The sequence below is a fragment of the Synechococcus sp. OH30 genome, assembly GCF_047462175.1.
Taxonomy (GTDB): domain Bacteria; phylum Cyanobacteriota; class Cyanobacteriia; order Thermostichales; family Thermostichaceae; genus Thermostichus.
Genome location: NZ_JANSIP010000002.1, coordinates 223,023 through 279,660 on the forward strand (window position 1 = coordinate 223,023; position 56,638 = coordinate 279,660).

A 56,638-nucleotide genomic window follows, 5' to 3' on the forward strand; every position below is an offset into this window, starting at 1 on the left:
CCCCGACATCTACTTCTACACGCTGGAACAGATGGGGCTGCGCCCCCAGGAGTGCCTGGCCTTTGAGGACTCCGAAAACGGGCTGCGCTCGGCCCAGCAGGCGGGCATCCCTGCGGTGGTGACGGTTAACGATTACACTCGGGAGCAAGACTTTTCCGGAGCAGCCTTGGTGCTGGATCACCTGGGGGAGCCGGAGTTGCCGTTTCAGGTGCTGGCGGGAAGGGCAGGATCCCACCGCTACTTCACCCTGGAGCTGGCCCGCCAGGTTCATGCCCAAGCCCTTGCCGAGCAAGAAAAGTGATCCAAGATCCCCATCTGCAACAGCGCCTCCGGGATCACCTGCAGCAAGTGGCCCAGCCGCGGGATCCCGACTGGTCGCCTTTGGGCCACCGTCAGGTGGAGCGCTACATCCAAGAGGAGCTTTCCCGCTATGGCCCTGTGGAATCTTTCTCCTTCGAGGCTCGGGGCTGCCAGCACCGCAACTGGATCTTGAAATTGCCGGGATCCCATCCCCGCCGATCGCCCATTCTGGTCGGGGCTCATTTTGACGCTGCCCCGGCCACCCCTGGAGCCGACGACAACGCCAGCGGTGTAGCGGTGCTGCTGGAATTGGCCCGCCATTTTGCCACCCATCCCGCCCTTTCCCCCCTGTGGCTAGTGGCCTTCGACCTAGAAGAGCGGGGCCTGCTGGGGAGCAAAGCCTACGCCCGCTTTCTCAAGCAACAGCGCCAACCCCTGCGGCTAATGCTCTCTTTGGAGATGCTGGGCTACCGGGATCCCACCCCCGGCTCCCAGCGCTACCCCGCTGGCCTGGAGCGGCTCTACCCTGACCGGGGGGACTACATCGGCCTCATTGGCAACTGGCCCGCCCTGGGGGATCTGCTGAGGCTGCAGCACAGTTTTCAGCAGGTGGGGATCCCGTGTTGCTGGTTGCCAGCCGGCCAGCGGGGTTTGATCCTGCCGCTTACCCGCCTCAGCGACCACTCCCCCTTTTGGGATGCAGGCTACCCCGCGGTTATGGTGACCGACACCGCTTTCTTGCGCAACCCCCACTACCACAAGCTCAGCGACACCCTTGAGACCCTAGATCTGGACTTTTTGAGTGGGGTCTGCCAGGGCTTGAGGCAAGGTCTTGGATCCCTCTAGCCGCGACCTCGATTCCCAACTCCCCTCTCCCTCAGGGAGAGGGGCTGGGGGTGAAGGCCAGCGGCGCGGGGCGCTTGGGCAGGCCTCCTCAGTACGGAGATCGCTCCAGGAGTTTCGCGATCCCTCGACCCCCGCTGGGGCAACCGAGGGAGATAATGGGCAGCATAGGCAAAGAGGGGAAAAGCTTGCCGAAAGCTGCCCTCAGCCTTCCCGGCCAAAACTTTCCCAGGAGACTTTATGAGCGCCTTCGCCCAAGCCCCCAAAAAGTGCGTTTCTGCCGTTTTTAAAGAAGAAGCCAAAGTCCAGGAGTGCATCCAGCGCCTCCTCAACCGCGGCATCCCCAACGATCGCATCTCCATCATTGGCCGCAATTTTCAAACGGAAGCCAAAATCAGCGGCTTTATCACCCGCAAGGATGTGGTTCTCGACGGGTTGACCAGCGGCGCTATTTATGGATCCCTGTTTGGCTCCCTGTTGGGGCTACTTACAGGGGTAGGGGTGCTGTTTATTCCCTTTTTGGGGGCGGTGGTGGCCGCCGGGCCCTTGGGAGCGGCGCTGCTGGGGGCAACCGGTGGCGCTCTCTACGGGGCGTTGGGAGCGGGGCTGGGATCCGCCCTGATTGCCCTGGGCATGCCGCAGGAGAAGGCTGCCATCTACCAGACGCGGGTACAGGCGGGTGAGTTCTTGTTGGTGGTGCAGGTGCCGGAGGAAAAAGCCGGCGAAATCTACTTGCTGTTGCAAAGTGCCGGCGGCGAAGAGGTGGCCACTGCCGACTTGAACTTGCCCAGCGAGCCAGAAGGCAACCTGACGCCGGAGACCATCTCCCCAGAAATCCGCGCCGATCTCTCAGAAGAAGCCCAGCAAACCTTTGTGGAAGCCTATAACCAGGCCAAGGCAGAGGGCAGCCCTGTCACCCAGGCCCTGCTCAAGGCTTGGGAAAAGGTCAAACAAGCTTTCAGCCGCGACGAGAAAGGGATCTTCTCTAAGCGCAAGTTCTAGTGTTGACCCCTTCCTTAAACCAGCAAAGTTACCGGCCCTGCTCTGGTCTTAGCCTGCTTGGCTATTTTGAAAGCCTTAGCCTAACTGATTGATGGTAGAGGTGAGCCCATGGCTGCGAGTGATTTTAAGGATTACTACAAGATCCTAGGCGTCAGCCGAGATGCTTCTTTGGAGGAGATCAAGCGCGCCTATCGCAAGCTGGCTCGCCAGTATCACCCTGACGTCAACCCCGGCAACAAGGCAGCCGAGGAGCGCTTCAAGGAGATCAACGAAGCCTACGAGGTGCTCTCGGATCCAGACAAGCGGCGGCGCTACGACCAGTTTGGCCAGTACTGGCAACGGGTGGGCAGCGGTGCCGCAGCAGGGCCGGGCATGGAAGGATTTGCCCAGTACGCCACCTTCGAGGACTTTATCAACGAGCTGCTGGGCCGCATGGGATCCCGCCGCAGCGGCTTCCAGGGTTTCACCACCGGGTTTGGGCCGTTCATCTCAGTGGATCTGCCAGGGCAAGACGTAGAAGCCACGCTAGGCCTCACCTGGGCAGAGGCCTTCCACGGCACCCAAAAGCGGCTGAGCGTGGATGGCGAAACCCTCACCATCCGCATTCCTCCCGGCGCCAAACCGGGCAGTCGCATCCGCGTCAAGGGCAAGGGCCAATATAGCCCCTTCGGCGGACCGAGGGGGGATCTCTACCTCACCCTGGAGCTGCCTCCCCACCCCTTCTTCCGCTTTGATGGCGACAACCTGCTCTGCGAGCTGCCCATCACGCCCGATGAGGCGGTTTTGGGCGGCACGGCGGAAGTCCCCACCCCCACCGGCCGGGTGCAGCTGAAGATCCCTGCCGGCGTCGATAGCGGCCAAACCCTGCGGCTGCGCGGCCAAGGCTGGCGGGATCCCCAAGGGCAGCGGAGCGACCTGCTGGTGCGGCTGAAGGTTGTCACGCCCAAATCCCTCTCCCCCACTGAGCGGGATCTCTACGAGAAACTGCGGCAACATCGGAGCTGGGATCCCCGCGCCTACTTGCAGGAGGTGAGGCTATGAGCTTGGCCATTGTGCGGGTGGAAGAACGGCTCTATACCTTTGAGCAGGCCAGCGAAGTTACTGGGATCCCTTCCCACCTCTTGGAGTGGCTGCTGGCTCAGGGCTTGCTGGAAGCCGAAAGCAGCTACATCACCCCCCAGCAACTGCGGCGCCTGGTGCAGATGATCCGTCTGCATCGGGACTTGGGCCTTAACTGGGTCGGAGCGGCCATGGTTTTGGACATGGCTCAGGAAATTGCCCGCCTTAGGGCGCAGCTCCACCACTACCGCGGCTTTTGAGGATCCCGAAACTCTTACTCAACTGAACCCCTTCACCTTTAGGAGAAACCCTCATGGATCAGATCGTCCGACGCAGCCAAGTGGTGGGCCTGCTGGCCCTGGATGGCAGCACCGCCACGGCCTTGGGCACTGTCGAAGAAATCTGGGTCGATTCTCAAGGACGGGTCTGCTACTTCAGCAGCCAGCAAGGCTACACCCCCCTAGAGCAGATCTCGCTTATCGGGCCGGATGCGCTGCTAACCTACTCCAGCCTTTTCACTACCCCGGCAATGCCGCTTAGCTCCCTCTACCGGCGCACAGTGCGCATTGGGGATCAGCCGGTGGGCTGGATTGAGGATTTTCTCTTCGACTGGGAGACTGGATCTATTGCTGCCTATATTCTGGGGGGCAGCATTGCTGAGCCCTGGGGAGGGCGCGCCGTCCTCTTACCTGAGGACGTAGAGGCCATCGACGTGGATGCGGTGGTGGTCAAGGAAGATGCTCCCCAGCGCCTCAAATCGGAGACTGAGGGCCTAAAGAACTTTTGGAGCGAAAAGTCTCGCCAAGTCAAGCAGCTCATCCAGCGCATGGGGGATCGCCTCAAGGCTTTGATTGGACCCCAGGACCCGCCGGAGGTGGTGCGCGTCAAGGTCAAGCAGGTGCGGGACGAGCTGGCCAAAGGGGGCAAGTTCGACCTCTCCCTGCTGGATGAGGCGGCAGAGTTTTTGCAGCAAAAATGGACAACCTGGCAGCAGCGCCTCAAACGGGCCGCCCAGCGCATGCAAGCTGCTCTCCAGGCCGCCTGGGAGAAGCTGACTGAATAAGGGACGGAGGAACACTCCTCCTGGGCCCTTGCTGACAGGAGGCAGTTCTTTGCGCTAGCATTAGAAACCGCTGTTAATGCTCGGATCAGGTTTCAAGACCCGCGAGGGCACCTGTACGGCAAGGGAAAGGCATGACCTACGCGATTGTGGAAACCAGTGGCAAGCAGCTTTGGGTAGAGCCGGGGCGCTTTTACGACATCGATCGCCTGCCCGGCACAGAGGAAAACAGCCCTTTGGCCCTCTCCCAGGTCTTATTGATTAACCACGAGGGACAAGTAACCCTGGGGCGTCCCTATGTTCCCGAGGCGGTGGTGAGGGCGCGGGTTTTGCAGCACCGCCGCGGCAACAAAATCATTGTCTACAAGATGAGGCCGAAGAAGGGAACCCGCAAGAAAAGAGGCCACCGTCAGCTTCTGACCCGTGTCCTGATTGAGTCCATTGAACTCAACGGGACGACTCTAGCCACTGCCCCAGCAGCTTCCCAGACCACTCCAGAGCCAGTTCCTGAAGCAACGGGGAGCCCTGTGGCCCAGAAGTAGACTGTTTTTAGCGACCACTGCCTAGGAGGTGTTATGGCTCACAAAAAAGGAACCGGCAGCACTCGCAACGGTCGTGACTCCAATTCCAAGCGCCTAGGGGTGAAGTGCTTTGGCGGCGAGCTGGTGCATCCCGGCTACATCCTGGTAAGACAACGGGGCACCAAGTTCCACCCAGGGGTGAACGTGCGCATTGGTAGGGATGACACGCTGTTTGCAGTAGCCACAGGCATTGTTACCTTTGAGCGCTACGGCAAACGGCGGCAGAAGGTGAGCGTTTACCCGCTTGAAAAGGCTGCCCAGTAGGCAAGGGTTTTTCCAGGCAAGTGCCCATCAACGGATCCCATCCCCCAGTCTGCCCCTGGGCAAAGGGAGGGCTCCCGGCTTGGCCCAGTGCCCACTTTGTGGAGAGCGCTTGTGAGATTAAGGGCTGTGCGGGTATACCTGTTTCGTTGGGTGGGGTTGCTGCACCTCATTGCGGGGGTGGCTTACCTCTACTGGCGCATCACCGACGGGCTGACAGGTTTGGGATCCCTTCTGTTTTGGGGGGCGGAGCTGTACGTTTGGCTGGCGGCAGTGGGCTTTATCCTCAGCCGCTATCCCCAGGAGGCGCAAGAAGAAGTGCCGGCGCCAGAGGTGCTGCAGCGGGCATTTTTTCAACTGCCGCGGGTGGATGTGCTGGTGATACGCCAGCGGGATTCTGTGGAAGCAACCCGTCAGACGGTACTCTCGGCCCTGCGCCTCGACTACCCTTGGGAGCGGCTGTTTGTCCACATTGTGGATCGGGTGGAAGATGGGGAAATGGCCAAGGTGGCGCGGGCCATTCCCTGCGAGTACTGGCCTTGCCCCACCCCCACGACCGATCCCCTAGCCTACCTGCTGGGCTCTGGCCAGCTGCAGGGAGAGTACCTGCTGCTGTTGCAGCCGGGCCATTTTGTCGAGCCGGGTTTTTTGTGGCAGACGTTGCCCCTGTTTTATGACTCACCGGAGCGGGCTCCCATCGCCCATGCCACCGGCTTTGTGCAGGCGATGCTGCGCACCCTGGGTCGGCCCCAGGCCGTTCACCCCCTACAGCAGCTTTTGGCGGTGGGATCCCAAGGCTACCAGGCGGCGCCGCTGCTGGGATCCGGCTGTCTCATTCGGCGGGCGGCTTTGGAGGCGATCCCGCAAATTGACATTCGCCGCCCTGTGCAGTTGGGGTGTCAGCTGCACTGCCGTGGTTGGCAGTCTCATCTAGTGCGCCAGGCCCAGGTCACCGGCGTTTTGTTGCCCTTGCGCAACCGCCGCGTCGCTCTGCTAGCAATTTTTTCGGCCTTGCGAGAAAACCCCTTTTGGGGCAAGCCAACTACGCAGCAGCAGCGCTTTCAGTACCTCTGGCTAACCCTCTGGGCTGCTGGCGGGGTGGCGGAGCTGGCCTATCTAGCAGTGCCCATCCTCTTTCTCTGCACGGGCTGGATGCCGGTACCAGCCTTTGACAGGGCCTTTTTTGCCTGGTTTTTGCCCTATGCCCTGTTGGGGCGGCTTACCTGGCTGTTGGCTTTTCCTCCCTCTCTGTGGGGGGCCGCCTGGCAGTCAGAGCGACAGACAGGTAGCCAGTTTTTCCAGTCCATTCAGGCGCTGGTGCAGGCGTTGCGAGGGGTGCCCCCTTATCCTGAACAGCCCTCCCAGCTTTCCCTCGGCCCGCAGGCGCTGGCTATTGTGTTGACATTGCTAGCTATAGGGGTGGGATCCCTGCGCTTTGCCGGCAACTGGGATCCGACGTGGTCGGAGCTGATCTTTGGTTTGGCCTGGGCTTTCTACAACCTGCTGATCCTGTCAGTGCGCCCCCACGATCACGATTTTGCCGGCTTTACCCCGGACAGCAGCGCGGCAGGAGAAGAGACCTCAAAGGCGCTCCCCAGCCCCTAAGCCTGCCGCCGGGGTGATGCCAGTCTAGGGGCCAAAGGCTATGCTGGAGACTGCCCCAGAGTCCCCGGGATCCCCGCCTGAGCCCCTTTGGCTTTGATAGAGTTTGCAAGCTGGAGCGGGCTTTTTAGCTAGCGGGGGCCCCGCCCTGTAGCAGTAAGCTCAGTGTCGGGATACAGCCACCCTCGCAAGGATGTGTTACAACGATCGTGGCTATACAAAACGGCGGTACCGGAATTGGGCACTTCCCGTATCTGCCAGATTCCCCTGAAGCGTTTGCAGAGCGTGGCGTAAGCCATGAAGCCCCTCCTCCGTGCGCGGGGCGCGGGGAGGATCTCACGGTAAAGACAACCCACCTGTGGAGTCAAAAAGACCCCCCCTTCGACTGTTCCCTCTGGGCACGGATCCTCGGCAGCAAGGCTGTGCCTACTGGCTGGAGATAGGATCCTACCGTTTGCTTCTTGATTGTGGCTTGCCTGCTTCCGCCCTCCTGAAGGCCCTGCCAGGGATCCCGGATGCTGTTATCTGCAGCCACGCCCACTTTGACCATGTGCAGGGGCTACCGGGCTTCTATCGTCGCTATCCGCAGGTGCCCATCTACGCCACCCCGGTAACGGCTCATTTGGCCAGCGGTCTATGGGAGCGAGGTATCTGGCCAGCCTACGACCGGGAGATTCGCTTTCCTCCTTTTCGGGCGCTGCCCTTCGGCCAGGCGCGGGAGATCTTGCCCCACTTGATGCTCACCTTCTTTGCTGCGGGGCACCTGCCGGGGGCAGCGGCAACCCTGCTGCAAAATACCCAGACCACTCCAGCTCAAACCTGCCTGTACACTGGCGACTGTTCCCTGGCCTCAACCCGCTTTGCCCCTGGCCTAGATCTAGGTGCCTTGCGCCATTGGCAGCCGGATGTGCTGCTCATCGAAGCCTCCTTGGGAGCCACCCACCACCCGCCCCGTCGTCAGCTGGAAAATCGGCTGGTGGAGCGGTTGTTCAGCGCCTTGGCAGCAGGACAGACGGTGCTGTTCCCGCTGCCAGTGCTAGGACTAGGCCAGGAGTTGATTTTTCTCCTCAAAGCCCACCACCGCTTTACCCAAGCTGCCCAAGAACTGACAGTGTGGGTGGCGCCAGGGCTGGCGGCAGGCTGCAACCTTTACGAACGCTTGCTCCCCTACCTCCCAGGGCCAGTGCGCAATTTCGCCACCTATCAGGCTTTGTTTTGGGAAGACCGCCTGCAGCCGCGGGTGCAGCCTCTGACGGAGGCGGATCCCCTGCCCCAGGGTCTGTTGCTGTGCGATGCCGACGCCGGGCCTGAAGCCTGGGATCCCATCTGGTCGGAATTGTTAGCCCAGCCGCAGCGCTCCTGCCTCCTGGTGCAGCTGCCGGAAGTGAAGCTAGCCACTCCCCTTGACCAGTGGCCACTACCCCTGCGCTCTCGTCTAGAAGTGGAGTGGCTAACCTGGCACAGCCACAACGACGTTGGGCATCTCACCCAGATCATTCACACTTTTCGCCCCCAACATCTGGTCCTGGTGCACGCCAACCCCCAGCAGGCCCAGGACTTAGCAGATCTGCCGGAGCTGTGCAACCGCTACCATGTCCACTGCCCCCAGCCTGGCCATTGGCTAGAGCTGGCCGACAGCCGCCTACAAACCCTGGTCAAGCCGTCCCCGTTCCCTAGCAATCCCGCCTTGCGCTACGAGGGGGAAGTGGAAGAGATCTGGCAGGAACATGGCTCGCCCCGCACCTTGGCCGGGGTGCAGGTGCGCCTACCACCCCAGATTACCGAGGATCCCCGCTGGGCCGCCTGGGCGGAGACTGGCTTGGTGGAGGCCCACTGGCAGGGATCTGAACTGGTGTTGCGCGGCCTTTCGCCGCGGGAGCTAATTCGCCCGGCCAAGACCACCACCCCCGCAACTGGGGTGCCTCGCCCCCACCAGGCTCCCCTACCAGGAAGCATGAAGTGCCACAGCTGCCGCTTTGCCCGCCAGATCTTGACCGCCCACACCCAGATCCTGCGCTGCGACCAAGAGCGCTCCCCCCTCTACCGCCTCCAGGTGGATCCCCAGGGGAGCTGTCCTTACCATCAGCCCCTAGAAATCCGCTCTTCCGGTTAGTCGGCCCCCGAAGCTCCAGCAGCCCAAAGGCTAGAATGGGGCCAGTTGCGGTACCCACCATGCTTGAGCCCCAACCCTGGGCAGCTCGCCGTCAAGGTCCAGGTGGATCCCTGGAGCGAGCAGCCAATGCCTTGATCCCACCCCGCCCGCCCGTGGTGCAAATGGTGGGGATTAACAAGGTCTACCCGCTGCCGGAAGGCAGCTTTCAGGCCCTCTACGACATTAACCTAACAATCTGGCCGGGAGAGTATTGCGCCATCATGGGGCCCTCTGGCTCCGGCAAGTCCACCCTCATGAACCTCATGGGCTGTTTGGATCGGCCCAGCTCAGGGCGGTACTGGCTAGATGGTATAGAAGTCTCTACCCTCACGGATCAGGAGCTGGCCCGGATTCGCAACCAAAAGATTGGCTTTGTCTTTCAGCAGTTCCATCTCCTGCCCGTTCTAACAGCCCTGGAAAACGTCATGCTACCCTTGGCCTACGCCGGGGTTCCGGAGCCAGAACAGCGCCGGCGGGCCAAGCAAGCCCTAGAACAAGTAGGCTTAGGGAGCAAACTCCACCAGCGCCCGGCCCAGCTCTCCGGCGGCCAGCAGCAGCGGGTGGCCATTGCCCGCGCCATCGTCAATCGACCCCAACTGTTGTTGGCTGACGAGCCCACAGGAGCCCTGGACAGCCAGACTGGTCAGGAAGTGCTCAACCTTTTTGCCGAGCTTCATCACCAGGGCATCACCCTGGTGGTGGTTACCCACGACCTGGCGGTTGCCCAAGCTGCCCAGCGCCTCATCCGCATGGGGGACGGGCGTTTGCTACCCTAGCCAGGGATCTGGCTGCAGCAATTGGGCTCTGCAGGACTAGCTAGAGAACCCGCCAGCTTGCGCTAGTCTAAACACAATCCCCTGAGCGCGAACTTATGAGACTGATTGAGGATATTATTCGCTTTTTAGAAACCCGCCTTGAGGAATTCCTTAGGGCTCATCCGGAGATCGAGCTGCAGCTCCTTGCCGAGGAATTGCAGCAGCAGGAAGCTGAGACGCAACAGCTGCTGCAAGAAAGCCGCATTCAGGAGCAAGCTCTGCGCCAAAGCATCCTCCAGTTGGCAGAGGAAATCAAGACCTGGCACTTTCGTATCGAGAAAGCTGAGAGAGCCAATCGCCCAGATCTAGCCGAGGGGGCCCGCCGACGCGAAGCCCAGCTCCTCGAGAAAGGCAGCCAGCTGTGGAACCAAATGAAGGCGCTGACGCAGAGAATTCAACAACTGGAAGCTCTGCTGCCGCAAATTGCCCAGCGTCGGCAGGAGGTGCAAGCCAAGCTGCTGGAGGTCAAGGCTGCCCAAGCCCTGAAGGACAGCAAGTGGGCTGGAAACTGCAACCCCTGGCTATTTGCTGAGGACAAATTGGAGGAAGCATTTCGGCATCTTGAAGTAGATGAAGAGTTGAAATCCATTAAAAACGCAAAGCCATAACCGAGGGTACGCTACCGGGTATGAGTGAACTCTATCTCAACCACCCGACCTTTGGTCTGCTCTACGCCTTGTGTCAGATTAATGAAGGTGAAGCCATCTTCACCACCCTTTATGCTCAAAGGCTATTTTTCCGCGTTTACTTCAAAACTCCCGATCCCAATGCTGATCCGTCTGCTGTGGAAGAATTGGTTTTTGACCCAATTAGCCGCAACGAAGCTCGCCAAATTCTCGAAGAACAAATGCGCTTGCTGCGCCGCGCCAACTGCAAGGACAAGTTGGAGCATCTGCAGCTGATTTATAAACGCACTTTCTCCCAGCCTCTCTAAAATTGCGACAAAAAGCGCAGGTCGCTGCTGTAGAACAGCCGGATATCCGGAATACCGTGCAGGAGCATGGCCACCCGCTCGACGCCAATCCCGGCCGCAAAGCCGGTATAGCGCTCCGGGTCGTAGCCAACCGCCTGGAATACATTGGGATCCACCATGCCACAGCCAAAAATCTCCAGCCACCTGGAGCCAAAGCGCACGTCCATTTCAGCAGAGGGTTCTGTGAAGGGAAAGTAGCTAGGCCGGAAGCGGGTTTCTCGCTGGCCCAATAAGCGGCGGACGAACTCTTTGAGCGTGCCCTTGAGGTCCGTGAAAGTGAGGTTCTCCCCTACGGCCAAAATCTCCACTTGGTGAAACACGGCAGAGTGGGTGGCATCGACACTGTCGCGGCGCATCACCCGCCCGGCATGGACAATGCGAAAAGGCGGCTGGTGTTGCTCCATGTAGCGCACCTGCACCGAAGAAGTTTGGGTGCGCAGGAGGTAGCCCTTTTCAAGGTAGAGGGTATCCTGCATGTCCCGGGCCGGGTGATCGGCAGGGGTGTTGAGGGCTTCAAAGTTGTAGTACTCCGTCTCGATCTCCGGCCCATGGACTACCGTGTAGCCCATCCCCACAAGGATATCGAGTATGCGGTCGATGGTGGCCTGCAGGGGGTGAATCCGGCCCAGGGGCCGGCGCGGCCCTGGCATAGTCACATCCAAACGCTCTGCCTCTAGGCGGGCTTGGAGCTGGGCTTCGGCCAGGGCCCGTTTGCGCTCCTCCAGGCTGGATTGCAGGGCTTCTTTGAAGCTGTTGGCCAAGGCTCCAATAGCTGGCCTTGCTGCTGGCGGCAGCTTTCCCATTCCCCCCAGGATCTTCGAGAGCTTCCCCTTTTTGCCCAGATACTCGATGCGAATCTGCTCCAGCGCGCCCAGATCGGGGGCCTGCGCCACTTGGGTCAGGGCCTCTTCCTGGAGAGTCAGCAGCTGTTGGCGAAGGATGTCCTGTTCGTCTTGCATGGAGCCAGTTAATACACTCGTGCTAGCCCAGCCAAGCAGCAGGAGGGATCCCTGCCGCTGCAGGCCAGATTTGCCTTTCCCACCGTATCATCTTTTGCCCGCCGCGCCGACAAGGGGTTCTCTGCCCAGCTACTGCAGTAGCTCCCTCTGCCAGTCGACGACCTTGCGAAAGCGAAAAGGGCCCGCCAAAGCTCCCCAAACCTGGCGGTGGGTAACTGGATCCAGGCCTCGGTCGTGGCTGCAGAACTCGCTTTCGCTTAGCTGCAAGGTGGTCTGCAAATAGGTAGTTTGGCCATTGCGCACCACCCAACAGCGACACCCCGGCTCCGTGCTGCCGACAAAAAGGGATCCCTCTCTTCTCACGTGCACATCACACCCTGGCAGGTAGGCCAGATCGGCAGCGCTCAGTTGGCTAAGTTGCTCTGCTCTCTCTCGAGCGCACCCCCGCCACCGCTGCGGCTGCAGAGGACGGTAGTTGCGCATCACGATCTCAGCCCCCACCTGGATCAACTCCACCACCGCCTGACGATAGGGATCCTCCAGATGGCCGCTGTAGGCCTGCTCCACATAGAAGCTGATCCCGGCCAGCACAGCGGCTGGCAAGGGGCGATAGGCCACCCGGATGGAGGCAAAAAAGGGGGGGTTCTCCCAAGCTTGCTCTTGGTTGCTGAAGTCTCCCGCCAGCCACCGCGCCATTTGCAGCAGCTCAGGGGAGAAGGTGGGTTGCGACTGGATCACCATAACCTCAAAGCTAGGGTGGGAGCCAATACCAACACTTCAGGCAGGGAGGAAAGCCTGCTTAGATTTTCCCTCGGCTTTGCTCCTCCTAGGAGACGGGCATAAATGTTAAATTATGTGTACTTTATGAGAAGGTTTACTCGGATACTGAAGCGGGCTGCCCTCCCGACTGCAGGCCATAAGTAGGGTTGCTACTGTTCTTTATGTTGCGAACTTGTGTAAAGTAACATTGTTTTTTGTAAAAGCAAGAGTTGGAAGAGGTGGACAAAAAGGCCCAGGCTAACTAGAACTCCAGGATCTAGAGCTGTTTGCATTCAGTGAAGCTTCTTTACATTTTTTGATTCAATGATTCCCCGCCCTCGCGGTAGAAGTAAGAACTGAAGCAAGGTAAGCTGGCTTTTCCTCACTTACCCAGTGCAGGTAGTCAGGGGTAGAAGAATCCTTGCTTCACCCGGATCCCACAAAGCCTGCTCGCAAGCGGCTTCATTTTTGGAGTTAGCTGAGCAGAGGAAGATGGGAAGGGGCTTCCTGGTCTTATAAACCTTATCCTGTCAAGGGTCCTATTGGGGCAAGGGCTTGCGCTAATAGGGCTCTTTGGCAGAGAAGCTGCAAAAAGCTACTGGGTTCCCCTCGCGTGGGAAGCGTCAATTCATAACCTCTTTTGCTTTCACTAGGAGATGGAAAACCATGAACGACGTATTTAGCAAAGTTGTTGCCCAAGCCGACGCTAAGGGCGCTTTTCTGGGAGAAAACGAGTTTGCAGCGCTGCAGCAGGTGATTGCTGAGGGAAACAAGCGTTTGGACGCAGTGAACCGCCTCACCAGCAACGCCTCTAAAATCGTGACCGATGCTGTCCGCGAATTGTTTGCCGAGGAGCCTCACTTGAATGCTCCGGGGGGCCCCGCCTACCCAAGCCGCAACGTGGCTGCCTGTTTGCGGGATATGGACATCATCCTCCGCTACATTACCTACGCCGTGGCGGCCGGGGATCCAAGCGTGCTGGATGAGCGCTGCCTGAATGGCTTGCGGGAAACCTACCAAGCTCTTGGCACTCCCGGCAGCTCTGTGGCCAAGGGCATCCAGAAAATGAAAAAAGCGGCAGTGGCAGTGGTAAACGATCCCAATGGCATCACCCGCGGTGACTGCAGTGCTTTGATTGCTGAAATCGAGTCCTACTTCGATCGCGCTGCCGCTGCAGTGGTCTAGTAGACGAGAGTCTTGCTTGACTTTTTTCTGCAGGGATTTTGCAGGCTAGGCTTTGAATCTTTTGGGTTATTGGCTGCACTAATTTTTTGAGGCGAGGTAAAGGAGTGTTTTGAACCATGCAAACCCCAATTGTTGATGCCATTGCCACTGCCGATAGCCAAGGACGCTATCTCAGCAACAGCGAATTGCAGGCTATCAGCGGCCGCTTTCAGCGGGCAGCCGCCAGCATGGAGGCAGCTCGGGTCCTGAGCAGCCGTGCTGAGGAGCTGGTGCGTGGCGCTACGGAGGCCGTCTATGCCAAGTTCCCCTACACCACTCAGCCGGGGGGACAATGCCACACCCAAGCGGGTAAAGACAAGTGCGCCCGCGATGTGCGCCACTACCTGCGCTATATCACCTACTGCTTGGTTGCCGGTGGCACTGGCCCCCTGGACGAGTGTATGTTGGCCGGGATCCGCGAGATCAACACTGCTTTTGAGCTCTCCCCCAGTTGGTTTATCGAAGCGCTACGCTACATCAAAGCCAACCATGGCCTGACGGGGCAAGCGGCCACCGAAGCCAACACCTACATCGACTACGCCATCAACGCGCTCAGCTAAGCTCTGCAGCTTGGGATCCCTCGACAAGGCAGCCAGTCTAGCGCCTGCGGGGGATAGCGAGGGCAACGGTGGCGGGACCCCCTAGCCTGCAGGGGCCTCTCTCGCGAGGGGGAAAGCGCTGCTGTTGCTCTCGCTTCAACCCCATAGGCTGCTGAGGGGGGTTAAGAGGCGGGCCAAGGCAGCCCTTTTAAGCTTTTTTTCAGTCCAGCCAGTTTCATCATGAGGAATTAGCATGAGTGGAATCACAGCGGCAAGCCGAATGGGGATCCGGGGCCTCACAGAGACGACTCCCTTGGAATTGCGCCCCAATGCCAGCCAGGATCAGCTCAATGCGATCCTGCGGGCCATCTATCGCCAGGTGCTGGGCAACGATCACCTGTTTGGGGCAGACAGGAAGGAGCTGGCCAGTGCGGAGTCATTGCTACGCCAAGGCAGCCTGACGGTGCGGGAGTTTGTGCGCTTAATTGCCAAGTCCGAAGCCTATAAGAGGCGGTTTCTGTACCCTAACTCCCAGACCCGCGCCATCGAGCTCAACTTCAAGCACCTGCTGGGGCGGGCTCCCACCAGCCCCAAGGATATTGCCCGACACCTGGACATTTACCACACGGGGGGCCACAGCGCGGAGATTGATTCCTATATCGATAGCCCAGAATACCTGGAAGCGTTTGGCGACAACATTGTCCCCTATCCGCGCGGGTTTGAATACCGCAAGGCCCATACCACCCGCGACTTCACCAACCTCTTTGCCCTCTACGGGGGCTACGCCAACAACGACCGCTCCCAGGGGCGCAGGCCGCGCCTGATGGTGCCCCTTGCCACTGGCTTTACCCCGGCCATCCGCCGCATCGGGGTGCGGGGGCTGCTGCCGCCCAGCCCCATTACCAAACACTTGGGGCCGCCAACGGGCCAGTCCGACCGCATGTTCTGCATTGAGGTGACGCGGCTGCTTAACCCGCCCTCGGCCCTGGCCACCTCCAGCCGAGTGCGCAAATCCAACCAGCAGATCTTTGTCTCTGCCGATCAACTCTCGGCAACGATGCAGCGGCTCCTCAAGGCGGGCGCCAAGATCGTCAGCGTCCATAGCGCTTGAGGCGTCTGGAGGGGCTCTGGCCTGTTGATGCTATGACCACGGCTGTTCCTCCGGATCCCCCTTTAGCCACCGATCTCACCCCAGCTGGCCAGATCGCCAAGCTGCGCCACGGGGATCCGGGGGAGCGCTACTATGCGGCCTGGTGGCTGGGGCGCATGCGGGTTGTGGAGGGGATCCCGGCCCTCATCGAGGCTTTGGCTGACGAGACCGATCGCACCTTGCAGGGAGGATATCCCCTGCGGCGCAATGCCGCCCGTGCTCTTGGCAAAATAGCCTCCCCTGCGGGGATCCCGGCTCTGAAAGAGGCTTTACGCTGCTCCGATGGCCAAGTGGTGGCGGCAGCCGCCCAGGCCTTGGTGGAGATTGCCCTGGCCAATAATCTTGACCGGGATCCCAGGCAAGCCGAAGAGCTGGGATCCGCTTTGCTCGAGGGGCTGCGCTGGGTAGAGCAAGGTTTGCAGACAGAAGCGCCTGCTGCCTTGGAGGCTTTGATTGAGGCTCTTGGACAGCTGCAGGTGGCTGCTGCCCTGGGGCAGATCCGCCCCTATCTGGAGCACCCCTCGATGCGCCTACAGTGGGCGGCAGCGCGGGCCTGTTACTGCCTGACGGGGGATCCCACTTTTGTCCAGCCGCTACTGGCGGCTTTGGGCCACCCCAACATCCATCTGCGGCGGGCTGCCCTTCTGGATTTGGGGGCTAGCGGCTACTTGCCGGCAGCCCAAGCCATGGCAGCGGCAGCGGTCGAGGCCAACATCAAGCTGCTGGCCCTCAAGCAGTTGGTGGAGATGAACCTTAGACGCGGGAAAGAGGCTGGCCCTGACCTACACCAGGTGCTACGGCTAATTGACGAGCTCCTTTAGGGCAGGGAGAGGTAGAGCTAGGAAGACGACCTCGACCTAAAGTTGACACCTAAGGCCTCATGTTAAAGCTGATACAGAATGAAGTTGGGTTTTACCCTCTGAGCTGCGTCTAGGAAGCTGGAGCGGTTGTCTAAGAGGCCGGCGCAGGGGCGTCCGTTCATGTGGGGGAGTCTTCCTATGCAGCTGATCTAGCGGGGCATTGCCCACCCCTTTGTCGCTTCTGTCCCCGCAACCTGTCAGCGGCGGGAGGTGCCAGCGCGGTACCGGGGCTTGGCGTGGAGCTGGTCAGCTCAATCGGTGGCTGTGGCACTGCCGCAGTCTTTTGTCTTGATCTATCGAGGCCTTGTCCTCAATCCGGAGGTGAAGGCAGCAAGCGGGGTTATCTCCCTGCGCAAGAACTTGGTAACTCTAGTCAAAGAAACCCATCGGCAGCATCTGCTGAGCCGGCTGCAGGAGCGCCTCCGCTCCGCCCAGGTCCGCGGAGATCAACTGGAGCAGGAGCGACGACTGCTGGCCTAAGCTCCATCTTGGCCCTTCCTCTCGAGGTTCGGAGAATTCGGGATAATGGTGCTGCCCTATGCCGAAGCGAGAGGATAGCAGCTGTGAGCTGGTGGGTGAATCCTGCGAAGGAACAATCGAGGCATCCCGACAGTTGCTTATTGCCAAAGCGGCGGTGGGGAGCTAGGGGCAGGAAGGAGTCTGCGATCCCAGGGGGCTCTGCTGCGTCTTCTCCACCCCGTTCCTTGCTCTCGGTGGCGGGGCTGGTGGCAGGGGCCACGCTGCTTAGCAAGGGCATGGGGTTTGTCCGGCAGGCCTTAATTGCTGCAGTCTACGGCTCAGGGCCGGAGTACAGCGCTTTTGGCATAGCCTACGTCCTGCCCGGTTTTTTGTTAATCCTGCTGGGGGGGATCAACGGACCTTTCCACAGCGCTATCGTCAGCGTGCTCAAAAAGCAGCAGCCGGGAAGAGAGGATCCAGCCCGCTGGCTGGAGTCCATCTCTACCCTGGTGGGCTGCTTGCTTTTGGCGGTAACCTTGGGCCTCTGGTGGGGAGCCGACTGGGTGGTGCGCCTGAGTGCCCCAGGGGCCAGCCCTGAAGTGCATGCCCTCGCTGCCCAGCAACTGCGGATCATGGCGCCGCTGGCCCTGCTCTCGGGCTGGATTGGCATTGGCTTTGGGGCACTCAATGCAGCCGAGCACTACCTCTTGCCCGCCCTCAGCCCTTTGATCTCCAGCCTGGCCGTCATCGGGATCCTGGTCACGTTGGGGTGGACAGGGATCCCCACTCTACTGGCCTGGGGTGTGCTCCTCGGCGCCATTGCCCAGTGGCTGGCGCAGGTGCCTTTGCAGATGCGGCTGGGGCTGGGGCGGCTGCGGCTGCGCTTTGAGTGGGGATCCCCGCCGGTGCGGGCAGTGGGTCTACTGCTGCTGCCGGCGGTGATCTCCTCCGGCATGATCCACATTAATGTCTACGTGGATCTCTTTTTTGCCTCCTTCGTGCCTGGGGATCGCACCATTGGCAACTTGGGCTACGCTCAGCTTTTGGTGCAAACTCCCCTGGGGATCCTCTCCAACATGGTGCTGGTGCCCCTGATGCCCCTCTACGCCCAGTTGGCAGGGGATGGATCCCGCTGGCCGGAGCTGCGCCAGCGCATCCGCCAAGGGCTGATGGTTACGGCCATCCTCACCCTGCCCCTTGCGATGCTGTTGGTGGCCCTGGCTGAACCCATCGTCCAGATCGCCTACCAGCGGGGTCGCTTCACGGCAGAGGTGACCCAAGAGGTGGCGGCCCTGCTGAGGGCCTATGGTCTGGGGATAAGTTTTTACTTGCTGCGGGATGTGCTGGTGCGCATCTTTTACGCCCTGGAGGACGGAGCTACGCCCCTGCGTATTAGTGGCTTGTCCATTGGCCTCAATGCCCTGCTGGACTTCCTGCTTTTGCCAGCCTTTGGGGCGCCAGGCATTGCTCTGGCTACGGTAGGTGTTAACTTCATGGCGCTGATTGGGCTAGGGATCCGCCTCCACCAGCGCCTGCCGGGGATCCCTTGGGGGGAGATGGGGCAGGCCCTGCTGCCGTTGCTGGGGATCACCACCTTGGCCGGGGGCCTCAGTTCCTGGCTGTGGACACAACTGCGCTCCCAGGAGCTCCTGGGATCCCCGCTGCTTACTGCCGTCCTAGGGGCTAGTCTAGCCGCCAGCCTAGGCCTCAGCTTGTTTGCCGCAGGGGCCCTGTATCTACGGATCCCGGAAGTGGAGTGGCTAGCAGCCCAGCTTCAGACCCGCCTGCCCAAGATTGCCAGTCGGCGATCCCTACCCAGACCCTAAGTCGGCCCGGCTAGCTAATGGCCTCCAGGTAGTCCCGCACTCGGTTGCGTCGCTTCGGCTGCCGCAGCTTCTGCAAGGCTTTGGCCTCGATTTGCCGTACCCGCTCCCGTGACAGATCCAGGGCGCGGCCAATTTCTGCCAGCGAGTAGGTGCGGCCATCCCCCAAGCCAAAGCGCATGCGAATAACATCCCGCTCGCGGCTGGTGAGATCCTCCAGTAGCTGCTGCAGATCCCGCTGTAGGGCCTCGCGCATCATCATCTCCTCTGGGGAGATGTCGTCGGTCTCCAGCAGGTCTCCCAGCTCGGTGTCCTTGTCTTTGCCTACCTTGGTTTCTAGAGAAACTGAGCGCGGCACCCGTACCAGCAGCTCCCTGACCTGGGGCACCGTCATCTCCAGCTCGGAAGCAATGTCCTCAATGGTGGGGGTGCGGCCTTTTTCTTGGGAAAGCTTGCGCTGGGCTTTTTTGATCTTGTTTAGCTTCTCGGTAATGTGGACAGGCAAGCGGATGGTACGGCTTTGGGTGGCAATAGCCCGGGTAATACCCTGCCGGATCCACCAGTAGGCGTAGGTGCTGAAGCGATAACCCTTTTTGGGATCAAACTTCTCCACTGCTCGCTCCAGGCCCAGCGTGCCTTCCTGGATCAAATCCAGCAGCTCCAGGCCGCGGTTTTGGTATTTTTTCGCCACCGACACCACCAGGCGCAGGTTGGCCTTGATCATCTGCTCTTTAGCCCGCTTGCCAAGGCGCTGGATCTGCTGCAGCTTTTCAGGTGTAAGGTTGGCCCACTCAGGGAACTGGTTGGCCCTGGCCACCCATTCCTCTAGAGTAGGCTCCCGCCCCAGCTCTTTCTGCAAGCGCAGGCGTACCTCCAAGAGCTTCATGTAATCTTGGACTTTTTGGGCCAACGCCACCTCTTCGTCGCGTCCCAGCAGGGGAACACGACCAATCTCTTGGAGGTAAAGGCGCACCAGGTCCGTAGAGGGGCGAGCTGGCGCCTCCTCTACGTACTCGCTTTCGGCAAACTCCTCCTCCTCCTGCTCCTCGGTTAGATCGAGGAGATCGAGGGGGGTTTCAAACAAAGTGTCGTTGGCTTCAGGTTCGTAGCTAGACATGTAGGTGCTGTTGGATGAAATAGCTACAGAGACAGTCACGCAGAGGGAGTATTAGAGAAGGCTAACTTGAGGGTTCTTCACTGACAGTGGCTCACGCTATCGTCAGCGTTCCCCTCTTGCTCAGTCCAACTTTCTAGGGAAAGGTAGCTGCCCAGGGATCCGCCCCTTGGTAAAGCCTAAGTTCCTTATCATAACCTCAACAATTATTATAGTTGCCTCTCCCGGCCTAGATGCATGAGATCTGGCGCAGAGTCCTCTCCCCTTGAGCCGTCGTCGCTATTGCTAGGAAGCGCATTGCTCCTGCTGGCGGGGAGAGCTCCCAGGGGTAACCAACCCTCTTGCAAGGTCTAAACTATCCAAGTAGCCCGTCAATTGCCATGAGTCGTTTCTCTGCCGGTTTCCTCCTCTTCTCCAGGGTGGAGGGGCCACCAGCTCAGATCAAGCCCCTTGACAAGCTAAGGACAGGTCTTGTTCCCATGAATTGGGCCGCTGCACCTTCCTTCCTCTCCTGGAAAGGAGAGTCCATTTCCACGTTGACGCTGACGCTGATCCTCGGGATTGGCCTATTCTTCTTCCTACGAGCCTCAGGTAGAGCTCGCATTGAAACCCGCTTCTATTCTAGCAGCCGCAACCTGGAGGAAATGGGATCCCTCCTTCGCAAGCACCTGGAGGGGCGCGCCTATCGCTTGCAATCTGCCGACCCGGAGGGGATCGCCACCTTTGTGGGTCAGGCGCGGCCTAGCGTGGGACTGGCCGTTTTTTTGACGGGGCTGGCGGGAGCGGGGCTGGCCTGTCTGGCTTTGGTGCTGCAGGTGCTGGAGCCGGGTTGGGGAGTTTGGCCCTGGACACTGCTGTTGGTCTCCCCTTGGGCAGGCTGGTACTACTGGCGGCGCAATCACCGCCCGCAGCAGCTCCGCCTAAGGTTGCAAGAGGCCGATCCGCCCCCCGGATCCCTCCTGTGGGTAGAGGGGCAGCGGGAGGAGCTGGAGGTGCTGGCCACTACCTTGGGGCTGCAAGAACGGGATCCAGGTTGAGAGTAGCCCTAGAGCTCTTTGGGGAAAAAGGACAGTTGATCCCCAGCTGTGGCATCGCAGTCGGGGATCCCGCTGGAATGGGATGCTTGCTTGGGCTGTTTTTTGGGGTTGTTTGAAGAAGGGCGGCTTTTCCCTTGGTTGCGCAGGCCCAGGCCAATGCGGCTGTGTTTTTCCACCAGAGCCAGCACCTGTTTGGCCCGCTCGATGACCGGCTGGGGCAGGCCGGCCATGCGCCCTACCTCGATGCCATAGGAGCGGTCGGCTCCCCCCGGCTGCACCTGGTGCAAAAAGATGATGCGATCCGGCAGCTCTTTGACCACCACCTGGAAGTTGGCCACGTTGGGCAGCAGCGTCTCCAGTTGGTTGAGCTCGTGGTAGTGGGTGGCAAAGATGGTGCGGGCGCGCACGTGGGTGGCCAGGTATTCGGCCACGGCCCAGGCGATGGAGAGGCCGTCGAAGGTGGCGGTGCCGCGGCCAATCTCGTCCAAGAGCACCAGGGATCGCTCGCCGGCGTGGTTGAGGATGTTGGCCGTCTCGTTCATCTCCACCATGAAGGTGGACTGTCCTGTGGCCAGATCATCCACGGCGCCAATGCGGGTAAACACGCGGTCGCACAGGCCCAACTCCGCCCGCCGCGCCGGGACAAAGCTGCCCATCTGGGCCAGGATCTGGATTAGCCCAATCTGGCGCAAGTAGGTGGACTTGCCGGACATGTTGGGGCCAGTGAGGACAATGAGATCGGGGCCGTGGGGGGATCCCAGCCGCACCGAGTTGGGGACAAACAAGCCCTGGGGCAAAGATTTCTCCACCACTGGGTGGCGCCCCTCCTCGATGATTAAACGGCGATCTGCAGTAATCACCGGGCGGGTGTAGCCCTGCTGCACGGCCACCTCGGCTAGGCCAAACAGAGCGTCGACAGCGGCCAGGGTCTGGGCCACCTGGCGGATGGCGGCAGCCTGGGATCCCGCCTCCTGGCGCAACTGCACAAACAGCTCGTATTCCCGCTGGTTGATCTCGGTCTGGGCAGTGAGGATGCGGGCTTCTTTTTCTTTAAGCTCAGGGGTGATGAAGCGCTCTTCGTTGGTGAGCGTCTGCTTGCGGATGTACTCCTTGGGCACCTGCTGCGCCTTGGCGCGGCTGATGCTGAGGTAGTAGCCAAAGGCCTTGTTGAAGCCGACTTTGAGGGTGGGGATGCCGGTGCGCTCGCGCTCGGTTTTCTCCAACTGGGCAATCCACTGGCGGTCTTGCTCCACCTGCTGCCGCAGCCTGTCCAGCTCCGGATCTACGCCAGGCCGGATCAGCCCCCCTTCGGTGAGCACAGGGGGCGGGGAGGGCAAGAGGGTGTGCTCGATGCGCCGGCCCAGGTCAACCAGAGCGGGATCCACCTGCTGTAGGCTCTGCAGAAGGGGAGTTTGGGCTTCGGCCACCAGCTCGGCCAGTTGGGGCAGTTTGCCCAGGGAGGAGCCCAGGGCCACCAGCTCGCGCGGGTTGGCGGTGCCGGAGGCGACGCGGTTGGCCAAGCGCTCCAGGTCGTACAGAGAGTCTAGAAGGGATCCCAGGCGGGTGCGCAGGGAGGGGTTTTCCAACAGCTCCTGGATGGTGTCCTGGCGAAGGCGGATTTGCTCTGGATCCCGCAAAGGCTGCAGCAGCCAGCGGCGCAGGGTGCGCCCGCCCATGGCGGTGCGGCTGTGATCCAAGACCCAGAGCAGGGATCCGACAAAGGCCCCCTCGCGGATAGTCTGGGTCAGCTCCAGGTTGCGGCGGGTTTGGGCATCCAATATTAGGTAGTCGGTGAGCTGGTAGGTGCGGGGCGGGCGCAGGAGCGGATGGCCTCCCTGGGGAGAAGGCTGCACCAGGTTCTTTTGCGTTTCTTCCAGATAGTGGAGCAATCCCCCCGCCGCCCGAATGGCCAGGGGCAGCCCCTCGCAGCCCAAGCCCTCCAGGGAGCGCAGGCCATAGGTCTGCAGTAGGTTGTCCCGCGCCACCGCCAGCTCAAAGGGCTCCGCCGGGCGCAGGGTATAGGTGTACTGGCCGGGTAGGCCCAGGGGAGCGTGGGAATCTCCAGGCCGCATCAAGCCCAGGCCCAGCCCTTCCTCGGTGGGCAGCAGGATCTCCGCCGGCTGCAGCCGGGCCAGCTCCTGTTCTAGCTGCTCTTGCCCCTCACTCTGGCAGACCCAGAACTCGCCGGTGGAAATGTCGGCGTAGGCCAGGCCCCAGGCGGTTTGCTTGGAGCCTCGCAGGCGGACAATGGCCGCCAGGTAGTTATTTTGCCGCGCCTGCAGCAGCTCCTCTTCGATGACCGTGCCGGGGGTGATGACCCGCGTCACTTCCCGCCGCACCAAGCCTTTGGCTTGATCCGCCGGCTCCATCTGGTCGCAGACGGCTAGGGCATAGCCTTTGGCCACCAACTGGGCGGCATAGCGGTCAAAGGCGTGGTAAGGGATCCCGCACATGGGCACCCGCCCGATGGCCCCTGCCTCTCGCCCGGTGAGCACCAGCTCCAGCTCCCGCGACACCAGTTGCGCGTCCTGGAAAAACATCTCGTAGAAATCCCCCAGGCGGTAGAGCAGGATGGCGTGCGGGTATTGCCGCTTCAGCTCTACGTAGTGCTGCATCATGGGGGTGAGCAGGGCGGGATCCACCTGCAGGGCATCCCAAGTGGGCTCAGGGGCAGCGGAAGAAGTCATAGCACCAATGCTTCAGGACGGCTCTTCCAACCCAAGCTAGTCGGCTTCGGCCATTTATGATCTTCCCCCTCTCCCTGGGCAGGGCGGTGAGGGCAAACTGCCTGTGGCCAAGGACAGTAGGAGGTTTGCGATGGGGGCCAAGCACCGTCATCGGGAGTTGACCCGGAGACACCCTGGGGGCAAGCCAGGCGGATCCGCTATGCGCTCCTCGCAAGTGAGTTATGACAAAACGGCATAACTTGTTACGAAGTGTAACGGCAAATACCAAAGTTAACGGTTGGCCATCGCTAAGGTAGCCGGTGTTCCCCTACGGCAGCGACGATGGCGAACCAATTTGAGCGCCTCAAAAGCGAAAAGGACGGGCTGGCGGTCAAAGCCGAGCTGGAAGCGTTTGCCCGCATGGGCTGGGAGAACATCCCTGAAGACGACCGGGATCACCGCCTCAAGTGGCTGGGGATCTTCTTTCGCAAGCGCACGCCCGGCCAGTTTATGCTGCGGCTGCGCCTGCCCAATGGGATCCTGACCAGCGGCCAGATGCGGATGTTGGCGGCGATCATCCATCCCTATGGAAAAGATGGCGTAGCCGACATCACCACCCGGCAGAACCTGCAACTGCGCGGCATCCCCATCGAGGAGATGCCCCAGATCTTGGGCTACTTGAAGGAGGTGGGCCTGACCAGCATCCAGTCGGGAATGGACAATGTGCGCAACATTACGGGATCCCCCCTCGCGGGCATTGACCCAGATGAGCTGATTGACGTGCGCGGCCTCACCCGCAAGGTGCAGGACATGGTAACCAACAACGGCGAGGGCAACCCTTCCTTCACCAATCTGCCGCGTAAGTTTAACATCGCCATCTGCGGTTGTCGCGACAACTCCGTTCATGCGGAGATCAACGACCTGGCATTTGTACCGGCCTTCAAAGCGGGCAAGCTGGGCTTCAACGTCTTGGTGGGGGGCTTTTTTTCGGCCCGCCGCTGTGCCGAGGCCATCGGGCTGGATGTCTGGGTGGATCCCCGCGATGTGGTTCCTCTGTGCGAGGCGGTGCTGCTGGTCTACCGGGATCACGGCCTGCGGGCCAACCGGCAGAAGGCGCGGCTGAGGTGGCTCATTGACGAGTGGGGCCTGGAGAAGTTTCGGGCGGCTGTGGAGCGGCAGATTGGCCATCCGCTCTCCAGGGCGGCGGAAAAAGATGAGGTGGTCTGGCAGAAGCGGGATCTCCTGGGGGTGCATGCCCAGAAGCAGCTGGGCTTGAACTTCGTTGGCCTGCACGTGCCGGTGGGACGGCTGAATGCCCTGGAGATGATGGAGCTGGCCCGCCTAGCGGAGGTATACGGCTCCGGGGAGCTGCGGCTGACGGTGGAGCAGAACGTGCTCATCCCCAATGTGCCCGATTCGCGGGTGGCGCCGCTGCTTAAAGAGCCGCTCTTGAAAAAGTTCTCCCCCAACCCGGGGCCCTTGCAGCGGGGGCTGGTGTCCTGCACGGGCAATCAGTTCTGCAACTTTGCCCTCATCGAGACCAAAAACCGCGCCGTGGCTCTAATGGAAGAGCTGGAAGCCGAGCTGGAGATCCCGCAGACGGTGCGCATCCACTGGACGGGCTGCCCCAACTCCTGCGGCCAGCCCCAGGTGGCCGATATCGGCCTCATGGGCACCACCGCCCGCAAGGACGGCAAGCCGGTGGAAGCGGTGGACATCTACATGGGGGGAGAAGTAGGCAAAGACGCCAAGCTGGGCGAATGTGTGCGTCGAGGGATCCCTTGCGAAGACCTCAAGCCCGTCTTGGTGGAGCTGCTGATTGAGCACTTCGGGGCCAGGCCGCGCCAGCGTCCATCGGCTTCCCCCGTGATGGCTTGCTAAGTAGGGGCCAAGTCTGGGGAAGGTTTCCTCTCTGCGTCGTGCAAAATCTTGGAGGTTCCGATGTCTAAACTGTTCTCCCGTCGCCAATTTTTGGCCGGGGCAGCCGCCCTGGCAGCAGGAGCAGCCGCGGCTGGGATCCCACGCGCCCAATCGCGATCTTTGGGTCAGGGCTACTGGGTGGCCCAGGCCGATACTCCCGAGACCACGCGGGCCAAGCTGGGGTTCATTGCTCTCACCGACGCCGCCCCCCTGATCATTGCCAAAGAGAAGGGGTTTTTTGACAAGTACGGCATGAAGGACGTGGAGGTGGTCAAGCAGGCCTCTTGGGGCACCACCCGCGACAACTTGGTGCTGGGATCCGCTGCTGGCGGCATCGATGGGGCGCACATTCTCACCCCCATGCCCTATCTCATCACCACCGGCAAAGTTACCGATGGCAAGCCGGTACCGATGTACATTCTGGCCCGCCTGAACTTGGACGGTCAGGGCATCAGCATTGCCAACGAGTACCGGGATTTGCAAATTGGCCTGGACAGTTCCCCCCTCAAAGCCAAGTTTGCGGAAGCGCGAGCTGCCGGCAGGGATCCCAAATGCGCGGTAACCTTTCCCGGCGGCACCCACGACCTGTGGATGCGCTACTGGCTGGCCGCTGGCGGGATCGATCCCAACAGCGAGGTCTCTATCATTGTGGTGCCGCCCCCGCAGATGGTGGCCAACATGAAATCCAAAACGATGGCAGCCTTCTGTGTGGGCGAGCCTTGGAATGCTCAACTGGTGAACCAAAAAGAGGGGTATACCGCCCTCACCACCGGCGAGCTGTGGAACCGCCATCCCGAGAAAGCCTTTGCTCTGCGGGCCGACTGGGTGGATGCCCACCCGAAAGCCACCTTGGCGCTGTTGAAGGCGGTGCAAGAAGCCCAGATCTGGTGCGACCAAATGGAGAACAAAGAGGAAATGTGCCGGATCATCAGCAACCGCCGCTGGCTGGGGGTTCCTGTGGCCGATATCCTGGGTCGCGCCAAAGGCACCTTTGACTACGGCACCGGCAAAGTGGTGCAAAACAGCCCCCACCTGATGAAGTTCTGGCAAGACAATGCTTCCTACCCCTTCAAGAGCCACGACCTTTGGTTCCTGACCGAAGACATCCGCTGGGGCTATCTGCCCGCCGACACGGATACCAAAGCCCTGGTGGACAAGGTCAACCGAGAAGATCTCTGGCGCGAGGCCGCCAAAGCCATTGGCCAAGAGGCCGCCATTCCCCCCAGCACCTCTCGCGGCGTGGAAACCTTCTTCGATGGGGTGAAGTTCGACCCCGAAAATCCGGCTGCCTATCTGGAGAAATTGGCCATCAAGAAGCTGGCCTAGCCTGCTCCTTCCAGGGCTTGCAGAACACCTGCAAGCCCCCTGTCCGAGAGATTTCCCTAAGAGCCCCCAGACAGGTTCAAATTAAACCTCTTCTCTCTTGCACTTTCCCTACGCTGACTTTGACCATAGCCCTACTCTCAGCAAACTATGCATCTTCTCCACTTTGCCTTGAAGGTGGGCTGCCACCTCTTCCCTTTGCTCATCCGCTTAGGCCGTTGGCTGCTGAGCCAAGGTGCCTCTCTTCCGGCCCAGGCCGGGATCCCTTCTGCCACGAGCTCTGGATCCGCTTGGAGGCAACGAGTCCGGATCCATCAAGCGCTGCGCCGCATTCTCTTGCCCGCTACGGCAATTTTCATCGTGCTCCTGCTCTGGCAAATCCTCTACAGCCGGCCCGGCGCCAACCTGCCCACCCCGCTCCAAGTTTGGCAGGACACCTGGGATCCCCTCATCAAAGATCCCTTTTTTGACTACGGCGGCAACGCCAAAGGACTGTTCTGGCAAATCTGGGCCAGCCTGCAGCGGGTGTTCATTGGGTTTTTCTTGGCCAGTCTGGTGGGGGTTTTGGGCGGTATGGTGATCGGGGCCAACCGCTGGCTGTATGAGGCTTTGGATCCCATTTTTCAAGTGTTGCGCACGGTGCCACCTCTGGCTTGGCTGCCCATTTCTTTGGCCGCCTTTCGCGATGCCAACCCCTCCGCCATTTTTGTTATCTTCATCACGGCCCTCTGGCCCATCTTGATCAACACCATTGCCGGTGTACAGCGGATCCCACAGGACTACCGCAATGTGGCCAGAATTTTACGCATGTCCGGCTGGAAGTATTTCTTTAAGATTGTCTTTCCGGCCACGGTGCCCTACATCTTTACCGGCCTGCGCATTGGGGTGGGCCTCTCTTGGCTGGCGATTGTGGCTGCAGAAATGTTGGTTGGTGGGGTGGGCATCGGGTTCTTCATTTGGGATGCCTGGAATAGCTCCCGCATCAGCGAAATTATTGTGGCTTTGATCTATGTCGGCCTGGTTGGGCTTTTGTTGGATCGGGTTACGGCTTGGATTGGCTCGCTGGTGGCTGCCGAGGATCACTAGGTTGGACTGAGCCCGGAGTTGGCTGCTGACAGTTTGCCCACTTTTCAAAAATGAAGCTCAAGGGATCCCTTAGGTAGCATCATGAAGACTCAGCCCTACATCGAAGTTGACCATGTAGACAAAGACTTTTTCCTGGACAATGGGGAGGTTTATCCCGCTCTAAGAGACATCCATCTGGAGATCCAAAAAGGGGAATTTGTCTCGCTAATTGGCCACTCCGGCTGCGGCAAGTCCACCCTCCTCAACATCATTGCCGGCCTGGAAAAGCCCTCCCGCGGCGGCGTGCTGCTGGAAGGCCGGCAGATGACGGAGCCCGGCCCGGATCGCATGGTGGTGTTCCAAAACTATTCTCTGCTGCCCTGGCTGACGGTGCGGGAAAACATCGCCCTGGCCGTGGACGAGGTGCTGGGATCCCTTCCCCAAGCAGAGCGAGCCCGCATCGTGGAAGAGCACATCCGCCGCGTGGGTCTACAGGGGGCAGCCGACAAGCGGCCTGCCCAGCTGTCGGGGGGGATGAAACAGCGGGTGGCCATTGCCCGGGCTTTGGCCATTCGCCCGCGGGTGCTGCTGCTGGATGAGCCGTTTGGGGCGTTGGACGCCCTCACCCGCGGCAGCCTGCAGGAACAACTGATGGAGATTGCCCAGGCGGAGCAGCTCACCTGTATTTTGGTTACCCACGATGTGGATGAGGCGCTTCTGCTTTCGGATCGGGTGGTGCTGCTGACCAATGGCCCGGAGGCCCGCATCGGCCAGATCTTGCGGATCCCGTTTCCGCGGCCGCGCCACCGGTTGGAAGTGGTGAATCACCCCGAGTACTACAACCTGCGGGGGGAGATGATCTACTTTCTCAACCAGCAAAAGCGGGCCCGCCAGAAAACTCCTACCCGTGTGGCCATCGCCAAGGGGGGGCTGGAAAAAGTCAACTTGGCAATTGGCTTTGTGCCCCTCAACGACTGCGCCCCTCTGGTGGTGGCCCAAGAAAAGGGCCTGTTTCAGAAGCACGGCCTGGAACAGGTCACGCTGGTCAGGGAGCCGGGCTGGAAAACCCTCTGGGAAGGGATCCGCTCCGGTCGGCTGGATGCGGCCCTGGTGGTGGCCGGGATCCCCTTGGCCTCTACCTTGGGGGTGGGTGGGGTACCAGTGCCTTTGGTAACTGCACTTACCGTTTCCCGCGGCGGCAACGCCATCACCTTTGGGCGCCGACTCCTGCTGCAGGCCTTCCAGAGCCCCTGGGATCTCCGCCAGTACCTCCGCCACACTCCCGCTACGGTTCATACACTGGGGGTGGGGCACCCGGCCTCGATGCACAACTTCCTCTTGCGCCATTGGCTGGCCAGCGGCGGCGTGGATCCGGATCGAGAGGTGAGGTTGACAGTGATCCCGCCGCCGCAGATGGTGGCCCACCTCAAGGCGGGCAACATCGACGGCTACTGCGTGGGCGAACCCTGGAACTCCCGCGCCGTGCGGGAACAGGTGGGGGTTATCGTCGCCACCACTCCCGAACTCTTGCCCAGCCACATCGAGAAAGTCCTAGCGGTGCGCCAAGACTGGGCCCAAAGCTACCCCCGCACCCACGTGGCCCTGGTCAAGGCGCTGCTGGAGGCCTGTCACTACTGCGATCAGCCGCAGCACCGTCCCCAGATCCTGGAGTGGCTGGCCCAGCCCCAGTATGTGGGCGTGGCCCCAGCCGATCTGGAGCCGGGGTGGAGGGGCATCCTGCAGCGGGGCATCGCCGATGAGTCGCAAGTGATCCTCGGTTTCCACCAGTTTGCCAACGGGCGCAACACCTGCCCCGAACGCTTGGAGCATCTCTGGATCCTGACGCAGATGGCTCGCTGGGGCATCTGCCCCTTCCCTCGCAATTGGGTTGCTGTCCTCGACCAAGTGCTGGATGACAAAACCTACGCCCTAGCTGCTAGAGAACTGGGGCTGCCGGATCGGGCCCACGATCGCGGGGCTTTGCTCTTTGCCGACGGATCCCGCTTTGATGGCGAGGATCCCTTGGACTACCTGGAGTCGGTGGCCATTCGCCAGGAGCTGAAGCTGCAGGAATACCCCCTCAGCAAGGTCTAGTTTTTGCTCTACTGAACTCAACTGGAAGGCTTTATGATGACCCACTCTCGCTTAACTTCTTTGTCCTTTTCCTCAGCCTCTTCTCTTGCAGTTCCGCCCCTTCTTTCCCTCCAGAATGTGGGCAAGACCTACTTTACGGCGGCAGGAGCCTTTGTGGCGCTAGAAAATGTCAACTTGGAAGTGGCCGCCGGCGAATTTGTCTGCATCATCGGCCACTCCGGCTGCGGCAAGTCCACCTTGATCAACATGGTGGCCGGGTTTTCTGCTCCTACTTCGGGATCCATTACCCTCAAGGGCCAGCCCATCACCGCCCCAGGGCCGGATCGGATGATGGTGTTCCAGAACTATTCCCTTCTGCCCTGGCTGACGGCTTTTGAAAATGTTTATTTGGTGGTGGACCAGGTCTATCCCCATAAATCCCCCAGAGAGAAAAGGGAAATCGTTCAAGAACACCTAGAACTCGTGGGTTTGGCCGAAGCAGCCCACAAGCGGCCCAAGCAGCTCTCCGGGGGGATGAAGCAGCGAGTGGCCATTGCCCGCGCGCTGGCGGTACGCCCAGAAGTACTGTTGCTGGATGAGCCCTTCGGGGCCTTGGATCCCATTACCAAGCAAGAGCTGCAGGATGAGCTGCTGGCCATTTGGCGAGATCACCGCTGCACGGTTTTGATGATTACCCACGACATCGACGAGGCTCTTTACTTGGCAGACCGGGTGGTGATGATGACCAATGGCCCTGCTGCCCATATTGGCGAGATTTTGACGATCCCCTTTGGGCGACCGCGCAGCCGCGCGCGCATCATGGAAATGCCGGAATTTTACGAATTGCGCAACTCTGCCCTCGACTTTCTCTACCGTCGCGCCGCCCTTGTCTTGGATTGAGGGGGAGCCAGTCTCGTCAAGGCGGCACGGCGAGCAGCGCTCCTCCCCAATACCAGAGTCTTACAGCACGGTTTGGTAGCGGTACCTACACCAAGTCGAGGGATCCCTGGCTAAAATCCCACAGCAGTTGGGCCATCACTCCAGAGAGGTTCTCGGTGCGTTTGGAGCTGTTGCAGGCTTTCCTGAACGTCGTCGAAAGCGGCAGCTTTTTGGCTGCTGCCCGCTGCAGTGGCTTGACCCAGTCTGCCATCAGCCGCCGAATTCAGGCCTTGGAAGAAGAGGTGGGCGCTCCGCTACTGCATCGCAAGAGCCCGCTGGCTTTGACAGTGGCGGGGGAACGGCTCCTACCCCATGCCCGGCGCATCTGTCAGGAGTGGCAGCAGGCCCAAGAGAGCATTCGGGAATGGCTACGGGGCGAGCAAAGCGAGCTCTGCGTTGCCGGGATCCACTCGCTGATTGCCTATCGACTGCCGCCGGTGCTCCAGGAGTTCTGCCGAGAGTACCCGCAGGTGCAGTTGCGGGTCACGGCCCTGGGCAGCGACCGCGCTTTGAAGGTGCTCAAGGATGGGCTGGTGGATGTGGCTTTGGTGATGGAAAATCCCTGGCTGAGGCGGGGGGCTGAACTGGTGGTGGAGCCGCTGTATTCGGAGCCCATTCAGGTGTTGATGGCCGCCAGCCATCCCCTTAGCCGCTACGAGCGGATCCCTTGGCCAGTGTTGGCCGAGTACCCCCAGGCCGTATTTAAAGATGGCTATGCTATGCGCGCTTGGGTGGGATCCCACCTGGCCCGCCAAGGGTTAACTCTCAAGGCAGCGCTGGAGCTGAACACGCTGGATGCCTTCCGCGGCGTCGTTCGCCAGGGGCAGTTGATTGCCCTTCTGCCAGAATCGGCTCTGGTGGACTGCCACGCCGACCCAGAACTCCAGGTGCGGCCTACTGAACCCCCCTTGTTGCAGCGACAGGTGGTGGCAGTTACCACCCGTGACCGCTATCAGATCCCACCCATTCGCCGCTTTTTGCAGTTGGCAGCCCAACTGCTCCGCCCGCCTGCTCCTTCTAAGAGGTCCGACGTCGAGGCGTTGGTCCCGGCCAAGGTGCTGTCGGCTTAGTTGGAGACTTACCCTCCCCCGCTCCAGACTGCCAAGGCTATGAGCCATGAGTTTCGCGAGCTGTTGAAGAAAATTGGCAGTGGCACCCACACCCACGAGGATCTCACCCGCGGCGAAGCCGCCCAGGCTACTCGGCTGCTCCTTGCGGGCAAAGCCACCCCGGCCCAGATTGGGGCCTTCTTGATTGCCCACCGCATCAAGCGCCCCACCGCCGAAGAGCTGGCTGGTATGTTGGATGCCTATGCCGAGTACGGCCCCCGCCTTCGCCAACGGGATCTGCCCCACCCCTTGGTGATCTTTGGCCACCCCTACGATGGCCGCTCGCGCACAGCACCGCTAGGGGTGTTGGTGGCTCTGGTATTGGCAGCGGCGGGGGCAGCCGTTTTGCTGCATGGCTCCGGCTTTTGCCCTCCCAAGTATGGTCTGCCTCTGGAGGTGGTCTGGCGAGGCTTGGGGGTGGACTGGCGAGGATGGTCGCTGGAGCAAGTGGGCCAGTCCCTGGAGCAAACGGGCTTGGGATTTTTGTATTTACCAGATTGTTTTCCCCAAGCCCAGGCCCTGATGGAGTACCGGGATCAAATTGGCAAGCGCCCTCCCCTGGCCACCTTGGAGCTGGTCTGGTCACCCTACGAGGGCCCCTTTCATTTGGTGGCTGGCTACGTGCACCCCCCTACCGAGGCTACGATGCTGGAGTTGTTTGCCCTGCAAGGGATCCGAAGCTTTACCACGGTCAAGGGACTAGAGGGCAGCAGCGACCTACCGCGGGAGCGGACGGCTATCCTCAACCACTGCGGGGAACGGCTGCTGCTCAAAGCCCGCGACCATCACCTGGCCGGCCCCGAGATCCCGCTGGCGGAGGAGAAAGAGTTGCTGCGGCAGATGCACCAGCTCCTCAACGGCGATCCCTCTCCTCTTACTCCAGCAGTACTCTGGAATGGCGGCAGCTACCTCTGGCTGCTGGGCTATGCTCACTCCCTCAGCGAGGGGATCCAGCAAGCCGAGGAATTGCTCCGCTCTGGCCGGGTGAGGGAAAAGTTGCAACAGCTCCAACAACAGGCTCACCTGGTCCGGTTTTCCTAGGGATCCCTTCTTGCCTCAAGATATGCCGCAAGGGAAAGCCCACGGGGCCAACCCCAAACCGGCTTGTCCTGTCGATTGGAGTTTGTAACCCTGCCGATCCGTGCTTCCTTCACCGGTGCCCTCGGCTGTTCCCTGCCGATTTTGCTGCTCCTCACTCCCCTGGTGCTCGGATCCCCGGCGCAAGCCCAGCGGAGCCGCCGCCCCCGTACCAATGCAGCCGAGTTGGCAGAGCCCGCGGGAGCTGGAGCGAGTCAACCACGACCTGGCCAAAGCGCAGCGGCACCTGGCGGAAGCCAGCTTCTTCGCCCAGCGGGGATCCTCTCCGGAAGCCGCCCGTCTCCTGGAGCTGAGCCGCCAGAGCTTTCGCCGCCCGCGAGCAGGCCAAAGCGGCGGAAAACCTGGCCAAAGCCGCCAAGGCGCTCTACGAAGCGGAGTTGGGCTTTGGGAGCCGTCCTGGTCGCTCTTTCTTCGAGGCCCCCTTGCGCGCCCAAGCGTCCCTCAGCCGGCTGCAGGCGGAGACGACCTTTGCCAACATCACCTCTGGCCCTGTGGCCAAGCTGCAGCAGCAAGTCCAACAGTTGTTGAGCAGGGTCAATACCGATCCGGGCAGCTACACCTTCGCCGAGCCCGCGCCGCGCTGCCTCTGTTGGCGGCAGAGCGCCTCCTGGGAGTCAGCTTCTAGGCGGTCAAGCTGGAGGCAGCGGATCCCTGAGCGTTTCCACCCTGGAGAAGCCTCAGAGGGTGGGGAGGGTTTCATTTTTCGGGCTAAGCAGGTGAAGCCCAGAGTATTAGCCGCAGCTCATAGGGATCGTACATATCGGGATGAAACGGCAGTAAGCGGATGGCCAGCCCCTGCAGGCCACTGGCCTCATAGCGGATCTGACCAGAGAAGATAGCGCGGTCCTCCACTGTCTCCACGTAGCGCAGGGGGGTTGCGCGGCCGTTCTGGATCTGGCCGTTGTCGTCCACTGGGCCGTGGTAGGCTTGGACAATCACATCCTGGGGCTGCAGGGATCCCAGCTGCACCTCCACCGTTACGGTGAGGGGTTCCCGGGCCATCACCACCTCCTGGAGCTGGCTACCCTGGCCAGAGGAACGGTTGCCGGCGGGCTGCCTTGGATTCTCAACCCGGACGTCGAGAACCCGGATGTTGTACCAGTTCTCCTGCACATGGTTTTGCCAACGGGTCAACTGGCGGGCTGCCTGGAAATCGTTGCGCCGCATGCGGTTAAAGTAGTTACTCAACGGAATGTAAGCCCGCTCAGCATACTCCCGCACCATGCGCTGCGTGCTAAAGCGAGGACAGTTGAGGCGGATTGCCTGCTTCATGCGCTGAATCCAGGCGTGGGGTAGACCATCGCTGCCGCGTTGGTAGAAAGGGGGAGCTACTTCCTTTTCCAGGAGATCGTAGAGGGCGTTGGCCTCCACTTCGTCCTGGTAGGCGCGATCCGCATACTCCTCGCCGCGGCCAATGGGCCAGCCCGTCTGGTAGTAATCTGCCTCATCCCACCAGCCGTCCAGGGTGCTGAGGTGCAGTCCCCCGTTAGCCGCTGCCTTCATACCGCTGGTACCGCTGGCCTCGCGGGGGCGGAGGGGGGTGTTCAGCCACACGTCCACCCCTGCCACCATTAAGCTGGTGATGTACATGTCGTAGTCTTCGATAAACACCAGCCGCTGGCGGAACTCTGGCTGGCGCGACACCTGCACCACCTGGCGGATCAACTCTTTGCCGGCTGTATCGCGAGGGTGGGCCTTGCCTGCAAAGATAAACTGCATCGGGTACTGGGGATGGTTAATCAGAGCTTTGAGCCGCTCTAGGTTGTGGAGCAAGAGAGTGGCCCGCTTGTAGGTGGCAAAGCGGCGGGCAAAGCCAATCGTGAGGACTTCTGGGTTGAGGGCCTCTGCTGCTTGTTGGATCTCCCCTGCCGAGGCCGCCTGCTTCTGCAGCTGTTCCACCAGGCGCTGGCGGGTGAAGTCGATGAGGCGGGAGCGGCTGCGCTCGTGCGCCCGCCACAATTCCGCATCCGGGATCCGCTCCACCTTCTGCCAAACCGGATCCGAGGCAGGGGCTTCCGCCCAATCTGGCCCTAGGTAGCGGTCGTAGAGGGCTTGGTTTTCCTCCCCCACCCAGGTGCGGGAATGCACGCCATTGGTGATGGAGGTAATCGGCACCTCCTCTTGCGGGATCCCAGGCCACAGCCGGCTAAACATCTTGCGCGAGACCGCCCCGTGTAGCTTGCTGACCCCGTTAACAAACGAGGCCATGTTGATGGCCAGCACCGCCATGCTGAAGGGGGACTGGAAGTCCCCGGGATTTTCTCGACCTAGGGCCAGAAAGCGCTCCCGACTCAGGCCCATCTGGTTGTAGTAGAAGCTCAGGTAGTAGTCAATTTTGTCCGGCGGGAACAGGTCGATCCCGGCAGGCACTGGCGTGTGGGTAGTAAACATCTGGCTGGACTTAACCACCTGCCAGGCCTCCTCAAAGCTTAGCCCTTGCTCCACCATCAACAGGCGGATCCGCTCTACCGCCAAAAAAGCCGAGTGCCCCTCGTTCATGTGGTAGACAGTGGGGTGGATCCCTAGAGCGCGCAGAGCCCGCACCCCGCCAATCCCCAGCATGATCTCCTGGTGGATGCGCACGTCCTGGTCGCCGCCGTAGAGCTCATCGGTGATGTCTTGGTCGTACTGGCTGTTGGGCTCGATGTTGGTGTCAAGGAGGTATAAGGGCACCCGCCCCACCATCGCCTTCCAGATGCGGGCAAACACCTTGCGGTTGGGGTAGTCCACCTCAATGCGAATCTCGCGGCCCTCCGCGTCCCTTTGCAGCTCCAGCGGCATGTTAAAGAAATCGTTGATGGGGTAGCGCTCCTGCTGCCAGCCATCGGGGTTGAGGTACTGGCGGAAATACCCCTTTTGGTAGAGCAGGCCCACGCCCACTAGCGGCAGGCCTAGGTCGCTGGCTGCCTTGAGGTGATCCCCGGCCAACACTCCCAAGCCCCCTGAGTAAATGGGCAGACAGTCGGCTAAGCCAAACTCAGCTGAAAAATAGGCATAGCACTCTCCCTCCACCGCTTGGGCCAAGCGATATCGGCGGTACCACGTGTCTTGTTGGAGATAGCTGTGCAGTTGCTGGCTAGCTCGCTCCAGTTGGGCTAAAAACCCAGGATCCTCTGCCAATTCATCCAGCCGTTCCTGCCGGATCTGGCCCAAAAGAGCCACGGGGTTGTGCCCGCAGGCATCCCACAGATCCGGATCCATGCGCCGGAAGAGGCTGCGGGTTTCTACATTCCAACTAAAATGAAAGTTGTAGGCCAAAAGGCGCAGGCTTTCCAAGGCAGGCGGCAGGTAGGGGGTTACCCTAAACGTGCGTAACGGCTTCATAGGCAGGACGAGTGCAGGTTGCCACTTCCTGCTAAGCTAGCCCAAGCGCGGCTGAGGAGCCCAGCTTTTTTAGAATCTTTCGAGCTGAAGGCCTAGCCCCTGCCTAGGCAGCAGTTGTCGCGTCCGGGAGGGAAGGCTCGCGCTCTGCTTGCCCTTGTAGACGGGGGGAAGGCGCTCCGCACCCCCCCTTAGCCCACCCTGCGGCTCTGGGCGCTCACGTCGTGGAACATTCTCGAGGAGGGGTTAAGGTAGGGCATACCGGGAGTAACGCCTCTGGACAGGACAACCGCTACCTGCAGCTAGCAATGGGTGAGGACTCGGTTCTGCTGACGCAAGCAGGTCAGTTGCCTGGAGGAAGGAGGAACCCTGCCCTGTCTGCCTAGCCACCCTGCAGGAAGCAAGCTACAGCGCCCAGGAGGAGGTCGGGTATGGATCGAACTGCACCACTGGCCGACACCATTGCCGCCATTGCCACCGCCGTGGTGCCCGAGCAGGGCAGCATTGGCATTGTACGCCTTTCTGGCTCGCGGGCTTTGGCCATTGCCCAGGCCATCTTTACCCCCGCCCGCCGCACCGCCACCTGGGAGAGTCATCGCCTTCTCTATGGCTGGATCCACGACGAGAAGGGCCGCCAACTGGATGAAGCCTTGGCTGTGTGGATGCAGGCCCCCCGCTCCTACACCCGTGAGGATGTGGTGGAGTTCCACTGCCACGGTGGCATTATGGTGGTGCAGGCTACCCTGCAGCAGTGCCTGCGCCAGGGAGCGCGGCTGGCCCAGCCGGGGGAGTTTAGCCTACGCGCTTTCTTGAACGGTCGCATCGATCTAACCCAGGCTGAAAGTGTGGCCGATCTGGTGGCGGCCCGCTCCCCCCAGGCAGCGCAGATGGCGCTGGCGGGTCTGCAGGGCAAATTGGGCCAGTCCATCCGCGCCCTGCGCCAGGAGCTGCTGGGCTTATTGGCCGAGATTGAGGCACGGATTGACTTTGAGGAGGATCTGCCCCCCCTGGATGTCCCCGCTTGGCAGGCGCGCCTCCAGGAGGTCCAAGCCCAGATACAAACCCTGCTAGATACCGCCGAACGGGGACAACTGCTGCGCAGCGGGGTGAAGGTGGCCATTGTTGGACGGCCCAATGTGGGTAAATCTAGCCTGCTCAACGCTTGGTCAGGGCAGGATCGGGCCATCGTCACTGACCTACCCGGCACTACTCGGGATGTGGTGGAATCCCAGTTGGTGGTGAGAGGGATCCCCGTTCAGCTCCTGGACACTGCCGGTATTCGCGAAACCGACGATCCCGTGGAACGGCTGGGGGTGGAACGCTCCCAGCGCTTGGCCCAAGCTGCTGATGTCCTGGTGCTGGTGATCGATGCCCAGGTCGGCTGGACAGAAGCGGATGCGGCCATCTACGAGTCCATCCGCCACCGCCCCCTGATCCTGGTGATTAACAAAACTGATCTTGCCCCCGCCGACAAGATCCCTCTCCCGCCCGAGATTGCCTACCGCGTCCCCACAGTCGCTGCCCAAGGCAAGGGGATCGCGGAGCTGGAAGAGGCGCTGGAGCGGCTTGTTACCCAGGGGCGGCCCCAGCCCAACCTGGAGGTAAGCCTTAACCAGCGCCAGGCTGCCGCCCTCCGCCAGGCCCAGGCTAGCCTGGAACAAGTGGCCCAGGCCATGCAGGAGCAGCTCCCCCTCGATTTCTGGACCATCGACCTGCGGGGAGCGCTGCACGCCCTTGGTCAAATTACCGGCGAGGAGATCTCTGAAGCAGTGCTGGATCAGATCTTCAGCCGCTTCTGCATTGGCAAGTAAGCTAACTCATACTCATTCTGAGTTTGTGTTAGGATGGCCTAGGAGGGGATCCCGCACCCCAGACAATGGTAAAGACGGTTAGGAGATTGGCTATGGTGACCGCTGAAAAGACCCGCCTCTACCCCACCCAGATTGACTTGCCGGCTGAGGCCCGGGCGCAACTGGTGGAGTTGCTCAACCAGTCCTTGGCCGACACGCTGGATCTCAAAACTCAGGTGAAGCAGGCCCATTGGAACGTCAAAGGCATGAACTTCATTGCCCTGCACGAGATGTTTGACACCTTTGCCAGCACGCTAGAGAACTACGTGGACATGCTGGCAGAGCGGGTTACGGCCCTAGGCGGCATCGCCCGTGGCACTGCCCGCATTGTTGCCCAAACCTCGAGCTTGCCCGAATACGACCTAACGGCTGAAGACGGTCGGACTCACCTGCAGGCTCTAGCGGTCCGCTACGGCCAGTATGCCGCTGCGGTGCGCCGCAACATCAGCCGCGCCACTGAGCTGGGGGATGCCGACACTGCCGACCTGTTTACGGAGATCTCGCGCCAAATCGATAAAGATCTCTGGTTTATTGAGGCCCACCTGCAGGCCTAAAGCCAGCAAAGCCAACTAGAAAAGTGGGGTAACAAAATGGTTGCCAATGCTTCCCTCCTTTACTTGGCAGCTTTGGCAGGCATTCTGGGGGTGGTGGGGTTCTTTGTCCTGCGTGGGGTGCTGCGCCTACGGGCCCAGGAAAAGGTCATCCGGGAGCTGCAACCTCGCCTAAGCAAAGGCAAGGGATCCCCACAGGAGCACTACGAGTTGGGCAGCGTCTACCTGCAAAAGGGTCTCTACGAGCAGGCCATCGTCCAGCTGAAGAAAGCCCTAGAGGTGGCTGGGGAGAACATTCCGCCCGTCTGCAATGCTCTGGGCTTTGCCTACTTTAGCCAGGGGCAATACGATCTGGCCATTCGCTACTACAAAGATGCTGTTGCGGCAGATCCTGCCTATGTAACTGCCTGGAATAACCTGGGCCATGCCTATGAGAAGAAAAATCTCTACGGCCCCGGCCTGGAAGCTTACGAGACCGCGTTGAAGCTGGACCCGCAAAATGCCATTGCCAAGCGCCGCGCCGAGTTGCTGCGCAAACGTCTGCAGCCCAGCCCCCGCAGTTGATGCGGTAGATACGTATTAAGACCTAGAGCGGCAAGTCGAAGGAGAGGGGGTGAGAGTTTTTCTTCTCCTTGAAAGAGGGAGGCCAATCTTGAGCAGAAGGGAGGGATTCAGTATCGTGTTACCGGGGCTGGTATCATGTTTTGAAAAACACGAGAGTCCATCTCATGGATGCACAATTGGTGGCACCAGTAGTTCTGGTCATTCTAGATGGCTGGGGTTATCGCGAAGCCCTAGAAGGTAATGCCGTGCTAGCCGCCCGAACCCCTGTCATGGATAGTCTGTGGGCTACCTATCCTCATACCCTGCTGCAAGCTTCGGGGCGAGCCGTGGGCCTACCCGAAGGACAGATGGGCAACTCCGAGGTGGGCCACCTAACTCTAGGAGCAGGGCGGGTAGTGCCGCAGGAGTTGGTGCGCATTAGCGACGCCATTGAAACGGGATCCCTCTTCCAGGAGCCTCTGTTGCTGGAAGTTTGTCGTCAACTCAAGGAGCGGGGGGGCCGGTTTCATTTCATCGGTCTCTGCTCGGAAGGAGGAGTTCACTCCCACATTGACCACCTCTACGGCCTGCTGCGCCTGGCAGCCCAGGCAGGGATCCCTGCTTACGTGCATGCCATCACGGATGGCCGCGATACCCCCCCTTGTGAAGGGGCAAAAGTTCTGGCTACCCTCCAAAAAGAGCTGGAATGGCTGGGCAATGGCGTCATTGCTACCCTGAGCGGCCGCTACTACGCCATGGATCGGGATCGCCGTTGGGAGCGCACCCAGAAGGCCTACGAGATCATGACGGAAGATGGCCCCGGGTGTGGCCGCAGCGCTGCCGAGGTAATGGAAGACTTTTACGCCCAGGATATCACCGACGAGTTCATTCCCCCCACGCGTTTGGCTCCGGGAGCGGTAAAGCCGGGGGATGCGGTCCTCTTCTTCAATTTCCGCCCGGACCGGGCCCGCCAGCTCACCCAGGCTTTCGTCTGCCCTGACTTTTCTGGCTTTCAGCGGCGTCTGATTCCGGACCTCACCTTCATCACCATGACCCAATACGATCCAACCCTGCCGGTGCAGGTGCTCTTTAAGCCCCAGAACCTGGATCACCTGCTGGGCCAGGTGGTGAGCGAGGCCGGCCTTAAGCAATTGCGCATTGCCGAAACGGAAAAGTACGCCCACGTCACCTACTTTTTCAATGGCGGCATTGAGCAGCCCTTCCCAGGAGAGGATCGCATCCTGGTCCAAAGCCCACTGGTGGCTACCTATGACCAAGTGCCGGAGATGTCAGCAAAGGAGGTAACCGACAAGGCCATTGGAGCCATTGTCCGCCGTGAGTACAGCCTGGTGGTGCTTAACTACGCCAACCCCGACATGGTGGGCCACACTGGCAACTTTGAGGCCACGGTGCGAGCGCTGGAGACGGTAGACCAGTGCCTAGGTCGCCTACTGGCAGCGGTGGTGGACGTGGGAGGCACCACTCTCATCGTTGCAGATCACGGCAACGCCGAGCTGATGTGGGACGAGCAGGGCAACCCCTGGACAGCCCACACCACCAACCCCGTTCCCTGCATTCTGGTGGAGGGGGAAAAGCGCAAGATCCCTGGTCGCGGCGGCAACGTCAAGCTGCGCGCTGGCGGTACCTTGGCCGATGTCGGCCCCACCCTGCTGGAGATCTTGGGCTTGCCGCAGCCCCCCGAAATGACCGGGCAGTCCCTACTGGAGCCAGCAGAATACACCCTTCTGCAGCGGCCGCCAGCGCCTGTGGGGCGCTAAAGCCCTTCCTCACTCGGCTATTGGGATCCCTTCTTGGGCTAGCCAAGCTTTCAACTCCTCCCAGGTTTGGTAGAGGGCCAGCACCTGAGAGCGTTCAGGGTGATAGGGAGCACTCAGGCGCTCTAACTGTAAGAAGCGAGCCTGGGGAGGGATTACCGCTACTTCAGGATCGGGGGGAGTGGGCCGGCGCAGGGAGCTGCTGTAGCCGCGGTAGATGAGCACCAAATCAGTTTCTCCCTCGCTTTCCACCTCCACCCGCAGCACCTCCTGGGGGTGGCTCTGGCTGTAGCGCTCCAGAGCCAGCGGCCAAGGGAGGGGGCTCATGCTGCCACCTCCCCTTTCTTCCCACGGTGCCGCAGCCGCCAGACGAAGTAGACGCTGTAGAGCAGGTAAACCACCAAGCCCCAGGCCCCTGCGCTCCCGAGCAGCTCTGGCGATAGATTGGGGTGGAAGATCTCCCGAAAGCCCAGCGGCGGCTCAAACCAAGCTCGACACTCCGGTGGCAAAGAAGCTTGGAAGGCGCAGGGCACAAAGGCTCCCGAAAAGAGGAACCCAACCCCCATGTAGCCAGTTACAACCCAGCGCCAGAGCAAAAAGGCCCGCGCCGCCCAGCTTCTTGACTGCTCAAGGGCAGCACTCCAATCCCGCCAGAACCAAAGGCTAAGCGGGATTAAAAGCCGTGCCATCGCCCCGCTTAGGAAACTGACTGGCAGGCCACCAATCATTAGGTACACGGTTACCGCTAACAGGCTAGACACCCGCCAGTAGGCAATCAAGATTTGGATCAAGGGACCCAGCCCTACCGCAAAAGCCCAACCTAAGAGCGCTAACGGCACCACCACCGTCAGCGCCACCGCCAGGCTGTAGTCTGCCCAAATGGCCTTCAGCAGCCAACTCAGTGGGATCATCCTCACCCTTTCTCCTCCCTGACCCTAGTATGGCGGGATCCCCAGCGGGATCCCACAGGGTTACAGGATATTACAGATCCCTGGCCACTCCCCACGAAACCTTGCGTCGTTGGGAAAGTTTTTCAACTCTTGCCGTTGCCTATCCAGGAAGGTGGTAGATTCTTAGAGGAACATCCGCAGACCAGCCGGAAAGCAAGCTGTCTTTCTGGAGGGCAGACAGGAGTTTCCTAGGACCTTAGGTTGGCCTAGCTTGTTAAGTATTGTTACTTGGCCGTGTTATTTTGGGTTAAGGCCAGCTCCTAAGCGGTAGGAATCTTGCTTCCATGCCACGTTCTTCCGGACTTCTCTCCCACAGTCCCAGGCGCTGGAAGGCAACCCAGTGGAAGCCCAGACCTTTGCCTCCCTTGGAGGACGTGCCTCTTTCCCAGAAGGGCGAGGAAGAGGAGGGCTGCCAAGGGTCGTTGCCACCAAAGACAGCCTCTGGCAAGAGGGCTGGCGAGGGGAAAAGCTATGCCGACCTGCAGCTATGGCTAGTACTGGTTACTCTGGGTGTCAGCCTAGCCATTGCCCTGGGGGTGGCGTTGGTTTACTCGCCAGGGGTGGCAGGCAACTACTTGCTGGGAGCACTTGCCGGTGTGGTCTATCTGCGCATGCTGGGCCGCGGCGTGGCAGAGCTGGGCAAAAGTCGCAACCGCCTAGGAGTGATGCGCTTGGCTCTGTTTGTTGGGCTGATGGTTTTAGCTGCTGAGGTGAAGTCCTTACAGATTTTGCCAATCTTCTTTGGGTTTATGACCTATAAGATCACCCTGCTCATTCACCTTGTCCAGACGTTGAGCCGTTTGTCTTCCTCCTCATGATGCTTATGAACCCGTCCTTCTCCCCTCCTCTTCTCCTAGCAGAACTGGAAGTTGGCCATCACCTCTACTGGCACCTGGGCAAATTTACGGTTCATGGCCAGGTTTTGATTGCCAGTTGGATTGCCATTGCCCTGATTTTGACGGTGGTGCTGTTGGGCACTCGTCAACTGCAGCGGGAGCCCGCTGGCTTGCAAAACTTTATCGAGTACACCCTGGAATTTGTCCAGAGCATTGCTCGCGCCCAGATTGGCGAGAAAAACTTCCGGCCTTGGGTACCCTATGTTGGCACCTTGTTCCTGTTTATTTTTGTCTCCAACTGGATGGGCAATCTCTTCCCCTGGAAGTTGATTCCCCTGCCGGAAGGGGAGCTGGCTTCTCCCACCAACGACATTAACACCACTGCCGGCTTGGCGCTGCTGACCAGTATCATGTACTTTGCGGCTGGCATCAGTAAGCGGGGGCTGTCCTACTTTAAAAAGTACATCGAGCCCACGCCAATTCTACTGCCCATCAACGTCCTGGAAGATTTCACCAAGCCCCTCTCCCTAAGTTTTCGTCTGTTTGGCAACATCTTGGCAGAGGAGCTGGTGATTGCAGTGTTGGTGTTGCTGGTGCCGCTGTTGATCCCGGTGCCAGTGATGGTTCTGTTCTTGTTTACAGGAGCCATTCAGGCTTTGATCTTCGCAACCCTCTCAGCGGCTTACATTGGAGAGGCGCTGGAAGGGCATGGGGGTGGCGATCACCACGACTGACTGCTGGGGATCGTTACGGCCCCTACCCAGTTCAAGGCCCAGCTCTTCCGATCTCTCCAATGGGTTGTCGCAAGGGATCCCTTCTCTGGTAAGGTTTGTTGGGGCCGAGGGCGTAAGCCTGGAGGCCACCGACAAGGGGGGCGACCGGCTTGGATACTCAAGCTAGAGCACCTCGAAGCTCAAAACCCTGTTGTAACGACAAGGAGCATCTTGCTATGGCTATGGATCCGTTAACCTCTGCTGCTTCTGTTTTGTCTGCTGCTCTGGCCATTGGTCTGGGATCCCTGGGGCCGGGGCTGGGCCAAGGGAATGCCGCTGCTGCTGCTATGGAGGGGCTGGCCCGCCAGCCAGAGGCGGAAGATAAGATCCGCGGCAACCTGTTGGTCAGCTTGGCCTTCATGGAAGCTCTGACGATCTACGGCTTGGTGGTGGCCCTGGTGCTTCTGTTTGCCAACCCCTTTGCCTCTTAGTGCCGTTGTTTTGGGGGGCAGTCCGGATGCCGGCTTGCCCCCAGATCTTGCTTTGTCTCAGAATTCCGTTTTTGTCGGTGGGGCCCCATGATCTCCTCAACCCTTTTGGCTGTCGAGGCCGCCGAGAAAAATGGCCTCTTCGATCTGGATGCCACCTTGCCCATCATTGCCGTTCAATTCTTGTTGTTGGTAGCCGTGCTCAACTCTCTCTTCTATGAGCCAGTTACTCGGGTTATCGACAGCCGCAACGACTACATCCGCACCACTCAGGCGGAAGCCCAGGAGCGGTTGGAGAAGGCCACGGCTCTAGCCCAGGAGTACGAGGCTGAGATTAGTCGAGCCCGCCTCCAGGCACAGGAAGTGATGGCCGAGGCGGAAGCAGCTGCGGCGCGCATTCGTGCGGAGAAGTTGGCAGCGGCTCAGGCGGAGATCCAAGCCAAACTGGAAGCGGCGCGGCGGCAGATTGAGCAGGAAAAGCAGGCGGCCCTTGAACAACTGCAGCAGCAAGTGGAGGCTATTGCTGCCCAGATCACCGAGAAGTTGCTAGGCAGCGTCCGTTAGGTAGTCAATTTCCTAGGGAGTAGTTTGTGATGCTGGTGTGCAGCTGGATGTCCGCTTGGCTCCTAGCCGTTGCTGAGCCGGTAGTGGAAGCCGCCGGGGTGTCGATCCTGGAGGCAATTCTGGAAAGCAATCTGGTCAACATTGCCATCATCTTGGCTTTGCTGTACGTTTTGGGCCGCCGAGTGGTGGGGGAAGCGCTGGCGAAGCGGCGGGAAGGCATCCTCGAGGAACTGTACCAGGCGGAGCAACGCAAGCAGGAAGCCATCACGAGGTTGGCGGAGGAGCAGCAAAAGCTGGCGCAGGCCCAGCAGGAAGCAGAGCGCATTCGCCGCGAGGCGGAGGTTAACGCGGAAGCTCGCCGCCAGGAGCTGTTGCAGCAGGTGGAGCAAGAGATCGAGCGGCTGCGCGCCAGGGCGGCAAGGGATCTCGCTGCTGAGCAGGAGCAAATTCTCCAAGAGCTGCGCCGCCAAATTGTGCGCCAAGCTCTGAGCAAGGTGGAGCAGGAGCTGCCGCAGCACCTCAATGAGGAGATTCACCATCGCCTAATTGAGCAAGGGATCCAAATGATCGCCCGCTAGCCGAAAAGGAGAAATAGAGACCTATGATGACTAGAAAAATGACCCTCAGGCTGGTGGATCCCTACGCCGAAGCCCTACTGGCTCTGGCGTCTGGGCAAGGGCTGCTGGACACCTTTACCGCCGATATTCGTTTCCTTGCTGCCGTTTTGCAGGCCACGCCGGAGCTGGGCGAGTTTCTCGCTAGCCCTCTGGTTAAGGCGGAAGCCAAGAAAAAACTCCTGCAGCAGGTGTTTGCCCCTCAGATCCACCCGCTGCTGCTCAATGCTCTTCAGTTGCTGACCGACCGCCGCCGCATCATGTTCCTTGAGGCTCTCTGCCGGCGTTTCCTAGAGCTGCAGCGGAAACTGCAAAACATTGTCCTAGCTGAGGTAACCACCGCCGTGCCCTTGACGGAGGCCCAGCAGCAACTCCTCCGTGAGCGGGTGAAGGACTTCACGCAAGCTAGCGGCGTAGAGCTCCAGATTAGCCAAGATCCCACAGTGCTAGGCGGAGTAATCCTCAAGATTGGATCCCAGGTCATTGACCTCAGTTTGCGCGGCCAGTTGCGCTCGCTGGCCCTGCGGTTGGTTTAAGTTTTGTTTTTAGATCCCCTTCCACTTCCCTGAGAGGACTGCCATGCCTACCATTCGCCCAGATGAGATTAGCACCATCATCAAGCAACAGATCGAACAGTACAACCGGGAGATGCAGGTCTCCAATGTCGGCACAGTCCTACAAGTAGGAGACGGCATTGCCCGAATCTATGGCTTGGAGAAGGTGATGGCCAGTGAGCTGCTGGAGTTTGAGGATGGCACTCTGGGCATTGCTCTCAACCTAGAGGAGGACAACGTCGGCGCCGTGCTGATTGGCGACGGCCGCAGGATCCAAGAAGGATCCACCGTCAAAGCCACGGGTAGAATTGCCAGCATTCCGGTGGGGGAAGCCCTGCTGGGCCGCGTGGTTGATCCCCTGTGCAATCCCCTCGACGGCAAAGGACCGATTCACTGCACCGAAACTCGCCTCATTGAGTCCCCCGCTCCCAGCATTATTGATCGCCGCTCCGTGTATGAGCCGCTCCAAACCGGCATCACTGCCATCGATGCCCTGATTCCCATTGGGCGGGGACAACGGGAGCTCATCATCGGCGACCGCCAAACTGGTAAGACCACCCTTGCTGTCGACACCATCCTCAACCAAAAAGGCCAGGATGTCATTTGCATCTACGTGGCCATCGGCCAGAAGCAGAGCAACATCGCCCAGGTGGTGAACATCCTCACCGAGCGGGGGGCAATGGACTATAGCATTGTGGTGGCTGCCGGCGCCGACAGCCCGGCCCCACTGCAGTGGCTAGCTCCCTACTGTGGGGCCACCATTGCTGAATACTTCATGTACCAGGGTAAGCACACCCTGGTGGTCTACGACGACCTGTCCAAGCAGGCAGTGGCCTACCGCCAAATGTCGCTGCTGTTGCGCCGTCCACCTGGCCGGGAAGCCTATCCGGGAGATGTGTTTTACTTGCACTCGCGGCTATTGGAGCGGGCGGCTAAGCTCAACAGCCAGTTGGGTGAGGGCTCCATGACAGCCCTGCCAATTGTGGAAACCCAGGCCAATGACGTATCGGCCTACATTCCCACCAACGTTATTTCCATTACTGACGGCCAGATCTTCCTGGAGTCAGATCTGTTCAATGCCGGCATTCGCCCTGCCATCAACATCGGGATCTCCGTCAGCCGCGTTGGCTCGGCGGCCCAAACCAAGGCTATGAAGAAAGTGGCTGGCTCGCTGAAGGTGGAACTGGCGCAATATCGCGATCTAGAAGCCTTTGCCCAGTTTGCCTCCGACTTGGATGAGGCCACCCAAAAGCAACTGGCCCGCGGTCAAAGGCTGCAGGAGATCCTCAAGCAGCCGCAGTACTCGCCGCTGTCTCTGGATCAGCAAGTGGCCATTATCTACGCGGGGACGCAGGGCTACCTGGACGACATCCCGCTGGAGAAAGTCTCCAGCTTCAAGCAGGGCTTGCTGTCCTACTTGAGCACCGCCCATCCCAAATATGGCGAGATTGTCCTCTCCACCAAGCAGCTTACTGAGGAAGCGGAGGAGATCCTCAAAACCGCCATCGCGGAGTTCAAGCAAAGCTTTGTGGCGAAGGCGGCCTAACGGAAGTTACCCCAGCAAGAGGGACTAGTTATGGCAAAGCTAAAGCGGATTCGCGACCGCATCAAGGCAGTGAAAAACACCCGCAAAATTACGGAAGCCATGCGCCTGGTGGCGGCAGCGCGGGTGCGGCGGGCCCAGGAGCAGGTGATGGCCAGCCGTCCTTTTGCCAATCGCTTGGCCCAGGTTTTCTATCGGCTGCAGACACGGCTGCGGTTGGAAAATGTCGAGCTACCCTTGCTAAAGCAGCGCCCTGTTGAAACGGTGGGCTTGCTGGTGGTGGCTGGGGATCGAGGCCTATGCGGTCCTTACAACGCCAATGTTATTAAGCGCACTGAGGAGCGAGTGCGCGAGCTGCAGGAAACGGGGCAGCGGGTGCAGTTCTACCTAGTGGGCCGCAAGGTGGTGCAGTATTTTCAGCGGCGCTCTGCCCCTATCGCCAAGACCTACGTGAACCTGTCCCAGATCCCCACTGCCGCTGAAGCTGCTCAAATTGGGGATGAGCTGCTCTCCGCTTTCCTCTCCGAGAAGGTGGATAAGGTGGAGCTCATCTACACTCGCTTTGTCTCGCTGATTAGCTCGCGGCCAGTGGTGCAGTCGCTGCTTCCTCTGGATCCCACGCGCCTGGCTGCTCGCGACGATGAGATTTTTAACCTGTTGGTGCGGGGGGGAGAGTTTGTGGTCGAGCGCAGCAAGATCGTTGCTCCTGTCTCTGCCCCGCCACCGGACATGATCTTCGAGCAGGATCCCGTGCAAATCTTGGATGCGCTCCTGCCCTTGTACATGAACAATCAACTCCTGCGAGCTTTGCAGGAGGCAGCAGCCAGCGAGTTGGCGGCGCGGATGACAGCCATGAGCAATGCCAGCGATAACGCCACTGAGCTCATCCGTACCCTCAGCCTTGCCTACAACAAAGCCCGGCAAGCAGCGATTACCCAAGAGATCCTCGAAGTGGTAGCAGGTGCTGAAGCCCTGTAGGAGCCTACGCCGAGAAGCCCAGATTACGCCGCTGAGCCATTTGCGAGCTGAGCAGGATGACGGGTAGGATCCCTACGAAAACAATTGCCAAAGCAGGGGCACCGGCCTCGGCAAGGCGCTCGTCGGCCGCTAGGCGGTAGGTGTGGACGGCTAGGGTGTCGAAATTAAAGGGGCGCAGCACTAGCGTCGCCGGCAGCTCCTTCATCACATCTACAAACACCAGCAGCATTGCTCCTAGGATCCCGCCTCCCATTAGGGGGAGGTGCACCCGCCACAGGGTACCTAGGGATCCCTCCCCTAAACTGCGGGCTGCCTCGTCTAGACTGGGGGGAATGCGCAGCAGGGTCACCTCAACGGTGGCCAAGGCCACTGCCAAAAAGCGCACCAGATAGCCAAACACGAGGGCAGCAATGGTACCGCTGAAGACCGGCCCGGGTGACTGCTGCAGCAGCACCTGCCGCAAGTAGCTCAGTAGTTGATCCAGTTGCCCCAGGGGAATTAAAACCCCTACGGCAATTACTACTCCAGGCAAAGCATACCCCAAGGAAGCCAGCCGCACCGCTAGCCCCAGGCCCCAGGCCGATCCCCGCTGTAGTCGCAAGCCGTACAGCACCACTACTGACACCGAAACGGCAATCACCGCTGTAATCGTGGCCAGAAGGAAGCTGTTCTGGGCGTAGCTCCAAAAGCGGTGGTGCAACTCCCCCTGGCGCAGAGTCATCTGGAGGAGGATGAGGGCAGGGACGACAAAGCCCAGCCCAATGGGGAGCCCACAGGCTAGCCATGCTCCTAGAGCGCGGATTCCTTGGAGGCGGTAACGGGTTGGCGTGGGCCTGAAGCCTTGGCGATAGTAACGCGCCCGCCGGCGGGAGAACTGCTCCAGGCCCCTCAGCAGCAATACCCACAGCAACAGCAGCGCCGAGAGCTGAGCTGCTGCCACCGGATTGCCCAGCGCCGTCCAGGTACGGTAGATGCCGGTGGTCAAGGTATCGACGCCAAAATAGCTAACTGTGCCGAAGTCATTCAGGGTCTCCATCAAGGCCAGTAGGCAACCCGCCATGATCCCCGGTCGGGCCAAGGGCAAGGCCACCCGGAAAAAGCTGGCCCAGGGTCCGTAGCCCAAGGAGCGGCTCACCTCCAAACAGGCCACCGACTGTTCCTGGAAGGCCAGCCGTGCCGAGAGATACACGTAGGGGTAGAGGGTGAGGACGAGCAGCAGGATCGCTCCCCACAGGGAGCGAATGTTGGGGAACCAGTAGTCGCCGATCCCCCAGCCGGTAACGCGCCGCAGCCAGATCTGGAAGCCGCCGGTTACCTGCAAGAAGTCGGTGTAGGCATAAGCCAACACATAGGTGGGCGCCGCTAGGGGTAGCACCAGCATCCACTCCAGCCAGGCCCGCCCCCAGAATTCGCACATCGTCACCAGCCAGGCGGTGCCGCTGCCCACCAGGATGACTCCCACTCCCACCCCTACCATCATCAGCAGACTGTTGCGCAGGTACAGCCCCAAGACCGTGTTGGCCAGGTGCTCCCAAACCTGCCGTTCATCCGCAAAGAGGCTGAGGAGAACCGTGAGGATGGGAACGAGGATGAGACCGCTGAGAGTTAGGGTCAGAAGCGTCCATCCGCTCAGAGGTGGGAAGCGGATGTTTTGTAGAAATTTGCTCAACAGCTTTAGCCTAGTTCGTGTGTGCATCTCAATAAAAACCTCAGCACGCTCTAACGAAGGGATCCTCTAGGGAACTCCCCCCTTTAGCAGCCAGGTTCTCTTTCAGAACAAGCTCTTCGGCAGTTTAACAAAATAGGCAGTGTTCTCGTCTTGCTGGTTTTCTAGGTAGGGTATCTCTTCTAAAGAACAACCAATTCCTCTAGCTTATCGTGCCCTTGACCAGGCGGTTGTTTAGGCCGAGGTCAAAAACATCAGCAGCACCAGAAATGTTAATGTAGATGGCCAGCTCCCGGGGTTTTACCATCCTGCTTGAGGACTAGGAAGGTCGCATTTTTACTTGCAGCCAGGCCTGTTCTCTCTAGAGGATAGAGAAACCTCTAGAAAGACCTAAGGGTCCTTGAGCCGTCCTAGAGCATAAATGCTTGGCCAAAAACTGTCAAGCTAATTCACGTTTGTGGCTCAAGCAATGGGAGGCTGCACTTGGGATCTACTTCCAACCAGCCCGATCCATCACTCTCAAGGCCTCGGGAGTAACGCGGCCAATGCTGGCGGCGTTGATTGTGTCCTCCTTGAAGGTGCCAAAGCTGGCCACCACCGAGTCGATCTCCGCACCCGGCAGCACCGGGTATTCGTTGTTGCTTTGGGCAAAGATGGCCTGCGCTTCTGGGCCGGAGAGGAACTCCAGAAACTGGATGGCTGCCTCTTTGTTGGGAGCCGTTTTCAAAATCCCAGCGCCGCTGATGTTGACGTGAGTGCCGCGATCCTGTTGGTTGGGAAAGAAGACGCCGATTTTCTCCGCTACGGCGCGATCTTCAGGATTGTCGGATTTAATCAAACGCGCCAGGTAGTAGGTGTTGGCCAGGGCCACGTCTCCCACGCCAGCAGCCACCGCTTTGATTTGATCAATGTCTCCCCCCTCAGGCGGGCGGGCAAAGTTAGCCACCAAGCCCCGTGCCCACTTTTCCGTCTCCGGGATCCCGTGCGCCAAGATGAGGGAAGCCGTCAGAGATTGGCTGTACACATTGCTGGAGGAGCGGGTGAGCACCTTGCCCCGCCACTTGGGGTTGGCCAGATCTTCGTAAGTGGAGAGCTCCTTGGGATCCACCTTGTCTTTGTTGTACATAATTACCCGCGCCCGCTTGGTCAAGCCAAACCAGTAGCCTTCCGGATCCCGCAGGGATTCTGGGATGTTCCTAGAGAGCGTCTCCGACTGGATAGGTTGAAACAAGCCTTCGTTTTGAGCTCGCCACAGCCGGGCTACATCCACCGTCATGAAGATATCAGCGGGACTGTTGGATCCCTCGCTGCGGAGGCGCTGAGCAATCTCATCGGCGTTGCCCTGCACCCAGTTCACCCTAATGCCTGTTTTCTGTTTGAAAAGTTCGTACAATTTCTCATCAGTGCTGTAGTGCCGGGAGGTGTAGAGGTTTACCTCCCGGTTGGCACCGCGAGCTGAACGTCCCAGAGAGCCTACTGCCAAAGCTACAGAGCCCAGTACGGCTCCGTTAACCAATTGCCGTCGTGATAGGCGCATACCTAACCCCTAAACTCAAAAAAATCTCAACAAAGACTGCTGCACTGGCTCCAGCGGCAGTGCTGGCGGCCACGAAAGGGCTTGAAAAGCCTATTCCCTAGAAGCCGGACACCCCTGGTAAGCCTCGGCTTCCCGGAGCTTTGCTAGCCCAAGCTTATTGAGAGTCTCTATCAGGAGCCTCAGGCTAGGGCAATGATAAGGGATCTCAAGTACTGAGTCAAGCTCTTGGAAGCTATTCTCATCTAGGCTTAAAGCCCCCCTAGAGGCAAGCTTACGAACTCCCTCGCCGAGTGGGGGAGTTATAGCTGCGACAGATGGGGCAGGTGGAGCGTAAAGGTTGTCCAGCCGGCGGCGCTGCTCACCTCGATGGATCCCCGCAACTGATCCACCATCTGCTTCACCAGGGCCAAGCCCAAACCCGTGCCCCCTTCCTTCCAGGGATCCTTGCTGGGAATGCGGTAAAAGCGCTCAAAGATGCGCATCAGCTCCTCGGCAGGGATCTCTTGGCTGTTGCTGACCTGGATGCGGCTTTGACGATTTTCCGTTTCAATTTGCAAGCGGATGGATCCCTGGGCTGGGGTGTATTTCACGGCATTGTGCAAAAGCTCGCGCAGGATCCTGCTCAACAGCAGGCGATCCGTCGTGAGGCTGCTTTCGAGGGGGACACTGGCGTGAAAGCTCTGCCCCTTGGCGCGGGCCCGCTCCTCGGTAACGGTCAGCAGATCCCCCAGCACCTCCCGCCAGGTGAGGGCTTGCACCTCCAGAGCGTAGGCCCCCGCCTCCAGGCGCTGCAGATCCAGCAGGTCGTTGATGAGCTCGATTTCCCGCTGGCATTCTCGCTCGGCAATGCTTAGATATTGAGCTCGCTTTTCGGGGGAGGGAGCCATCTGCAGCATCTTCAGAGCCATCTTTAGGCTGGCCAGGGGGGTGCGCAGCTCGTGGCTGACGGTGCTGATAAAGTCATCTTTAAGACGGTTAAGCCGCTCCAGGGCTTGCACCTGCTCTTGGGCAGCTTGGAACAGGCGCGCCTGGCGCAGCCCAATGGCGCATTGGTTGGCCACCTGCTGGATCAGTTGGATCTCCTGGTTGTCAAAAGGACGTGCAGCCGAGCGAAAAATCCACAGATCCCCTAGCACCTGGCCTTTGTCTAGCAAGGGACAAGCCATCACCACCTGGCGGTTTTCTGGAGCCCTCCCTGAGAAGCAAAATAGACAAAGCTGTCCTCTGAGCAGTTGCCGGTGAATGTCGTCGTAGGGCCCTCCCACTAGGGGTAGAGAAACGTTCAGGTAGGAAGCGGAGCGGGGGCAATACTCGTAGCTGATGGTGGAAAGGGTAAGGTCGGCGTTGTAGAGACCGATATCGCAGCCATCGGCATCTAGACTCTCTCCCAGCTCGCGCACGGCGTCGCTGAGGATCTCGGCTTCGTCGAGAGAATCGCGCACGCGGTCGGTGATGCGTTTTAGGATGGCCTCAAATTGCAAAGCCCGCTCCAGCTCGGCGGTGCGCTGTTGCACCTTCTCCTCTAGCGTTTGGTTCAGGGCTTTTACCTGCTCGTAAAGCTGGGCCTGCTGCAAAGCAATGGCCAATTGCTCCGATAGCTCTTGCAAAAGCCTGATCTCCCCCTCTTGCCAAGGACGGCTAGCCCGGCAGTGCTGCGCCACCAAGAGGCCCCAGAGCTCCTCCCCCCGCCGAATGGGGATCACCAAGTTGGCCTGAGCCTGGAAAGAGTCCAAGAGCTCCCGGTAGCAGGGATCCAAAGGGGCCGTGGCCACATTGTCGATGGCCTGCACAAAGCCCTGCTGGTACTTGCGATAGCAGGGATCCTGGCGAAAGCAAGCATCCCACACGGAGCGGCCTAAGTGGCTGGGCCAGGGATCCAGGACGGACTCGGCGGCTACAAACCCCCCCATGCCCTCCTGCAACTGGTAGATTATCACCCGATCCACCTGGAGAAACTCTCGCACTTCCGCCGCCGTGGTTTGCAGGAGGGGCTGCAAGTCCAGCTTCTCGCGGATCCGGCGCAGCAGGGATCCCAGAAGTCTTTCTCGCTCTGCCTCTTGCCGCAGCAAATCCTGGGCTTCTTTGAGAGGGGTTATATCGACAACAATGCCGCAAATGGCATAGGGATCCCCTTGCCAATCCCGCAGGGCAAACTTGGTGATCCACTTTTCTTGCTTTTTGCCGTCTCGACAAATGGTGCACTCATAGCTGATGGGAGCGGGAGACTGAATGGCTCTTTGATCTTCCTTGCGCAACTCCAGAGCTTCCTCTGGCGAGAAGAGCTCCGTATCAGCCTTGCCGAGAACTTCTTCTGGGAGTTTACCGTTTTTTTGCAGGTAAGCTTGATTGACCTGTAAGTAGCGGCCTTGCAAATCTTTAACAAAGATGGGAAAAGGGATCCCGTCGAGGATGGCCTTGAGGCGGGCTTCGCTCTCTCGCAGGGCCAGCTCCGCCTCTTTTTGCTCGGTGATATCTTCTGTGATGCCGGCAATGCGGATCACTTCTTGCTGTTCATTGAAAATAGGTCGGCAGGAAGTTCGCAACCAGCGCACCCGACCATCTCGATGGAAAATGCGATAGGTAACCGGCTTCTCTCCTCGGATAACTTGAGCTACGGCTTGCAGAACCTGAGGCAGATCTTCGGGGTGGATCCTGTCTTTCCACAGATCCGGCTTCTGGTAAAACTCCTCCGGCGTGTATCCCCAAATCTGTTCACAACGCGGACTTACGTAGGGAAATTGACCAAAATCTGCTGAACTTAGGAAAAAGCTTACAGGAACAACTTCCGCAATTTCCCGGAAGCGGGCTTCGCTTTCCCGCAGCGACAGTTCCGCCTCTTTTTGCTGGGTAATGTCGCGGGTGCTGCAGACGATTCCTGCCACCGCAGGATCCTGCAAAAGATTAGTACAGCGGCTCTCTAGCCACACCCAATGGCCATCCGCATGCTGTGCCCGATAGATAAAGCTGAGCGTTTCGCCAGGTCGAGCCTTGAGGTGTTCAAGAGCACTAGCAACAATCTGCCGATCTTCTGGGTGAACCCAATCCAAAGGTATAGGTTCTCCCTCCTCAAGACAACGACCTAAAATTTTCTCAGCAACCGGGGGATTGAAGGGATAGACCAAGCCTTGGGCATCGGTCCGGCACAAAATGTCGTGGCTGTTGTTGAGAAAGGCGCGAAAGCGCTCCTGTTGTTCTCGAACCTGCTGTTCCAGCCGCTTTTGTTCCGTAATGTCCAAGGCAATGCCGAGGTACCCCAAACCTTTGGACTCATCCTGCAGCTTCACGGCCAGGCGATAGACATAGCGCTCTTGGCCTTGAATGATTTCCTTGCCCTCCATCTGGAAAATCCCTTGCCGCTCTAGGTCGGCTAGAGCTTGGGAAGTGAACTCCAGCCACTGGGGGTACTGCCGAGCCCCCTCTTGCAGGGAAGTGCCCAGCAGGTCGCCAAACCAGGCACGGTCGGTGGCATTTTGCAAAATCAGCACCCCCTGAGGATCCCTGGCCCATATGGCTGCCGGCAGGGCGTCCAAGAGGGCTTGCAATTGGGCTTCCCGCAGCCGCAGATTGTCTTCCAGTTGCTTCTGCTCGGTGATGTCTCGGCCGACCCCGCGAATAAACTGCAGCCGGCCTCGCCGGTCGAAGATGCCCTGGTTGATCCACTCAAGCCACCGCACCTGTCCCGCCGCGTCCACCATCCTAACAACCCTCGTGAAGGTGGGCTGCTGAGGGGTGAGCTGGGCTATCTGCTGCCGCACCTGCTCTTGCTCCTCTGGCAACAAGGCCTCGATCCAGCGCCGGCCCCGCCAGTTGCCCAAAACCCTCTGGCAGACTTCGTTGCACTCCACCAATGTCGTGTCGGGCCGCGCCAGGGTGACGATGTCGGGAAAACCAACCTGGGCCTGATGCAGCCGTCGCCTTTGCCAGAAGACAAGCGCCAGGAAAGAGGCTGCCCACAAAAGCAGCCACGGCCAGTTGCGCAAAGCATCCCTGACGACTAGGCTAACGGTTTCTAGAAGCTCCCCAGGAATAGTCATGACGGCTTAGCATTACTAAAGTTCTGTGAAGATACGCAAGAGCACCTATCCAAATTCACACCCACTCTCGACAGCTTTCCAAGGATTGCCAAGTACTACAATCAACAGCTTATGAGGAAACCTCACGGGTTCATATAGGCCTGAATCCAGCCTGCCAGCCGCTGCGCCAAGGCAAGGGCTTCCGGCTCGCCTTTTTTGATCGCCGATTGGCTACTGAAACACGCGATTACTTCTTCAAGCTCTTGTTCAAAAGCACCGCGGCGAAACTGCAAGCGTACCTGAGCTTGTATCTGAAAGCTTTCCTGGGCCTCTTTATCCAGGATCTCTTGTCCCAGCCGCTGCAGCCGCACCCCTTGCAATTGAGCGAAAGGATAAGAGAAGACCTGCTGCCGCCAAATCCCCCAAGGGCCACCCAGCCGGGTCAGGGTCACCCGCTGCCGCTCCCGATCCACACTCAAGATCTGCCCCAGCCCCCAAGGGATCCCGATCCCCAGGCCCGCTGCTACAGCCAGCAGCCCCAGCAGGGGGGAAGGCTGCCAGAGCTGGGATCCCAGCGCCAACAACCCCAGCCCCGCCCCCACCCGCCAGGCCAGTTGCTCAGGGGTAAACCTTTGCAGGGCAATCCGCAGCCGCCTGGGGGTGCGCTCCAGAACTTGCAGGTGAACCAGCGCCATGGAAGGGGATCCCGTTTTTGGGGCCAGTTTACCAGGTGCCGCTGGAGGGTTTTGTTGCTAAGTTGGCAAAGAACTAAAACTCAGGTTCGGCAAAAAACTCCGACAAATCCAAGGCAAACCCAGGGATCACCTCTTCGCCTTCTAGGATGTCGCCTGGCCGCTTCAGTGCTGTGGGCTCAGGCTGACGGTAAACCAAAACATACTTTTCTTCGGGATGAATAAGCCAAACAAGGCGGGATCCGTTCTCAAAATAATCGACGATCTTGTTGTGGATCTCTCCTACAGTGTTGTCATCAGAGAGAACTTCCACAACCAAGTCTGGGGATCCCTCGATATAACCCTTGGGGATCCCGCCAAGGGATCGCAGCCGCTCTTTGGAGAAGAAAGAACAATCTGGGGAGCGGCGATTGCCGGATTTCATTTTAAACGAAGTGTCGGAATCGAAGACAACACCCATTTTTTGGGCTCTAGCATAGGCAGTCAGGAAAAAACTGATTAAACTGACGTAGTAGCCATGTCTTGCACCCGCTGAGCCCATCGCAATTAATTTTCCATTTACAACTTCGTAGCGATTGCCATCATCGGGCAGAGCCATAAACTCTTCATCAGTCCAAATCTTCCCAGAAGCTGTTGCAGAGCTTTCGGTAGGTTCCTTTGCTAGCCTTTCCAGAGCTTCAATCAT

The 56,638-nt window shown here is 59.9% G+C and carries 52 protein-coding genes (1 of these 52 running past the window's edge); 39 read left to right on the top strand and 13 right to left on the bottom strand.

The genetic code is table 11. The features are described from left to right. The 13 genes from NW830_RS03935 to NW830_RS03995 form a co-directional block, all read left to right on the top strand. Nucleotides 1-301, top strand: the end of a protein-coding gene (locus tag NW830_RS03935) for an HAD family hydrolase (protein WP_414361227.1). 476 nt of this gene lie to the left of the window's left edge; the window shows 301 of its 777 coding nt (coding positions 477-777); the start codon falls outside the window, past its left edge; it ends in the stop codon at nt 299-301. Next, on the top strand, nt 298-1,146 hold the full coding sequence (locus tag NW830_RS03940; RefSeq protein WP_414360960.1) for a M28 family peptidase: 849 nt from the start codon (nt 298-300) through the stop codon (nt 1,144-1,146). Before NW830_RS03935 ends, NW830_RS03940 begins: the two co-directional genes overlap by 4 nt. Nucleotides 1,147-1,383: 237 nt before the next feature. After that, nucleotides 1,384-2,145: a ChaB family protein gene (locus tag NW830_RS03945; RefSeq protein ID WP_414360957.1), complete on the top strand. Its 762-nt coding sequence runs from the start codon at nt 1,384-1,386 to the stop codon at nt 2,143-2,145. 108 nt (nt 2,146-2,253) lie between these two features. Continuing rightward, nucleotides 2,254-3,186, top strand: coding sequence for a DnaJ C-terminal domain-containing protein (locus NW830_RS03950; RefSeq protein WP_414360954.1), 933 nt, complete (start codon nt 2,254-2,256; stop codon nt 3,184-3,186). Further along, entirely contained in the window at nt 3,183-3,464 is a 282-nt protein-coding gene (locus tag NW830_RS03955) for a chaperone modulator CbpM (protein WP_414360951.1), read from the top strand. Before NW830_RS03950 ends, NW830_RS03955 begins: the two co-directional genes overlap by 4 nt. 53 nt (nt 3,465-3,517) lie before the next feature. Then, the gene (locus tag NW830_RS03960; protein WP_414360949.1) at nt 3,518-4,267 is read left to right on the top strand and encodes a photosystem reaction center subunit H; all 750 of its coding nucleotides are present in this window, start codon (nt 3,518-3,520) and stop codon (nt 4,265-4,267) included. 131 nt (nt 4,268-4,398) lie between these two features. After that, nucleotides 4,399-4,806 carry a 50S ribosomal protein L21 gene (rplU, locus tag NW830_RS03965; RefSeq protein ID WP_414360946.1) on the top strand — a complete coding sequence of 136 codons (408 nt, stop codon included), beginning with the start codon at nt 4,399-4,401 and terminating at the stop codon, nt 4,804-4,806. Nucleotides 4,807-4,839: 33 nt separating this feature from the next. After that, entirely contained in the window at nt 4,840-5,109 is a 270-nt protein-coding gene (rpmA, locus tag NW830_RS03970; RefSeq protein WP_414360943.1) for a 50S ribosomal protein L27, read from the top strand. Between the two features lie 111 nt (nt 5,110-5,220). Beyond that, nucleotides 5,221-6,711 carry a cellulose synthase gene (locus NW830_RS03975; RefSeq protein WP_414360940.1) on the top strand — a complete coding sequence of 497 codons (1,491 nt, stop codon included), beginning with the start codon at nt 5,221-5,223 and terminating at the stop codon, nt 6,709-6,711. Nucleotides 6,712-7,066: 355 nt separating this feature from the next. Beyond that, on the top strand, nt 7,067-8,821 hold the full coding sequence (locus NW830_RS03980) for an MBL fold metallo-hydrolase (RefSeq protein WP_414404565.1): 1,755 nt from the start codon (nt 7,067-7,069) through the stop codon (nt 8,819-8,821). A 59-nt stretch (nt 8,822-8,880) separates the two neighbouring features. Further along, the gene (locus NW830_RS03985; protein WP_414360935.1) at nt 8,881-9,636 is read left to right on the top strand and encodes an ABC transporter ATP-binding protein; all 756 of its coding nucleotides are present in this window, start codon (nt 8,881-8,883) and stop codon (nt 9,634-9,636) included. A 95-nt stretch (nt 9,637-9,731) separates the two neighbouring features. Next, entirely contained in the window at nt 9,732-10,283 is a 552-nt protein-coding gene (locus NW830_RS03990; RefSeq protein ID WP_414360932.1) for a TIGR04376 family protein, read from the top strand. Nucleotides 10,284-10,303: 20 nt separating this feature from the next. Further along, entirely contained in the window at nt 10,304-10,609 is a 306-nt protein-coding gene (locus NW830_RS03995; protein ID WP_414360930.1) for a PipX family protein, read from the top strand. Here the strand turns inward: NW830_RS03995 and pheS are convergent. Beyond that, nucleotides 10,606-11,607, bottom strand: coding sequence for a phenylalanine--tRNA ligase subunit alpha (gene pheS / locus NW830_RS04000; protein ID WP_414360929.1), 1,002 nt, complete (start codon nt 11,605-11,607; stop codon nt 10,606-10,608). The genes NW830_RS03995 and pheS overlap by 4 nt on opposite strands. A gap of 129 nt (nt 11,608-11,736) precedes the next feature. Beyond that, nucleotides 11,737-12,348, bottom strand: a complete 612-nt coding sequence (locus tag NW830_RS04005) for a chromophore lyase CpcT/CpeT (RefSeq protein ID WP_414360927.1) — start codon at nt 12,346-12,348, stop codon at nt 11,737-11,739. Between the two features lie 684 nt (nt 12,349-13,032). Here NW830_RS04005 and NW830_RS04010 point away from each other — a divergent pair. From NW830_RS04010 to murJ, 6 genes are all read left to right on the top strand, one after another. Beyond that, nucleotides 13,033-13,551, top strand: a complete 519-nt coding sequence (locus NW830_RS04010) for a phycocyanin subunit beta (RefSeq protein ID WP_414360924.1) — start codon at nt 13,033-13,035, stop codon at nt 13,549-13,551. Nucleotides 13,552-13,667: 116 nt separating this feature from the next. Then, on the top strand, nt 13,668-14,150 hold the full coding sequence (locus NW830_RS04015; RefSeq protein ID WP_414360923.1) for a phycocyanin subunit alpha: 483 nt from the start codon (nt 13,668-13,670) through the stop codon (nt 14,148-14,150). Between the two features lie 232 nt (nt 14,151-14,382). Further along, on the top strand, nt 14,383-15,240 hold the full coding sequence (locus NW830_RS04020; RefSeq protein WP_414360921.1) for a phycobilisome rod-core linker polypeptide: 858 nt from the start codon (nt 14,383-14,385) through the stop codon (nt 15,238-15,240). A gap of 32 nt (nt 15,241-15,272) precedes the next feature. Further along, nucleotides 15,273-16,100, top strand: a complete 828-nt coding sequence (locus NW830_RS04025) for a HEAT repeat domain-containing protein (protein WP_414360919.1) — start codon at nt 15,273-15,275, stop codon at nt 16,098-16,100. Between the two features lie 249 nt (nt 16,101-16,349). After that, nucleotides 16,350-16,619: a hypothetical protein gene (locus tag NW830_RS04030; protein ID WP_414360917.1), complete on the top strand. Its 270-nt coding sequence runs from the start codon at nt 16,350-16,352 to the stop codon at nt 16,617-16,619. Nucleotides 16,620-16,852: 233 nt separating this feature from the next. Further along, a complete protein-coding gene (gene murJ / locus NW830_RS04035; protein WP_414360914.1) occupies nt 16,853-18,424 on the top strand; it encodes a murein biosynthesis integral membrane protein MurJ in 1,572 nt (523 codons plus the stop codon). Nucleotides 18,425-18,434: 10 nt separating this feature from the next. Here murJ and sigC read toward each other — a convergent pair whose 3' ends face one another. Beyond that, the gene (gene sigC, locus NW830_RS04040; RefSeq protein ID WP_414360911.1) at nt 18,435-19,538 is read right to left on the bottom strand and encodes an RNA polymerase sigma factor SigC; all 1,104 of its coding nucleotides are present in this window, start codon (nt 19,536-19,538) and stop codon (nt 18,435-18,437) included. Between the two features lie 533 nt (nt 19,539-20,071). On the opposite strand from sigC, the gene NW830_RS04045 reads away from it, so the two are divergent. Further along, nucleotides 20,072-20,572 carry a cofactor assembly of complex C subunit B gene (locus tag NW830_RS04045; RefSeq protein ID WP_414360908.1) on the top strand — a complete coding sequence of 167 codons (501 nt, stop codon included), beginning with the start codon at nt 20,072-20,074 and terminating at the stop codon, nt 20,570-20,572. A gap of 8 nt (nt 20,573-20,580) precedes the next feature. Here the strand turns inward: NW830_RS04045 and mutS are convergent, their stop codons facing one another. Beyond that, nucleotides 20,581-23,259 (bottom strand): DNA mismatch repair protein MutS, encoded by a 2,679-nt coding sequence (gene mutS / locus NW830_RS04050; protein ID WP_414360905.1) that lies wholly within the window; start codon nt 23,257-23,259, stop codon nt 20,581-20,583. 321 nt (nt 23,260-23,580) lie between these two features. Between mutS and NW830_RS04055 the strand changes: the two genes are divergently transcribed. From NW830_RS04055 to NW830_RS04085, 7 genes are all read left to right on the top strand, one after another. Next, nucleotides 23,581-25,119: a ferredoxin--nitrite reductase gene (locus NW830_RS04055; protein WP_414360902.1), complete on the top strand. Its 1,539-nt coding sequence runs from the start codon at nt 23,581-23,583 to the stop codon at nt 25,117-25,119. 60 nt (nt 25,120-25,179) lie between these two features. Further along, the gene (locus NW830_RS04060) at nt 25,180-26,484 is read left to right on the top strand and encodes a CmpA/NrtA family ABC transporter substrate-binding protein (protein ID WP_414360899.1); all 1,305 of its coding nucleotides are present in this window, start codon (nt 25,180-25,182) and stop codon (nt 26,482-26,484) included. Nucleotides 26,485-26,631: 147 nt separating this feature from the next. Continuing rightward, nucleotides 26,632-27,567 (top strand): nitrate ABC transporter permease, encoded by a 936-nt coding sequence (gene ntrB / locus NW830_RS04065; RefSeq protein ID WP_414360896.1) that lies wholly within the window; start codon nt 26,632-26,634, stop codon nt 27,565-27,567. An 81-nt stretch (nt 27,568-27,648) separates the two neighbouring features. Beyond that, complete coding sequence (locus NW830_RS04070) at nt 27,649-29,640, top strand: nitrate ABC transporter ATP-binding protein (protein WP_414360894.1); 1,992 nt, start codon at nt 27,649-27,651, stop codon at nt 29,638-29,640. Nucleotides 29,641-29,676: 36 nt separating this feature from the next. Then, nucleotides 29,677-30,519, top strand: coding sequence for an ABC transporter ATP-binding protein (locus tag NW830_RS04075; protein WP_414361226.1), 843 nt, complete (start codon nt 29,677-29,679; stop codon nt 30,517-30,519). A gap of 155 nt (nt 30,520-30,674) precedes the next feature. Continuing rightward, nucleotides 30,675-31,628, top strand: coding sequence for a LysR family transcriptional regulator (locus NW830_RS04080; RefSeq protein ID WP_414360891.1), 954 nt, complete (start codon nt 30,675-30,677; stop codon nt 31,626-31,628). Between the two features lie 39 nt (nt 31,629-31,667). Further along, nucleotides 31,668-32,708, top strand: coding sequence for an anthranilate phosphoribosyltransferase family protein (locus NW830_RS04085; protein ID WP_414360889.1), 1,041 nt, complete (start codon nt 31,668-31,670; stop codon nt 32,706-32,708). A 151-nt stretch (nt 32,709-32,859) separates the two neighbouring features. Here the strand turns inward: NW830_RS04085 and NW830_RS04090 are convergent, their stop codons facing one another. Both NW830_RS04090 and glgP read right to left on the bottom strand, forming a co-directional pair. Further along, complete coding sequence (locus NW830_RS04090) at nt 32,860-33,114, bottom strand: hypothetical protein (protein WP_414360887.1); 255 nt, start codon at nt 33,112-33,114, stop codon at nt 32,860-32,862. 359 nt (nt 33,115-33,473) lie between these two features. Beyond that, nucleotides 33,474-36,089: an alpha-glucan family phosphorylase gene (glgP, locus tag NW830_RS04095; RefSeq protein ID WP_414360885.1), complete on the bottom strand. Its 2,616-nt coding sequence runs from the start codon at nt 36,087-36,089 to the stop codon at nt 33,474-33,476. A gap of 428 nt (nt 36,090-36,517) precedes the next feature. Between glgP and mnmE the strand changes: the two genes are divergently transcribed. The 4 genes from mnmE (at nt 36,518) to gpmI (ending at nt 40,808) form a co-directional block, all read left to right on the top strand. Continuing rightward, on the top strand, nt 36,518-37,897 hold the full coding sequence (gene mnmE / locus NW830_RS04100) for a tRNA uridine-5-carboxymethylaminomethyl(34) synthesis GTPase MnmE (protein WP_414360883.1): 1,380 nt from the start codon (nt 36,518-36,520) through the stop codon (nt 37,895-37,897). A 92-nt stretch (nt 37,898-37,989) separates the two neighbouring features. Continuing rightward, nucleotides 37,990-38,490 carry a DNA starvation/stationary phase protection protein Dps gene (gene dps, locus NW830_RS04105; protein WP_414360881.1) on the top strand — a complete coding sequence of 167 codons (501 nt, stop codon included), beginning with the start codon at nt 37,990-37,992 and terminating at the stop codon, nt 38,488-38,490. 36 nt (nt 38,491-38,526) lie between these two features. After that, nucleotides 38,527-39,051 (top strand): tetratricopeptide repeat protein, encoded by a 525-nt coding sequence (locus NW830_RS04110; protein WP_414360879.1) that lies wholly within the window; start codon nt 38,527-38,529, stop codon nt 39,049-39,051. Between the two features lie 164 nt (nt 39,052-39,215). Further along, nucleotides 39,216-40,808, top strand: coding sequence for a 2,3-bisphosphoglycerate-independent phosphoglycerate mutase (gene gpmI / locus NW830_RS04115; protein WP_414360878.1), 1,593 nt, complete (start codon nt 39,216-39,218; stop codon nt 40,806-40,808). Between the two features lie 9 nt (nt 40,809-40,817). Here the strand turns inward: gpmI and NW830_RS04120 are convergent, their stop codons facing one another. Together NW830_RS04120 and NW830_RS04125 are read right to left on the bottom strand one after the other, a co-directional pair. Next, entirely contained in the window at nt 40,818-41,132 is a 315-nt protein-coding gene (locus NW830_RS04120; RefSeq protein ID WP_414360877.1) for a hypothetical protein, read from the bottom strand. Next, nucleotides 41,129-41,716, bottom strand: a complete 588-nt coding sequence (locus NW830_RS04125; RefSeq protein ID WP_414360875.1) for a DUF3177 family protein — start codon at nt 41,714-41,716, stop codon at nt 41,129-41,131. The genes NW830_RS04120 and NW830_RS04125 overlap by 4 nt, the downstream gene beginning before the upstream one ends. A gap of 461 nt (nt 41,717-42,177) precedes the next feature. On the opposite strand from NW830_RS04125, the gene NW830_RS04130 reads away from it, so the two are divergent. The 8 genes from NW830_RS04130 to NW830_RS04165 all read left to right on the top strand — a co-directional run bounded on the left by NW830_RS04130 (nt 42,178) and on the right by NW830_RS04165 (nt 48,045). Next, nucleotides 42,178-42,573 (top strand): hypothetical protein, encoded by a 396-nt coding sequence (locus NW830_RS04130; RefSeq protein WP_414360873.1) that lies wholly within the window; start codon nt 42,178-42,180, stop codon nt 42,571-42,573. 5 nt (nt 42,574-42,578) lie between these two features. Further along, complete coding sequence (gene atpB / locus NW830_RS04135; RefSeq protein WP_414361225.1) at nt 42,579-43,325, top strand: F0F1 ATP synthase subunit A; 747 nt, start codon at nt 42,579-42,581, stop codon at nt 43,323-43,325. Between the two features lie 221 nt (nt 43,326-43,546). Then, on the top strand, nt 43,547-43,795 hold the full coding sequence (gene atpE, locus NW830_RS04140) for an ATP synthase F0 subunit C (protein WP_414360871.1): 249 nt from the start codon (nt 43,547-43,549) through the stop codon (nt 43,793-43,795). An 87-nt stretch (nt 43,796-43,882) separates the two neighbouring features. After that, a complete protein-coding gene (locus NW830_RS04145; protein WP_414360869.1) occupies nt 43,883-44,356 on the top strand; it encodes a F0F1 ATP synthase subunit B' in 474 nt (157 codons plus the stop codon). Between the two features lie 47 nt (nt 44,357-44,403). Further along, nucleotides 44,404-44,934: a F0F1 ATP synthase subunit B gene (locus NW830_RS04150; RefSeq protein ID WP_414360866.1), complete on the top strand. Its 531-nt coding sequence runs from the start codon at nt 44,404-44,406 to the stop codon at nt 44,932-44,934. 23 nt (nt 44,935-44,957) lie between these two features. Then, nucleotides 44,958-45,506 (top strand): ATP synthase F1 subunit delta, encoded by a 549-nt coding sequence (gene atpH / locus NW830_RS04155; protein ID WP_414360863.1) that lies wholly within the window; start codon nt 44,958-44,960, stop codon nt 45,504-45,506. Nucleotides 45,507-45,549: 43 nt separating this feature from the next. After that, complete coding sequence (gene atpA, locus NW830_RS04160; protein ID WP_414360860.1) at nt 45,550-47,070, top strand: F0F1 ATP synthase subunit alpha; 1,521 nt, start codon at nt 45,550-45,552, stop codon at nt 47,068-47,070. Nucleotides 47,071-47,100: 30 nt separating this feature from the next. After that, nucleotides 47,101-48,045, top strand: a complete 945-nt coding sequence (locus NW830_RS04165; RefSeq protein WP_414360858.1) for a F0F1 ATP synthase subunit gamma — start codon at nt 47,101-47,103, stop codon at nt 48,043-48,045. Nucleotides 48,046-48,049: 4 nt separating this feature from the next. On the opposite strand, the gene NW830_RS04170 is transcribed toward NW830_RS04165, so the two are convergent. The 5 genes from NW830_RS04170 to NW830_RS04190 all read right to left on the bottom strand — a co-directional run bounded on the left by NW830_RS04170 (nt 48,050) and on the right by NW830_RS04190 (nt 56,638). Next, nucleotides 48,050-49,741 (bottom strand): ABC transporter permease, encoded by a 1,692-nt coding sequence (locus tag NW830_RS04170; protein ID WP_414360856.1) that lies wholly within the window; start codon nt 49,739-49,741, stop codon nt 48,050-48,052. Between the two features lie 460 nt (nt 49,742-50,201). Beyond that, entirely contained in the window at nt 50,202-51,248 is a 1,047-nt protein-coding gene (locus NW830_RS04175) for a Fe(3+) ABC transporter substrate-binding protein (RefSeq protein WP_414360854.1), read from the bottom strand. Nucleotides 51,249-51,547: 299 nt separating this feature from the next. Continuing rightward, on the bottom strand, nt 51,548-55,282 hold the full coding sequence (locus NW830_RS04180; RefSeq protein WP_414360851.1) for a PAS domain S-box protein: 3,735 nt from the start codon (nt 55,280-55,282) through the stop codon (nt 51,548-51,550). A 122-nt stretch (nt 55,283-55,404) separates the two neighbouring features. Beyond that, nucleotides 55,405-55,956 carry a hypothetical protein gene (locus tag NW830_RS04185; protein WP_414360849.1) on the bottom strand — a complete coding sequence of 184 codons (552 nt, stop codon included), beginning with the start codon at nt 55,954-55,956 and terminating at the stop codon, nt 55,405-55,407. A gap of 73 nt (nt 55,957-56,029) precedes the next feature. Further along, nucleotides 56,030-56,638: a Uma2 family endonuclease gene (locus tag NW830_RS04190; RefSeq protein ID WP_414360847.1), complete on the bottom strand. Its 609-nt coding sequence runs from the start codon at nt 56,636-56,638 to the stop codon at nt 56,030-56,032.

Excerpts from the sequence above, each read along its gene's own strand:
- NW830_RS04120 (WP_414360877.1), bottom strand. The coding sequence starts at position 41,132 with ATGAGCCCCCTCCCTTGGCCGCTGGCTCTGGAGCGCTACAGCCAGAGC.
- NW830_RS04020 (WP_414360921.1), top strand. The coding sequence starts at position 14,383 with ATGAGTGGAATCACAGCGGCAAGCCGAATGGGGATCCGGGGCCTCACA.
- atpH (WP_414360863.1), top strand. The coding sequence starts at position 44,958 with ATGATGACTAGAAAAATGACCCTCAGGCTGGTGGATCCCTACGCCGAA.
- NW830_RS04015 (WP_414360923.1), top strand. The coding sequence starts at position 13,668 with ATGCAAACCCCAATTGTTGATGCCATTGCCACTGCCGATAGCCAAGGA.
- NW830_RS04150 (WP_414360866.1), top strand. The coding sequence starts at position 44,404 with ATGTCCGCTTGGCTCCTAGCCGTTGCTGAGCCGGTAGTGGAAGCCGCC.
- NW830_RS04185 (WP_414360849.1), bottom strand. The coding sequence starts at position 55,956 with ATGGCGCTGGTTCACCTGCAAGTTCTGGAGCGCACCCCCAGGCGGCTG.
- NW830_RS03960 (WP_414360949.1), top strand. The coding sequence starts at position 3,518 with ATGGATCAGATCGTCCGACGCAGCCAAGTGGTGGGCCTGCTGGCCCTG.
- gpmI (WP_414360878.1), top strand. The coding sequence starts at position 39,216 with ATGGATGCACAATTGGTGGCACCAGTAGTTCTGGTCATTCTAGATGGC.
- mutS (WP_414360905.1), bottom strand. The coding sequence starts at position 23,259 with ATGACTTCTTCCGCTGCCCCTGAGCCCACTTGGGATGCCCTGCAGGTG.
- NW830_RS04110 (WP_414360879.1), top strand. The coding sequence starts at position 38,527 with ATGGTTGCCAATGCTTCCCTCCTTTACTTGGCAGCTTTGGCAGGCATT.
- NW830_RS04055 (WP_414360902.1), top strand. The coding sequence starts at position 23,581 with ATGGCGAACCAATTTGAGCGCCTCAAAAGCGAAAAGGACGGGCTGGCG.
- NW830_RS03950 (WP_414360954.1), top strand. The coding sequence starts at position 2,254 with ATGGCTGCGAGTGATTTTAAGGATTACTACAAGATCCTAGGCGTCAGC.
- NW830_RS04005 (WP_414360927.1), bottom strand. The coding sequence starts at position 12,348 with ATGGTGATCCAGTCGCAACCCACCTTCTCCCCTGAGCTGCTGCAAATG.
- atpA (WP_414360860.1), top strand. The coding sequence starts at position 45,550 with ATGCCTACCATTCGCCCAGATGAGATTAGCACCATCATCAAGCAACAG.
- NW830_RS04070 (WP_414360894.1), top strand. The coding sequence starts at position 27,649 with ATGAAGACTCAGCCCTACATCGAAGTTGACCATGTAGACAAAGACTTT.
- NW830_RS04170 (WP_414360856.1), bottom strand. The coding sequence starts at position 49,741 with ATGCACACACGAACTAGGCTAAAGCTGTTGAGCAAATTTCTACAAAAC.
- rpmA (WP_414360943.1), top strand. The coding sequence starts at position 4,840 with ATGGCTCACAAAAAAGGAACCGGCAGCACTCGCAACGGTCGTGACTCC.
- NW830_RS04180 (WP_414360851.1), bottom strand. The coding sequence starts at position 55,282 with ATGACTATTCCTGGGGAGCTTCTAGAAACCGTTAGCCTAGTCGTCAGG.
- NW830_RS04190 (WP_414360847.1), bottom strand. The coding sequence starts at position 56,638 with ATGATTGAAGCTCTGGAAAGGCTAGCAAAGGAACCTACCGAAAGCTCT.
- sigC (WP_414360911.1), bottom strand. The coding sequence starts at position 19,538 with ATGTCTAGCTACGAACCTGAAGCCAACGACACTTTGTTTGAAACCCCC.
- pheS (WP_414360929.1), bottom strand. The coding sequence starts at position 11,607 with ATGCAAGACGAACAGGACATCCTTCGCCAACAGCTGCTGACTCTCCAG.
- NW830_RS03985 (WP_414360935.1), top strand. The coding sequence starts at position 8,881 with ATGCTTGAGCCCCAACCCTGGGCAGCTCGCCGTCAAGGTCCAGGTGGA.
- NW830_RS04165 (WP_414360858.1), top strand. The coding sequence starts at position 47,101 with ATGGCAAAGCTAAAGCGGATTCGCGACCGCATCAAGGCAGTGAAAAAC.
- atpE (WP_414360871.1), top strand. The coding sequence starts at position 43,547 with ATGGATCCGTTAACCTCTGCTGCTTCTGTTTTGTCTGCTGCTCTGGCC.
- NW830_RS03990 (WP_414360932.1), top strand. The coding sequence starts at position 9,732 with ATGAGACTGATTGAGGATATTATTCGCTTTTTAGAAACCCGCCTTGAG.
- NW830_RS03945 (WP_414360957.1), top strand. The coding sequence starts at position 1,384 with ATGAGCGCCTTCGCCCAAGCCCCCAAAAAGTGCGTTTCTGCCGTTTTT.
- ntrB (WP_414360896.1), top strand. The coding sequence starts at position 26,632 with ATGCATCTTCTCCACTTTGCCTTGAAGGTGGGCTGCCACCTCTTCCCT.
- NW830_RS04060 (WP_414360899.1), top strand. The coding sequence starts at position 25,180 with ATGTCTAAACTGTTCTCCCGTCGCCAATTTTTGGCCGGGGCAGCCGCC.
- NW830_RS04010 (WP_414360924.1), top strand. The coding sequence starts at position 13,033 with ATGAACGACGTATTTAGCAAAGTTGTTGCCCAAGCCGACGCTAAGGGC.
- NW830_RS04125 (WP_414360875.1), bottom strand. The coding sequence starts at position 41,716 with ATGATCCCACTGAGTTGGCTGCTGAAGGCCATTTGGGCAGACTACAGC.
- NW830_RS04075 (WP_414361226.1), top strand. The coding sequence starts at position 29,677 with ATGACCCACTCTCGCTTAACTTCTTTGTCCTTTTCCTCAGCCTCTTCT.
- rplU (WP_414360946.1), top strand. The coding sequence starts at position 4,399 with ATGACCTACGCGATTGTGGAAACCAGTGGCAAGCAGCTTTGGGTAGAG.
- atpB (WP_414361225.1), top strand. The coding sequence starts at position 42,579 with ATGAACCCGTCCTTCTCCCCTCCTCTTCTCCTAGCAGAACTGGAAGTT.
- NW830_RS04025 (WP_414360919.1), top strand. The coding sequence starts at position 15,273 with ATGACCACGGCTGTTCCTCCGGATCCCCCTTTAGCCACCGATCTCACC.
- NW830_RS04145 (WP_414360869.1), top strand. The coding sequence starts at position 43,883 with ATGATCTCCTCAACCCTTTTGGCTGTCGAGGCCGCCGAGAAAAATGGC.
- NW830_RS03995 (WP_414360930.1), top strand. The coding sequence starts at position 10,304 with ATGAGTGAACTCTATCTCAACCACCCGACCTTTGGTCTGCTCTACGCC.
- NW830_RS04085 (WP_414360889.1), top strand. The coding sequence starts at position 31,668 with ATGAGCCATGAGTTTCGCGAGCTGTTGAAGAAAATTGGCAGTGGCACC.
- mnmE (WP_414360883.1), top strand. The coding sequence starts at position 36,518 with ATGGATCGAACTGCACCACTGGCCGACACCATTGCCGCCATTGCCACC.
- NW830_RS03955 (WP_414360951.1), top strand. The coding sequence starts at position 3,183 with ATGAGCTTGGCCATTGTGCGGGTGGAAGAACGGCTCTATACCTTTGAG.
- NW830_RS04175 (WP_414360854.1), bottom strand. The coding sequence starts at position 51,248 with ATGCGCCTATCACGACGGCAATTGGTTAACGGAGCCGTACTGGGCTCT.
- glgP (WP_414360885.1), bottom strand. The coding sequence starts at position 36,089 with ATGAAGCCGTTACGCACGTTTAGGGTAACCCCCTACCTGCCGCCTGCC.
- dps (WP_414360881.1), top strand. The coding sequence starts at position 37,990 with ATGGTGACCGCTGAAAAGACCCGCCTCTACCCCACCCAGATTGACTTG.